Origin of the sequence: Mangrovimonas sp. TPBH4 (assembly GCF_001280505.1) — a bacterium.
GTDB lineage: Bacteria > Bacteroidota > Bacteroidia > Flavobacteriales > Flavobacteriaceae > Mangrovimonas_A.
Genome location: NZ_LBIO01000043.1, coordinates 115,343 through 163,817, shown reverse-complemented (window position 1 = coordinate 163,817; position 48,475 = coordinate 115,343). Strand labels below are relative to the sequence as shown.

The following is a 48,475-nucleotide window of genomic DNA, read 5'->3' as shown; positions in this document are numbered from 1 at the left end:
GAACTATATCAATAGAGTAAAACATTTTTGGAATAAGCTATTTATTTGGGGTCTATTTACTCTTTATTAAATGGTTAATAGTGAAATAATGATATCAGATTTCTTTTAGAAAAGATAAAAAAGATTATTATAAAATTTGAGAGTAGTGTTGTCTTTTTGAATTGTTTCCATCAAAAAAGTCCTTGTAAAAACTACAAGGACTTTTCAATTTCATATAAGTTTGGGTTAAGACTCCGTATGTTTCTCGGCCTTTTCAATTTTAATGGTCAATTCTTCTGTTTTGGAATCTAAATCCATAATAATTGTATCACCTTCCAGCAATTGGGCATTGATAATTTCTTCTGCCAATGCATCCTCAATATACTTCTGGATGGCACGTTTTAAAGGACGCGCACCATATTGTTTGTCAAAACCTTTATCTGCAATGTAATCTTTGGCTTTATCACTTAATTTAAGCTCATAACCTAAACCTTTTATGCGCTCAATTAGCTTGATAAGCTCAATGTCGATAATTTTATCAATATCAGATTTTTCTAAAGCGTTGAATACGATTACATCGTCAATTCTGTTAAGGAATTCTGGTGCAAAGGCTTTTTTCAAAGCGTTTTCAATAATACTTTTAGAATTGTCTTGAGCCTGTGCTTCTCTTGCAGCTGTGCCAAAACCAACACCTTGTCCAAAATCCTTAAGTTTTCTGGCTCCAATATTGGAAGTCATAATGATAATAGTATTTCTAAAATCTATTTTTCTACCTAAACTATCTGTAAGATAACCATCGTCCAATACCTGTAAAAGCATATTGAACACATCAGGATGCGCTTTTTCAATTTCATCCAAAAGAATGACTGCGTATGGTTTGCGACGTACTTTTTCTGTTAATTGTCCACCTTCTTCATAACCAACATACCCTGGAGGGGCACCAACCAGTCTAGAAATGGCAAATTTTTCCATGTACTCGCTCATATCTATTCTGATAAGTGCGTCTTCACTGTCAAACAATTCACGAGCCAAAACTTTGGCTAGTTGAGTTTTTCCAACCCCTGTTTGACCTAGAAATATAAAAGAACCAATCGGTTTGTTTGGATCCTTAAGACCAGCTCGGTTTCTTTGAATAGCTTTTACAACCTTGGCAACAGCTTCATCTTGTCCAATTACCTTGCCTTTGATATGGTCTGGTAATTTTGCTAGTTTATTGCTTTCGGTCTGGGCAATTCTATTTACAGGGATGCCTGTCATCATGGATACCACATCTGCAACATTTTCCTCAGAGACAATTTCACGATGGAGTTTGGTTTCTTCTTCCCATTTTTCTTGGGCTACAGCCAATTCTTTTTCCAATCTCTTTTCATCATCTCGAAGTTTAGCAGCCTCTTCATACTTCTGTTTTTTAACAACTGTATTTTTAGTTTCTCTAACTTCTTCGAGTTTCTTTTCTAGTTCCAGAATCTGTTTTGGAACATCGATATTGGTGATATGAACTCGCGATCCAGCTTCATCCAAAGCATCTATGGCTTTGTCTGGAAGAAAGCGATCGGTCATATACCTGTTCGTTAATTTCACACAAGCTTCAATGGCTTCCGGAGTATAGTCTACATTGTGGTGTTCTTCATATTTTTCCTTAACGTTGTTAAGTATTTCAATAGTTTCTTCCACGCTTGTAGGTTCTACAATCACCTTTTGGAAACGACGCTCTAAAGCACCATCCTTTTCAATGTATTGTCTGTACTCATCTAGGGTTGTTGCTCCTATACATTGAATTTCACCACGTGCCAATGCTGGTTTGAACATGTTGGAAGCATCCAAGCTACCGGTAGCACCGCCAGCACCTACAATGGTGTGGATTTCGTCAATAAAGAGGATTATGTCATCATTTTTTTCAAGCTCGTTCATAACGGCTTTCATTCGTTCCTCAAATTGTCCGCGATATTTTGTTCCAGCAACCAAACTTGCAAGGTCAAGGGTAACTACGCGCTTATTAAAAAGTATTCTGGACACTTTTCGTTTTACGATGCGCAGTGCTAAACCTTCCGCAATGGCTGATTTACCAACTCCGGGTTCTCCAATAAGAAGTGGGTTATTCTTTTTGCGTCTACTCAATATTTGGGAAACACGCTGTATTTCTTTTTCTCTACCAACAACAGGATCCAGTTTTCCTTCTTCGGCCAAAACGGTAAGGTCTCTACCGAAATTGTCCAATACAGGAGTTTTGGATTTTTTAGTTGTTTTAGATGAAGATTGACTAAAAGGGTTTTGCTTAGAATCGTCATCATCGGTGATGTCGTCATCTGAATAGGACTCAGCCTTAGGAGATTCTAAAAAGTCATCATCATTTGTAATCATAAATTTGAATTGCTCTTTAACGTTATCATAATCCACTTTGAGCTTATTTAAGAGCTTGGTAGTGGGGTCGTTTTCATTTCTTAAAATACACAGCAGTAAATGAGCTGTGTTAATCGATGTGCTTTGAAATAATTTAGCTTCTAAAAAGGTAGTTTTTAAAGCACGTTCTGCTTGCCTAGTTAGGTGTAGGTTCTTTTTTTCGTTGGAGGCAGTCGCCACATTGGAATTGGCTGGGCTTAATATTTCAACTTTGCGCCTTAAATGGTTAAGATCAATTTCAAGGGCACTTAATATATCTATTGCTTTTCCACTGCCATCACGAAGTAGGCCCAGCATTAAATGCTCGGTACCTATAAAATCATGGCCAAGACGCAGTGCTTCCTCTTTGCTGTAAGCAATAACGTCTTTGACTCTTGGGGAAAAATTATCATCCATAGTAAAATCCTTTCTGCATTAAAAATAATAAAAAACATAGTTATAAGGGCAAAAACTGCATCTTAAATGTTTCATAAAAGCTAATAGAGGAAAAAAGTTTAAAAATTCAAAACTTTTAGACTTTTACTTATTAACCAAAGAAGGCCGTATATTTGTTAATAAAAAAAGTTAAAAAACCCAATTGAAAGTCGGATAAGGACTAACAAAATACTTATATTAGCACGATTTGAAAACCTACAAAAAATCTAATTAAATATATATGGTAGAAGGAGAGAAACTCATTCCGATTAATATTGAAGATGAAATGAAATCGGCCTACATTGACTATTCAATGTCGGTCATTGTGTCACGTGCTTTACCAGATGTTAGAGATGGTTTAAAGCCAGTGCACAGACGTGTGTTGTTTGGAATGCATGAACTTGGTGTAAGATCCAATACAGCTTATAAGAAGTCGGCCAGAATTGTTGGGGAAGTGTTAGGTAAGTACCACCCTCATGGAGATAGTTCGGTTTATGATACAATGGTTCGTATGGCTCAGGAATGGAGCTTGCGTTATATGTTGGTAGACGGGCAGGGGAACTTTGGTTCTATTGATGGAGACAGCCCAGCAGCAATGCGTTATACAGAAGCTCGAATGCGCAAGATTTCCGAAGATATGTTAGCTGACATAGACAAGGAAACCGTAGACCATAAACTTAATTTTGACGACACTCTACAAGAGCCTACCGTATTGCCTACAAGAATACCAGGGTTGTTGGTGAATGGTGCTTCAGGGATTGCAGTAGGTATGGCTACCAATATGCCGCCCCACAATATTTCTGAGGTGGTGGACGGAACAGTTGCTTATATTGATAACAACGATATTGAGGTTGAGGAATTGATGACCCATATTAAAGCTCCTGATTTTCCAACAGGAGGAACTATTTATGGGTATGACGGTGTTAGGGAAGCTTTTAAAACTGGAAGGGGACGAGTTGTTATCCGTGGAAAGGCCAATATTGAGGAAGTACAAGGACGCGAGTGTATTATTGTAACAGAGATTCCTTATTTGGTAAACAAGGCCGACATGATTAAGAAAACGGCCGACTTGGTTAACGACAAGAAGCTCGAAGGAATTTCTACCATTCGTGATGAGTCCGACAGAAATGGGATGCGAATCGTTTATGTACTTAAACGTGATGCCATTCCTAACATTGTTTTAAATAAGCTTTATAAATATACTGCCCTTCAGTCGTCCTTTAGTGTTAACAACATTGCGTTGGTTAATGGACGCCCACAATTATTGAATCTTAAGGATTTAATTTATCATTTTGTGGAGCACAGACATGAAGTGGTGGTAAGAAGAACGACTTACGAACTGCGTAAGGCCGAAGAGCGTGCCCATATCTTGGAAGGTTTAATCATTGCTTCCGATAATATTGATGAAGTAATTGCGCTTATTAGAGCTTCTTCCAATGCAGAAGAAGCCAGAGAGAAGTTGATTGAGCGTTTCAAACTTTCTGAAATACAAGCTAAAGCAATCGTTGAAATGAGGTTGCGCCAGTTGACAGGACTGGAACAAGACAAACTTCGTAGTGAATATGAAGAACTCATGAAGACCATTGAGGATTTGAAAGACATTCTTGCTAAAAAGGAGCGTAGAATGGAAATCATCAAGGAAGAGCTTCTGGTTGTTAAAGAAAAGTATGGAGATGACAGACGTTCTATAATTGAGTATGCCGGAGGCGATTTAAGTATTGAAGATATGATTCCGGATGAGCAGGTGGTAATTACCATTTCTCATGCTGGTTACATCAAGCGTACATCATTAAGCGAATATAAAATTCAGCATAGAGGAGGAGTAGGGCAAAAGGCATCTACAACAAGAAATGAAGATTTCCTAGAGCATTTATTTGTGGGTACCAACCACCAATATATGTTGTTCTTCACTCAAAAAGGAAAATGTTTCTGGATGCGTGTTTATGAAATTCCGGAAGGAAGTAGAACTTCCAAAGGAAGAGCCATTCAAAACTTAATCAATATTGAGCAAGATGATAAGGTAAAAGCATTCATTTGTACTCAGGATTTAAAAGATGAGGATTACATAAACAGTCACTATGTAATGATGGCAACCAAAAAGGGACAGGTTAAGAAAACAGCTTTGGAGCAATATTCTAGACCAAGAACTAATGGAATTAATGCCATTACGATTAAAGAAGACGATGAGTTGCTAGAAGCAAGATTGACTACAGGTAATAGTGAGGTTATGTTGGCTCTTAAATCTGGAAAGGCGATCAGATTTGAGGAGGCTAAAACAAGACCTATGGGCCGAGGTGCTTCTGGAGTTCGTGGTATTACATTAGCCAATGATACGGATGAAGTAATAGGTATGATTGCGATTGAAAATCCGCAGGAAGAATCTGTATTGGTGGTTTCTGAAAAAGGTTATGGAAAGCGTACTTATATTGACGATCCAGAAGATGGTGAAGCAGTATATAGAATTACCAATCGTGGAGGAAAGGGTGTGAAAACCATTTCAATCACTGAAAAAACAGGACATCTTGTCGCAATTAAGACTGTTACTGACGAAGATGATTTAATGATCATTAATAAATCAGGTATCGCTATTAGAATTGCCGTTAAAGATTTAAGGGTGATGGGAAGAGCCACTCAAGGTGTGAGACTCATCAATTTAAAAGGAAAAGATTCCATTGCGGCTGTTGCCAAAGTGATGAAAGATGACGAAAACGAAATTGAAGCTTCTGCAGAAGAGGTGGAAACTTTAAATGAAGATGGCACAACTCTTGATAATGCTCAAGAATAAAAATAACTAATATTAACAAATAGTAATTCAAAATGAATTTTTCAATGAACAATCACAACTACTCAATTCAAAGAAGTATTGTGAATAAAAAGCAACTAGCTGTTGCTTTGGCTCTTTTGGCAGGTTCTTTTACCTATGCTCAAAAGAATGAAATAAAGGATGCTGAAAAAGCAATTAAATCTGGAAATTATGCAGATGCCAAGTCTGCAATTAATTCTGCAGAATCGCTAATAAGCGGTGCTGATTCTAAAACTCAGGCCAAGTTTTATTTTCTTAAAGGTCAAGCTTTGTATGCTAATGGAACAGGTTCTGATGCTGAAATAGCACAAGCCATTGAAAGTTTTGATAAGGTAAAAGCAATCGAAAGTGCAGACGGCAAAGAAAAGTATTCAGACGATGTTGATGAGATGAAGCAGCAAATGTTGAATGGCTTTTTAACCGATGCAAATTCTGCTCTCGAAGCAAAAGACTACATGAAGTCTTCAAAAGGATTTGAGCAAGCCTATAGAATGTCTCCAAAAGATACTTTATATCTTTATTATGCAGCGTCTACAGCTGTAACTGCAAAGGATTATGATACTTCTTTGGAGTATTATGAAGAACTTAGAGATATGGGATATGTAGGTATGGAAACCGAGTATACTGCTATCAATAAGTCTACGAATGAAGTTGAAACTTTTGATTCAGCATCTTTACGAGATATCAGTGTAAAGGCAGGAACTCACATCAAGCCTTCAGTAAGAAAGACGGATCCGAAATCTGCTGAAATCATTAAAAACATCGCTTTGATTTATGTGTCTAAAGGAGATACTGAAAAGGCAATTGAAGCTATTGATGATGCTAGAAAGCAAAATCCAGACGATTTTAACTTATTGTTGACTGAAGCTAATTTGCACTTGCAAATGGGTAATAAAGAGAAATTCAAAGCTTTAATGCAGGAAGCTACTGTTAAGGATCCAAATAATCCAGAATTGCAGTATAACTTAGGAGTAATTTCTGCAGAAGCAGGCGAAAATGAAGCAGCAAAAGGATATTATAAAAAAGCTATCGAATTAGATCCGGGATATGTAGATGCATATAACAATTTGGCGGTAGTAACGTTGGCCGGTGAGCAAAGTATTATTGAAGAAATGAATGGTTTAGGTAACTCTGCTGCGGACAACAGACGTTATGACGAATTGAAAGAAGAGCGTTTGCAATTGTATAAGGATGCCGTTCCTTATTTGGAAAAAACGTTGCAGTTGAGACCAAACAATTTGCAAGCGGCTCAAACTTTGATGAATATCTACAGTGCTATTGGAGACACCGACAATGAAATGAAAATGAAAGCAAAAGTTGAAGCTATCCAAAGCGGAAACTAAAACTTGAAGGATATATCATAAAAAAAGCTACTTAAAATTAAGTAGCTTTTTTTTTGTTAGATTATTTTCTTGATGACCCTTAACTTATGGGTATGCATTCGTTTGTCAACGTTATATATTCCTGAGTGGTCCAAACGATCAATTCTTACCTTGCCATGGGCATGGATGATATAATTGTTGGCCATGATTATACCCACATGAACAATATGGCCTTCGTTATTATCAAAAAAGGCCAAATCGCCAGGTTCACTTTCTTCAATAAAACTTAAGGCTTCACCTTGAGTAGCTTGTTGTGAAGCGTCACGCAAAAGTTTGTAACCATTAAGTTTGTAAACCATTTGCGTCAAACCAGAACAGTCTATGCCAAAGGGCGTTTTTCCTCCCCACAAATAAGGAGCGTTCAAATAGGTAAATGCTGTATTGAGCAATTGTTCTTTGGGTTGGATACCTTGAACCAAATTGCCATCATGTTGATGTTCCAGAACCGATAAACCATTTAATGATGAACCCAAAGGAACGGTGATTAAATTGTCATTGGCATCTTGAACAAATTCCAGCAGATCGGAGGAGAGTTTCGGTAATTCACCTTTTAAAGTGTTGTAGTTCTCCTGCTCGATTTCAAGATATTGCTTGTTATCTATCCAACCTTCGTAGTTATCAAAATGCAAACGGATTTTGCTCCAATGTTTGCGTTGTTCCAGCACCTTAAAGAAATCTCCATATAAAACCTGTGAAACGAGCTCACTTTTATCGGAAGGTTCTAATCGTAAAGGAACAATGCTTAAGTTACAAATTCCGTATTGCATGTATCTGTTTTAGTTACGTTGAATAACAATTGCTGAAGCACCACCACCACCATTACAAATGGCAGCTGCTCCAATTTTAGCATTGTTTTGTTCCAAAACATTTATAAGGGTGATGATGATTCTAACACCTGAACATCCTAGTGGGTGTCCTAATGAAACAGCTCCACCGTTTACATTCACTTTATCATCACTTAATCCAAGAAGTTTCATATTAGCTAAACCTACTACCGAAAAGGCTTCGTTGAATTCGAAGAAATCTACATCTTCTATAGCAACACCGGCTTTGTTCAATGCCTTAGGAAGCGCTTTGGCTGGTGCGGTTGTAAACCATTTTGGTTCGTGAGCAGCATCGGCATAACCTTTGATAGTTGCCAATGGAGTCAATCCTAATTCTTCAGCTTTTTCTCTGCTCATCAATACCACAGCTCCAGCACCATCATTAATGGTAGAGGCATTGGCGGCAGTAACGGTACCTTCTTTGGTGAAAGCGGGGCGCAAGGCTGGAATCTTTTCCATTTTTACATTGGTAAACTCTTCATCTTTGTTCACAACCAAAGCGTCACCACGACGTTGTGGTACTTCAACCGGAACTACTTCATTGTCGAATTTTCCAGCTTCCCAAGCAGTCGCAGATCTTTCATAAGACTGAATAGCAAAAGCATCTTGGTCTTCACGAGAGAAATTATATTCGGTGGCACAAGCATCGGCACAAACACCCATGGCATTTTGGTCGTAGGCATCTACCAAACCGTCTTTTTGCATCCCGTCAATTAAACTTGCAGGACCAAATTTTGTTCCCATACGGGCGTGCATGTAATGCGGAATCAAACTCATGTTTTCCATTCCCCCGGCAACCACGATTTCAGCATCACCCAAAGCAATAGATTGGGCAGCCTGCATCACAGCTTTCATTCCAGACGCACATACTTTGTTCACAGTTGTACAAGGAACGGTATCAGGGATTCCAGCATAAATGGCTGCTTGTCTTGCAGGTGCTTGACCAGCCCCGGCTTGAACCACATGGCCCATTAATACTTCCTGAACCAATTCTGGTTTCAAGTTGATTTTATCTAAGGCTCCTTTTATAGCTACAGCACCCAATTTTGGGGCTGGTACTGTTGATAAACTTCCTAAAAAACTACCTATTGGTGTCCTTGCTGCAGACACAATTACGACGTCTTTACTCATTGTTATGCGTTTGTATTAGTTCGAGCAAAATTAATCATTTTTTTACAGAGTTAGGAACGAATTACTATTATAACGTTATCGTAAATTTTAAGTGATTCATTGTGAAATGTATAGCTAAAAATGATATACTTCAATATCTCTTTAATTAGAATTTCTTAAAATTTAATAGTTTGGCTTTATTTCTTACATTTGAAATTGTGTCAATACTACTTTATGAATGAACTTATAAATAAATGGTACAGGAACCATGCACTTTTGTTTAAAGTACTGCTGTTTATTGCTACCACTTTATTGATTGTATATCTCTTCCCTAAAAGCGGAAAATTTAAATATAGTTTTGAACAAGGAAAGCCTTGGCAGTCTGAAAACTTATACGCGCCCTTCAATTTCGCCATTAAAAAATCGCAAACTGAAATCAATGAGGAAAAAAGGGCTATTCAGGAGAACAGTACCATATACTTTAATGTTGATGAAAGCATAAAAAGCACCGTTTTACAATCCTATAAAAACCAGTTTAAAGCGGCAATTCCAGATAGTGTAAGACAAAAAAGCAACACACTTTACAAAATAGGGAGGGATGTTATTGAGCGCATTTATAAGCATGGTGTTTTGGATGATAGCTACAATTATGGTCCAGATAAAAACGTCGTGCTTTTGGATAACCAAACCCAAGTGGCCTCGATAACCTATAAAGACTTAACAAAGACCAATGCCTTTATCAATATATTGGAGCAAACTCTGGCAGAAGAGGACTTTTCTGAGTATAGTTCCAATTTAGTGTCCTTGTTTTTTGATATTGTCAAGCCTAATATTTCTTTGAATAAAGCTATTACGGATAATGCTTTAAAGGAAGAATTGGATCGCGTGTCACCTACAAGAGGCAGTATTGAAAAGGAAACGCTGATTATTTCAAAAGGAGAATTGGTTGAAGGTAAAAAATACGATATTCTGGAATCCCTAAAATCCGAATATGAATCTCAGGTTTGGAGTGAGTCTAATTACAACTGGGTAATTTTTGCCTACACATTATTGGTAGCATTGGCCTTGTTGATGCTGTTGCTATTCCTTAGAAAATATAGAATGGAAGTGTTTTTGGACAATACCAAAGTCACTTTCATTTTTTTCAATATAGTGTTTGTGATTTTATTGACCACATTGGTGGTTAATTACGACTCTAGATATGTTTACGTCATCCCGTTGTGTATTCTACCTTTGGTGCTGAAAGCCTTTTTTGATGCGCGTTTAGGCTTGTTTTCTCATGTGCTTACAGTATTGCTTCTTGGGTTTATTGTGCCCAATAGTTATGAATATATTTTCCTTCAGATTATTGCAGGAATCGTCACTATTTTGACGGTTTCTGAACTTTACAAAAGAGCCAATTTGTTTATTTCAGTAGGGCAGATTACTCTTATTTACATTATTGCGTATTTTGCTTTTTTTGTGATTCACGAAGGAAGTGTCGCCAACCTGAAATGGGGAACATTTGGACTTTTTATTTTGTGTGGACTTGCCACATTGTTCGTTCAGCCTTTAATTTATATTTATGAAAAACTCTTTGGGTTAGTGTCTGATGTGTCTTTACTAGAGCTTTCCGATACCAATTCTAAACTGTTGAAGGAATTGGCCAATAAAGCTCCAGGGACTTTTCACCATTCCTTAAATGTAGCGAATCTTGCCGAAGCTTCTGCCAATGAAATTGGGGCGAACGCCATGTTGGTTAGGGTAGGAGCCTTGTACCACGATATTGGTAAAATGAAGAATCCAACCTATTTCACCGAAAACCAATCTACGGGTATCAATCCGCATGATGAATTGTCTCCAAAGGAAAGCGCTAGAATTATTATAGATCATGTGATAGACGGCATTGAAATAGCTAAAAAGAACAATCTGCCGGACCGTGTCATCGATTTTATTAGAACCCATCACGGAATGAGCCTTGTCTATTATTTTTACCTAAAGGAGCGCGAAATTGATGAGAACATGGACAAGGATGAATTTAGGTATCCCGGTCCAAAACCCTTCAGTAAGGAGACCGCTATTTTAATGATGTGCGATAGTGTAGAGGCGGCCTCCAAGAGCTTAAAGGAGCCTTCTTCCACCAAAATCGATAAGTTTGTAGAGTCCATTATTGGAAAGCAAATGGAAAGCGGTCAGTTTTTGAATGCCAATATTACCTTTAAGGAAATTGAAGCCATCAAGAAGGTTTTAAAGAGCAAATTGGCTAATATTTACCATTTGAGGATAGAATATCCAGAATAGGAAATTCAAAAGTATATAAAAACAAAAAAGCCTTACTGTTTCCAGTAAGGCTTTTTGTGATCGCGACAGGATTCGAACCTGTGACCGTCTGCTTAGAAGGCAGATGCTCTATCCAGCTGAGCTACGCGACCCTTCAAAATCTGTAAAGATTTGAACCATTAAGTCGGGGTGGCAGGATTCGAACCTGCGACCTCCTGCTCCCAAAGCAGGCGCGATGACCGGGCTACGCTACACCCCGAAAGGATGCGGAGAGACGGGGACTCGAACCCCGGCGACAGTTTCCCGTCGACAGATTAGCAATCTGCTCCATTACCACTCTGGCACCTCTCCAATATTAAATAAAGAACCTTTCTTAATTGCGGATGCAAATGTAGGATATCATTGCGTATCTCACAACTATTTTTTTAATTTTTTCGTCAATATTTTGAAATTTCAAAAGACTAAGGTTTTAAGTGGCTTGAAGCCAATATGTTTAGACCGACTGTAAATTTTGAATTTTTTCGAATGAAATTTCGTTAAACTCCTCAATCACCAAGTTTGCTAATGTGTAATCTTGGTTTTTGGAATGTTCACTTTTATAGGCTACACAAAAAATACCGGCCTGATTGGCTGCTACAATACCATTGGTAGAGTCTTCAATTACCATGCAATGTTGTTTCTTGTGTCCAGAAACTTCTGCAGCTTTTATAAATATTTCGGGATGTGGTTTGGACGCTTTTAAATCGGCGCCACTCAATTTGGCCTTAAAGTATTGGTCTAGGTCAAATTTTTTAAAGACCCTATCAATAGTACTCATGGTTGCCGATGAAGCCAATATAAGGGCTAAACCATTAGCGTGGTATTCCTGAATTAATTCCAATACACCTTCTAAAAGTTGTAAACTTTCGTCAAAATCAAATAAATGATTAAAATGGCTACGTTTTCTGTTTTCGAGATTTATAGGATCTTCATTCAGCCCAAAATGCGAACAAAGAAACTTGCAGACATTCCGTGTTGACTTTCCTGTGAAAGTTTCATACAGCTGGTCTGAAACTTCAATGCCATAGTCTTCAAACATTTTGTGATAAGCTTTGTGGTGTAAGGGTTCGGTGTCCACAATAACACCGTCCATATCAAATAATATTGCTTTTAGCATCAATTAGAATTTTGGGCGAAGATAGGTTATTTTTCGAAGGTAGGAGGGATAAAATATTGGTTATGAAAGAGGAAGGATTAAAAGAAGTCTAAAGTTATATTAAAGTAATCCAAATATTATTTTAATGTAATTTGTCGAATTATTTTGCATTTTATCGATGTTTTTTTTGGAAGTTTCCATAAAATGAATTTATATTTGCATTGTAATTCATTAAACCCCAACCAAATGAAGACCAACTTAACCCAAAAGATTATTGCAGGAGCAATTATGTGCACCCTGTTTAATTGTTCCTTGGAATCTGAAGAGAGCAATATTGAATCCTTTAGTGCTACAGAAGATTTGGAAGTTACCGATAGCACAATACCTCCTCCATGTCCTGGATTTGATCCGCAGGCTAGATTAACCAACAATGGTACCTCTGTATTTAGTTTTGAGGTGTATACTGTACAAGGGGAGTTCTTGGCCGGTGAATATGGTATTGGACCAGGAGAAACATCCGAATGGTTGCCTTTTGAGGAAGGCGAAGTGTTGTTTTCATTGGAAAGCGATAATATAACCGATATTAAGATCTCGCAAGATATGGAAGCATGTGAGATGTTTGATATGGAGATTGATTCGGATAATCAGCTTGTAGGAATGTAAAACTGGGATTAAGATCCCTTTTTGCAGAAAATTACAATTTTCTCATTGTTAAGGTTGGTGGTGAAAAACAAATACAATTCACCACCATCTTTTATTTTTAATTTCGTTCTAAGTTGTTGAACAGTTTCAGGGAAATTTCTAGTGGTAATATTAGCTTTGGAAATGGCCTCCTTTTTTAAACACTGTTTGCTGAAAGGAACAATTTTAACAATTTCAAAACTTCTTCCCGGAAAGTCTATCAATGTTTCAGAGGTGTAGAGATGCGTGTGCTGATGTAGTTTTGGAATCCTCAATTTTTCAGAAACAGATTTAAAGCCCCCCGATTTTAATATTGCCGCATTTGGTTCGTATAAATATAAAAGCGGCTCGCTAAATGTTGAATTAGCACTTTTTTCTTCAATAAAGTTGAAATCGAAGACTTCTTGATTGGACTGCGTAAGGTTAACAGTTTTTATTTCAATGGTACCTTCGAAATTGTTCTCCAAAACCCATAATAGTTCCTTTACTTCATTGTTAAGGGCGACAATATGAATGGCTTTAATATGCTTTAATTCTCCCATTCCTACAGAAATATCCAAAAGGGGAGAGGTTTTTATCATGATGTTTTTAGAACGTTGAAATAACAGATTCAAATGCAATGGGACATTGGGTAGGCAATCGTTTAAAAAAAAGACTTTGCCCTTGCTGTCATGGCGTCTGGAAGGATCGATGTAAATACAGTCGTAAATGTCTTGATGCGCTTCTAAATAGGCAACCCCATCAACGTTTAAGGTTGTAATATTGGTGTGTAATTGCGAATAATTATGCCCAACGATTTCCGAAAGCTCAGAATTCAATTCACAGTGTGTGACATTTTGAAATCGTTTGGAAAAGTAGTAGCAATCTACTCCAAACCCACCCGTTACATCAATTAAGGACTTCCCTTCAATAAGTCCAGCTTTGTATTTGGCTGTAGCTTCCGAGGAAGTCTGTTCAATATTGAGTTTGTTGGGATAGGCTATGGACTGGGTGTTGAACCAAGTTGGAAGTTTTTGTTCACAACGTTTTTTGGCTTCAATCTGTTCAACCAAAAGTTTTATGTCCACCGTGATCCCTTTGTGCTTTTTAAAGAGTAATGTTACTGTGTCAGAATTTAAATATGTATTGATAAATTCTTGATGAACGGTATTTAAAATGTCAGGATTCAACTTAGAGATCTTTTGTGAGTCTTTGCACCAATTTTACATCGTATAAAAACTCCTTTAAAATAACTTTTAAGGCAGTATAGGCAGGGACCGCTACAACCATTCCAACCACTCCAAAAAGGATACCTGCAATGATAATCACTAGAAAAATTTCTAATGGATGCGATTTTACACTTTTCGAAAAAATAAAGGGTTGGCTAATGAAATTATCGATCAATTGACCAAAGGCAACTACCATTAGTACATAAAGGGTCTTGGATAATATCACAGTACTGAAACCTTCCCCTAAGTTGGATGTCATAGAAAGCGTTACCATAATAATAGCCCCAATAAGTGGTCCGATGTAGGGAACTAAATTGATGAGTGCACATAGAAAGGCTATGACAATGGCATTTTCAACGCCTACAATAAGTAAACCGATGGTATAAATGAAGAACAGGATGGAAATTTGTATGATCAGTCCAATAAAATAGCGGGAGAGTAGGTCTTTGATTTTGTCAAAGGACTTTTTGGAACGCGCTTCTTTATTGTCCGGAATAAAAGAGAGTATACTATTTTCTAATAGTTTGCTGTCTTTTAGGAAAAAGAAGGAAATAAACAATACAGAAAAAAGGCCGATTCCAAAGCTGCCAAAACCACCAATAATGGCATTGATAAAATTGGGAATAGCTCCAAAATCAAGTTTTTCAATTAAGTTGGAATACTTAAAAGAGTCTTCCATATTGATGTTATAAATGTGAAAATAATCTATGACCTCGATATATAGGCTTTCAATATTGGCTTCTAGTTTTTTGATATCCAAAAGGGCCAAATTGTGACTTTGTTTGACAATCAACGGAATGAACATTCCAATGAGTCCTACTAACAAACCAACCAAAAGTAACATGGTTACGATTACGGCGAGGGTGTTAGTGAATTTAAGGCGCTTTCTTAAAAAAATAACGATAGGTCTTCCAATTAATGAAGTCACCCCAGCAATCACGATATAAGTGATTACCGATTGAATTTTGTATAAAAAATATAAAATAAGAACAGCGGCCAAAGTTATTCCTAGTGCCCTTAAAATTCCGTTTGCTATTACTTTTGAATCCATATCTGTAAATATAGAAAATTGGATTACATTATTTGTTTCGTTAGTTCATAGAGTGCAATGCTGGTAGCCTGCACCACATTCATACTGCTATTTTGCCCAAACATTTCAATGTGCAATACATGGTCGCAGTTTTTTAGTATTTCATCTGAAACACCAAAATTCTCATCCCCAATTACTAGCGCTATTGGGGGTTGATCACTATGCTCAAAGGAATGTAAAGGAGTGCTGTTGGATGTAATTTCCAAGGCTATAATTTGATAGCCTTTTTGTTTTAGGTTCAGCACAACTTCCAAGGTATTTTCTTCAATTTTAAACGACACTATTTTTTCGGTAGCTCTGGCAGTTTTCGCCATTTTACGTCCCATAGGGATGTCATTTCCACAAAAAATGAGCTGTTCTATTCCAAAGGCATCGGCAGTTCTAAATAGGCTTCCAATATTAGGTGCATTGGAAATGTTATCGCATACTATGGTAATAGGAAATTGCTTTTTATTGAATTTGGTGGTGTAGTGTGTGAGTTGTGTCACTGTTGTGTTCGTTTGTTGCGAAGTTTAGTTTAAAAAATACATGATTACTATGGGGATCCCTATTGAAAGACAAACAATCATAAGTAGTATTCTTCTTTTCGTTTTGCTTAACTTTTCTAAGTTTTTCAAAGAATTATCAGAGGCAATCGAAAGTAATTCACCTACAAATTCAATTAAATCTCCCATACATTTAAAAACTAATGCTCAAAGGCGTATTTTACAATATTGGCACCCATTTTAAGGGCTTTTTCCCTAACATCTCGTGGGTCGTTGTGCACTTCTGGGTCTTCCCAACCATCCCCTAAATCACTTTCAAAAGTGAATAGAAGCACCAGTCTGTTTTCATAAAAAATACCAAAGGCCTGTGGGCGCTTACCATCGTGTTCATGAATTTTAGGAAGGCCTTCGGGGAATTTATAGGCGATGTTAAAGATATCATGGGTTTTCGGGATTTCTACAAGTTCTAGGTCTGGAAACACTTTTTGAAGCTCTTTGGTAACATAAGGACGCATACCATAATTATCATCGATATGAAGAAAGCCTCCAGAAATCAAATAATTTCGAAGGTTTTCGGCATCTTCTGTGCTAAAAAATACATTGCCATGCCCTGTCATGTGTACTAAGGGATATTGAAAAATATCGGTGCTTCCAATTTCAACCGTTTCGGGTGTGCTGTTCATTTGGGTGTTGATATTGGCATTGCAAAAGGCAATAAGATTTGGCAAGGAGGTAGGGTTGCCGTACCAGTCACCTCCTCCTTTGTACTTGGCAACTGCCAAGTTTTGAGCCATAAAACACAAAGGGAATAAGCAAATTATAAGGGCTAAGAGTTTCTTCATATTTATTCATTTGTAAACGCCACCGAGTGACAGGCAACTATGGCAGCTGTTTCTGTTCTCAGTCGGGTGTTACCCAAAGTTACAGGAATAAAATTATTCTGAAGGGCCAATTCAATTTCTTTTACGCTAAAGTCACCTTCGGGACCAATCAAAATTGTGATTTCCGAATTTGGAACTACTTGTGTTTTCAAAGATTTTTTATCTAATTCCTCACAGTGGGCAATAAATTTCTGCCCACTGAATTCTTGTGCAACAAAATCTTTAAAAGAAATGGGGGCATGCAGCTGCGGCATGTAACAACTTAGGGATTGTTTCATGGCCGACTGCAATATTTTTTCAAAACGCTCTGTTTTAATAACTTTACGCTCGCTGTGTTCGCAAATGATAGGCGTGATGGTGTCTATACCAATTTCGGTAGCTTTTTCCAAGAACCACTCGTAGCGGTCGTTCATCTTTGTAGGGGCCACCGCCAAATGAAGCGTATAGTTTCGCTTTTCCTGAAATGTTTTAGAGGTAATCTTGGCACGACAGTGTTTTTGGTCTGCAAATTCTATTTCAGCGGTAAACAGCCAGCCTTTTCCGTTAGTAATATGCAATACGTCTCCTTGCGATTTGCGAAGCACTTTAACAATATGCCGACTTTCTTCTTTATCAAAAGAAATTTGAGAGGAAGTTTCTAAAAGCTCTGGGTTGTAGAACAGCTGCATAGATTAAATTTTTAAACGAGCCGTGGCGGTAACATTAAAATCGGTGAAATCGCCTTCTAAATATTTTAAATGGCCCACAATGGCAATCATGGCTGCATTGTCTGTGGTATATTCAAATTTTGGAATATAGGTGGTCCAACCAAACTTTTTCTCACCGTCCTTAAGGGCTTTTCTAATACCAGAATTAGCAGATACCCCGCCGCCAATAGCAATGTGTTTGATACCGGTTTCTTTACTGGCCAGTTTTAGTTTATCCATTAAAATACCAATAATGGTATATTGAATGGAAGCACAAATATCATCTAGGTTTTGCTCTACAAAATCAGGATTGTTTTTGGTTTCTTTTTGAATGAAATACAGAATTGCCGTTTTTAATCCCGAGAAGCTGAAATTAAGGCCATCTACCTTTGGCTTTGTAAATTTGAACGCTTTTGGGTTTCCAACTTGAGCGCGTTTATCTATTTGTGGCCCGGCAGGATAGCCCAAGCCTAAAATTTTTCCACTTTTATCGTAGGCTTCTCCCACGGCGTCATCAATGGTTTCACCAATCACTTCCATGTCAAAATAGGAGTTCACCTTTACAATTTGCGTATGACCTCCTGAGATGGTCATGGCCAAGAACGGGAAAGGTGGTTTGCTGAAACCATCTTCCTCAATAAAATGCGCCAAAATATGGGCAGACATATGGTTGACTTCAATGAGCGGAATATTAAGTCCGTAGGCTAAAGATTTGGCAAAGGAAGTTCCAACTAATAGTGACCCCATAAGACCGGGGCCTCTAGTAAAGGCTATGGCACTTAGTTGGGATTTATCTATATTGGCCTTTTTTAATGCATGGTGTACCACAGGAACAATGTTTTGTTGGTGGGCTCTAGAGGCAAGTTCGGGGACAACGCCACCATATTCTTCATGAATATTTTGACTTGCCACAACATTGCTTAAAATTTTTCCGTTCAGCATTACAGCTGCAGCCGTATCATCGCAAGAGGATTCTATAGCAAGTATGTAAATATTTTGTGAAGTCATTACTGAAAATTAGGCACAATAATTGTTAATTTTGGCTTCAAAGTTAAAACATTAATACGTATCAAAAAATTTTTAAAAATAGTATCAAAGCTCGTGGCAATAGTTTTATTGTTGTTCATAATTTTGGTGCTAATACTTTCCATTCCAGCAATTCAGACCTCTTTGGGGAAATATGCCACCAAACGCCTTAATGAGGAATTTGGCACGCATATTTCCATTGAACGGGTTGGTCTGCAGTTTAATGGTGATGTGGAGCTGAAGCAGATTTACATTGAAGACTACAAAAAAGATACGTTGATTAGTGTTCAGGAATTGAATACGTCCATTTTAAATTTCAAAAATGTTTACGAAGGCCAATTGGTATTTGGGGATATAGATATCATGAATTTGGTGTTTAATATCAAGACGTATGAAGGTGAAAAACAGACCAATTTAGATGTTTTTGTAGCGCGTTTTGATGAGGAGAATCCAGATAAGGTTAAGGGGCATTTCTTGATGTCTTCCAGTGATGTTTCAATTTATAATAGTGTTTTTAAGCTAATTGACGACAACAAGGACAATCCGAAAATTTTAGAGTTTAACGATTTAAACATCAATGCAACCAATTTTTTGATTGATGGAAGTAATGTAAGTACACGGATAAATACCCTTAATTTTAAGGACAGTAGAGGCGTTAAGATTCAAAATATGATTACCGATTTTGAGTATACGGTCAATTATATGAATTTTAATAACCTTCAAATCAAAACCACTAATTCCAATATCCAAGGGACTTTAAGGTTTGACTATTTGCGTGAGGATTTGCAATATTTTACGGATAAGGTTGCCATAACGGCCAAATTCGAAAATTCCGAAGTGCAATTAGATGAGTTGAACACCTTTTACGATGAGTTTGGAGAAAAGCAGTTGGCAAAGTTCAATGTAGAAATTAGTGGAACCCTCAATGATTTAAACACCAATAATCTGCGTTTAAATACCAGTAGACGCAGTAAGATTTATGGGGATATCAATTTTAAAAACCTTTTCAACAATGAAGTTGGTACATTTTCCATGGATGGAAAGTTTTCCAATTTATCTTCAAATTTTGAAGATTTAACAAGCTTGCTTCCCAATGTACTGGGGAATTCCATTCCAACTGTCTTTTCAAAGTTGGGAGACTTTACCATTACGGGTGATTCATTTATTACACCAACTACAATTGACGCCAAACTGGAAATGGATACGGAGTTGGGACACGTATCTTCAGATTTGAATATGGAGCATTTAAACGATGTTGATAATGCAAAGTATGTGGGAAATGTTGCGTTTGATGAGTTTGACCTTGGAAAACTTATAGAGAAGGAGGAAGTAGGAACCACATCATTTAACCTTGACGTAGATGGAAAAGGATTTTTGGTGAAAAATTTAAAAACACAGATTCAAGGGAAAGTGTTTTCATTGGTATTCAATGACTACGATTACCAGAATATTGATGTTGCGGGGCGCTTGGAAAGTGACGTGTTTAATGGAATTATAAATTCCAGTGATCCAAATTTTAAATTTAGGTTTGATGGGTTGGCAGATCTGTCGAAGGATATCAAAACTTTGGATTTCTCGGCAGATGTGGCTTACGCCAACCTGAAAGCTTTAAATTTTGTAAAAAAGGATAGTGTTTCCATATTTAAGGGAAATGTGCTGATGTCCATGAGTGGATCTAGCATTGATGACGCTAGAGGTAGTTTAAGGTTTAAAAACACCACCTATATCAATCAGAGTAATGAGTTTTACTTTGAAGATTTTGATATTAAATCAAGATTTGAAGAGAATAAGCGGGTGATTAGAATTAATTCTCCAGATATCATTGAAGGGACTATAAGAGGTGATTTTAAGTTTAAGGATTTGGGCAAGCTTGTAAGGAACTCCTTTGGAAGTCTGTATTCAAAATATGTCCCTAATGAAGTGAAAGGCCATCAATATGTTAACTTTAAGTTCAATATTTACAATAAAATTGTAGAGGCTTTTTTCCATGAAGTAGAATTGGCCGAAAACACATTTATTAAAGGACGGATTGAAAACAGTGAAAATGGGTTTAAACTTTCTTTCAGCTCTCCACAAATAAAGGTGTTTGACTATTTTGCCCAAAATGTAAATCTATCTGTAGATAATAGTAATCCTGTTTACAATACATATATAGAGCTGGATTCACTTCATACCAAATACTACGATGTATCAAGGTTTAGTTTGATTAATGTTACCCAAAACGATACCTTATTTATAAAATCTAATTTTAGGGGAGGTACACATAATAAGGACAAGTACGACTTAAGCTTGTTTTACACCATAGATGATCTTGATAAATCAGTTGTTGGCTTTCAAAAGTCCAATGCTACTTTCAAAGACTTCACGTGGTATATTAATGAAGAAAAGGATACTTTAAATAAAATTGTGTTCGATCGGAAATTCAAGGAATTTAACTTTAAGAATTTGATGTTGTCCAATTTGGACGAACAAATTGAATTCTCTGGGGTTTTAAGGGATTCTACCTATAAGGATTTGAGTTTAAATTTCAATGAAGTAGAATTGAGTAAAATTACTCCAAGGCTTGATAGTTTGTTGTTGGAAGGGGTCGTGAACGGAAATCTACATGTACTCCAGGATCGTGGAGTGTATGGTCCTAATTCGAAGATAACGATCGATAATTTTAAGGCCAACAACCATAACCTAGGGAATTTAAAGGCCGAGATACAAGGAAATAGATCATTGACCAATTATAGTGTCGATTTAGAACTGAAAAGTGACCGTTTAAGGTCTTTGGAAGCGCATGGAGAAGTGGATGTTAGCGAAGTCAATTCCTATATAGATGTCAATATAGATTTTGATCGATTTATTTTGGATCCATTGGCACCATTGGGAGCTGGAATCATTACCAACATTAGAGGGATGGTATCAGGGGAAGCCCATGTGGTAGGAAGTCTTGAAAAACCCGATATAAGGGGAGATTTGTATCTGGACAATGCGGGAATTACCATTCCATACCTTAATGTTGATTATAGCTTTGACTTTGATTCAAGAGTCACGTTAGAACAGCAAAAGTTTATTTTTCAGGATGTAGTGCTGACCGATTCCAAGTATTTCTCACGAGCGCTTCTTAACGGCTACATTTCGCATGTGAATTTTGATGATTGGATCCTAGGCTTGGAACTGGAAACAGATCGTCTTTTGGTGTTGGATACGGACGATTCGGAAGAGGCCCTATATTATGGTACTGGATTTGTTGAGGGGGAAGCAAGCATTAAAGGGCCTGCCGATGAATTGGTGATAGCCTTTGATGGAAGTACGGAAAAGGGAACCGTATTTAAAGTGCCATTGAATGATTTGGAAACTTATGGGGATAACTCCTATATCCACTTTTTAACACCGGAGGAAAAGGAAGCGCGATTAAAAGGTGAGGACTATGTGGCCCGTGAAGTAAAAGGATTGGAGTTGGACTTTGACCTTATCGTGACTCCAGATGCCGATATTGAAATTGTTATCGACCGTAATTCTGGTAGTACTATTCAGGGTTCTGGTAACGGTAACTTACTATTCGAAATAAATACAACGGGTAAGTTCAATATGTGGGGAGATTTTGCGGTGACTAAGGGAATCTACAATTTTGCCTACGGCGGTTTAATTCAAAAAGAGCTTGAAGTAGAGCCGGGAGGAAGTATTATTTGGGAAGGAGACCCTATGAAGGCTCAAATTAACCTGACGGCCGTTTATAAAACTCAAGCCAATCCATCTGTATTATTGGACAATCCTATTAATAGGAGTATTCCGGTAAATGTTGAAATTAGTCTGCAAGGACAATTGGAACAACCTGAGCCAGAATTCAGTTTTAATTTCCCTAATGTTGGGTCCACTATTAAATCGGAGTTGGAATACCGATTGGAAACCAAAGAAAGTAGAGAGTTCCAAGCCCTTAATCTGTTGTCGTTTGGTGCATTTGCAAGTGAAATAAGTTTAGGGCAGCAGGCCTACGGTACCATTGCCGATCGTGTTAATAGTCTTTTCAATAGCCTTTTTCAAGATGAAGATGGTAAACTCCAAATAGGCGTTAACCTTCAACCAGGGGAGGTAACCCCAGATTATGAAACCGATGATCGTCTTGGACTTACCTTAAGTACACAACTCAGTGACAAGGTACTTATCAACGGAAAAGTTGGGGTGCCAATTGGAGGGGTGGAACAAACGGTAATTGCAGGCGACGTTGAGATACAAGTTTTACTTAATGATGAGGGTACTTTATCTGCCAAATTCTTCAACAGAGAGAACAGTATTCGCAATTTTGGAGAGGAAATTGGATATACTCAAGGCATGGGCTTGTCTTATAACGTAGAATTTGATACTTTTAAGGAGCTGCTTCAAATCATCTTTTCAGGAAAAAACAAAAAGAAAGCTTCTGAAAAGAAAGATAGCAATAAGGAAAAAAAGGCCGACGAGAACTTCCCAGATTTTATAAACGTCAAAGAAAAAACCCCTAACAAATAGCCTGTTTTGTACTGATTTTTCAGTCTTTTAAATTATTTATTAACGAAAACGTTTGAATTTTCGTACTAAAATAAAAATATCAAAAAGGGTAGTATTTATTGGTTATCTTTGTTATGTTGACTTTTCAAAACATAAAAATTAATGAGTAAAAGCATAAAAAAAATAGCCGTTTTCACCTCCGGAGGAGATGCTCCAGGAATGAATGCCGCTATTAGATCAGTTGTTAGAACTTGTGCATACCACAACATTCAGGTCATAGGTGTTTACCGTGGTTATGAAGGAATGATAGAAGGCGAATTTGTAGATATGAACGCCCGAAGTGTTAAGGACATTATCAACAAGGGAGGAACCATTCTTAAATCAGCGCGTTCTGATAGGTTTAGAACTCCAGAAGGACGAAAGCAGGCTTATGAGCAATTAAAAAAGGCCGGTGTGGATGCCATGGTTGCCATTGGTGGAGACGGTACCTTTACGGGAGCCATGATTTTTAGTAGTGAATTTGATATGCCTGTAATGGGGATTCCAGGAACTATAGATAATGACATTTATGGTACCTCTCATACTTTAGGATACGATACAGCTCTTAATACCGGTGTAGAGGCCATAGATAAAATTAGAGATACCGCCAGTTCCCATAATAGATTGTTCTTTATTGAGGTTATGGGGCGTGATGTAGGGCATATTGCTTTAAATGTTGGTGTTGGTGCTGGGGCAGAGGAAATCTTGATTCCAGAGGAAGATTTGGGATTGGATCGTTTGTTGGAGTCGCTTAGACGCAGTAAACGTTCAGGAAAAACCTCAAGTATTGTAATTGTAGCCGAAGGCGATAAAATAGGTAAGAACGTATTCGAATTAAGAGATTACGTAGAAGATAACTTAGGTGAATATGAAGTACGGGTTTCCGTTCTTGGACACATGCAACGCGGGGGAGCACCGTCGTGCTTTGACCGTGTGCTGGCCAGTAGAATGGGAGTGAAAGCAGTGGAAAGCCTAATGGAAGGAAAAACCAACTTTATGGTTGGGTTATTGGATGATAAAATGGCATTAACACCATTAGATCAAGCCATCAAAGGTCAATCAAAAATAAATTTAGAATTACTTCGTGTGTCAGATATCATGACCACATAAACATTAAATTAAGATTATGTCAAAGTTAAAATTAGGAATCAACGGATTCGGGAGAATTGGAAGAATAGTATTTAGAGCTACTATCAACAGGTCAGATGTTGAAGTAGTAGCCATCAACGACTTATTGGATGTAGAACACTTGGCGTATTTGTTGAAATATGACTCTGTTCACGGAAAATTTGATGGAACGGTAGAGGTGAAGGATGGACATTTGGTAGTTAACGGTAAAACTGTTAGAATCACTGCCGAAAGAGATCCTAAAGCTCTTAAATGGGATGAAGTTGGAGCAGATATCGTTGCAGAATGTACAGGTATCTTCACTACTTTGGAAACTGCACAATACCATATTGATGCTGGTGCGAAAAAAGTAGTAATTTCAGCTCCAAGTAAAGATGCTCCAATGTTTGTGATGGGAGTAAACCACACAGAAGCTAAAGCATCAGATACTATTGTATCCAATGCATCTTGTACTACCAACTGTTTGGCGCCAGTAGCTAAAGTATTAAATGACAACTTCGGAATCGAAGAAGCTTTAATGACTACAGTACACGCTACAACTGCAACACAATTAACAGTAGATGGTCCTTCTAGAAAGGATTACAGAGGAGGTAGAAGTGCCTTGTTGAACATTATTCCTGCTTCTACAGGAGCAGCAAAAGCTGTAGGGAAGGTAATTCCAGAATTGAACGGAAAATTAACAGGTATGGCTTTCCGTGTACCAACTGCCAATGTTTCTGTAGTGGATTTAACAGTGAAGTTACAAAAAGAAACGTCTTTGGATGAAATCAAGAAAGCCTTTAAAGCAGCTTCAGAAGGTGTTATGGAAGGTGTACTTGGATATACAGATGAATTAGTAGTTTCTCAAGATTTCGTAAGCGATGCACGTACAAGTATCTTTGATGCTGATGCAGCGATCGAATTGAATTCTACATTCTTTAAAGTTGTGTCTTGGTATGACAACGAGTTTGGGTATTCAAACAAATTGATAGACTTAGCTTTACATGTAAGCAAACTATAATAATATTTTATATACGAATAGAAGACCGCAGTATAGATTTGGGAAACTAAATGGAATGCTGCGGTCTTTTTTTATCTTACTCTTATGATTTTAATAGTTGATAGCGGTTCCACAAAGTGTGATTGGATGCCAGTTGATTTGGAAGGGAACCAACTTTCGGAAAAAATAAGAACCCAAGGTCTTAATCCTGCCATTCTAGAGCGCAATGAACTTCGCGTTAGGATTTTGGAGAATGAGGAACTAATGGCTTATAAAGACAAAGCTACACATCTGTACTTTTATGGAGCGGGCTGTGGTACTGAAAAGCCAAAATTGGCGCTTCGTGATGTCTTAAAGGAAATATTTACATCTACACACATCGAAATTGAAGAGGATACCATGGCGGCTGTAAGGTCTACCATCAACCATGATGACGAAGCTGCAGTGGTATGCATCATGGGAACGGGTTCTAATTGCAGTTATTACGACGGAAACAAATTGCACCAGAGAGTCCTGTCTCTAGGCTATTCCTTAATGGATGAGGCTAGTGGAAATTACTATGGAAAAGAGCTTATTAAAGATTATTATTACAAGCACATGCCGTCTTCCTTAAGGGTGGCATTTGACCATAAATACAATATGGAAGCTGATTACATTAAATATAATCTTTACAAACAGCCTAATCCAAATGCATACTTGGCTACGTTTGCCGAGTTTATGATTTTAAATAAGGAGTCTCAATACATGCATGATTTGATTGTAAGAGGATTTAGATCCTTTGCTAAAAACATGATCATGCAATTCAAGGAGGAATTGAAGACTGTTCCTGTACATTTTGCAGGATCGATATCGTTCTTTACCCAGGAACATATTAAAGAAGTTGCCGAAGAAATGGGCTTTACCGTTGGCAATTTTGTGAGAAGACCAATTGAAGGCCTGGTCGATTATCACGTAAAAGGATTAAAACACGCATAAGCAACAAAACAACAAAAGCCTTGAAGATTTCTTCAAGGCTTTCTTATTTATCCATTGTAAACTTGGTTTTCCTGTTCGGCAACCCTTATAAACGTCGTGCGCTTTGTTAATTCTTTAAGACGTTGGGCTCCTACATAGGTGCAAGTACTTCGTAAGCCACCCAAAATATCCTGTAGGGTAGTATCTACAGCACCTCGATAGGGTACTTCTACCGTTTTGCCTTCACTGGCTCTATATTCCGCAACACCTCCCACATGTTTTTCCATGGCTGTTGCAGAGCTCATGCCGTAGAATTGTTTGTATTGTTTGCCATCGCGTTCAATGAGTTGTCCGCCACTTTCATCATGACCTGCAAGCATGCCGCCAAGCATCACAAAATCGGCAGCGGCTCCAAAGGCTTTGGCAACATCGCCAGGTGTAGCGCAGCCACCATCACTAATGATTTGGCCACCCAAACCGTGGGCAGCATCAGCACATTCAATAATAGCGGATAATTGTGGATATCCTACACCTGTTTTCACTCTGGTCGTACAGACGCTTCCTGGACCGATACCAACTTTAATAATGTCGGCGCCAGCCAAAAGAAGTTCCTCAACCATTTCACCTGTAACCACATTGCCTGCAATAATAACTTTATTCGGGTAGGTTTCCCTGGTTTGTTTTACAAAATGTACAAAGTGTTCTGAATAGCCATTGGCAACATCAATACAAATAAATTTTATTTTTGGATTTTGACTGAAAATGACATGCAAACGTTCCGTGTCTTTTTTACCGGTGCCCGTACTTATGGCGATATGGTCTTCAATACCACTGGAAGCACTTCTGAAAAATTTGTTCCATTCCTCTGTAGAATAATGCTTGTGAATGGCTGTAAATATTTGTTTTTGATGAAGTGCTTTGGCCATTTCAAAAGTGCCAACAGTATCCATATTGGCCGCCATTATGGGAATGCCCTTCCAAGAAATTTTGCTGTTCAAAAAGGTGAATTCACGCCCTAGGTTCACCTGAGACCTGCTTTTCAGCGTGGATCTTTTGGGTCTGATCATAACATCCTTAAAGCCGAGTTTAAGATCTTGTTCTATACGCATGATGAGAAAATTTGGTTAATCTTAAATTTAAGGTTTTGTTTTTACGGAATATAATGTATTAAAGTAGAGTTGTTAACAATTTAAGATCAATCGAAGTTTCCATATTTTAATATATTAGAGGCATAAACTATGTAATCGATGAAGAAAATTATTATTTGCTGTGCTGCTTTTATAGCCTTGCAAGGATGTAAAAAGGAGAGCAATCCTCCTGTGGTTGATCAAGAATCCACTAGAGAGGTTTTTTCCAAATTATTGGAAGATTTTAACCAAGAAAAATTGCTTTTGGATCCATTATTAGCGACCCAAGCTGGTGATAATCGCTATAACGATAAGTTTCCAAATTATCTTTCAGAGGCTTATAAATCTAAAGAGAAAGGGTTTTATGAAAAATATAGGCATGCATTCAATGAAATTGCAGATTCTTTGTTGACCCCTTCAGAACAAATGAGCAAAGCGGTCTTACTGTGGGATTGCAATATTAAATTGGAAACCTTAGGCTTCAAGAAAGATTTAATGCCAATAGACCAAATGTGGTCCCTGAATTTGGATTTTAATCAATTGGCCAGTGGTTCTACCGCGCAACCTTTTAAAACTACTGAAGATTACGAAAATTGGTTAAAGCGCGTGGACGGTTATTTGGCTTGGCTTGCTACGGCTAAATCTAATATGGAACAGGGCATAGCTGAAGGGTATGTGCTTCCAAAAGCACTGATTGTAAAGGTGATTCCACAATTTGAATCTTTGTCGAATGGACCGGCAGAGGAGCATTTGTTTTATGGTCCCATTACTATGTTGCCTGAGAGTTTTGATCAAGCAACGAAAGACCAGATTATTTCTGCATATAATGTGATGATCAATGATAAGGTGATTCCTGCCTACAAGGAGATGACCAAATTTTTCAAAGAAACCTATTTACCGGCAGGGAGAGAGAGTAGTGGGATTGCGGCAACGCCACTTGATACGGCTTATTATAATCATCAAATTAAATTTTATACCACCACCAATTTAACGGCAGACGAAATCCATCAAATTGGGTTGGATGAAGTGGCACGTATTCGCACAGAAATGGAGAAGGTTAAGGAGCAGGTTGGTTTTAAAGGTGATTTGAATGCGTTTTTTGATTTTGTTAGGACCAATAAAGATTTAATGCCGTTTACGGAACGTTCTCAAGTTATTGCCTTCTATGACAGTATTCACAATGTAATGAAGCCACAGTTGGATAAATTGTTTTCCCAACAGCCAATTACACCTTTTGAGGTGAGACGTACAGAGCCTTTTAGGGAGAAATCCGCGGCTGCCAATTATAGCTCGGGATCTTTGGACGGAACACGACCGGGAATATTTTACACGCCAATTCCTGATGTAGAGGAGTACAATATTTTTGATAAGGAAGATTTGTTTTTGCATGAGGCCATTCCAGGGCACCATTTCCAGATTTCCTTGGCACAGGAAAACGAAGAGCTGCCAGAGTTTAGAAGAACCTTATGGTACAGTGCTTTTGGCGAAGGTTGGGCGCTTTATGCAGAATCTATGGGGACAGAGTTAGGGCTATACAAAGATCCTTATCAATATTTGGGAATGTTGGGAGCTGAAATCCATAGAGCTATTCGTTTGGTGGTGGATACAGGCATCCACGCTAGAGGTTGGACAAGGGAAGAGGCCATAGAGTATTCATTGCAAAACGAGGCCAAATCAGAATCTAAAATCATTAGTGAGATAGAGCGCTATATGGCCAATCCTGGGCAGGCTTTATCTTATAAAATTGGACAATTGAAAATTATAGAGTTACGAGAACGAAGCCAAAAAGTTCTAGGAGATAAGTTTGATATTAAAGAATTCCATAAGCAGGTGCTGGAAACTGGCTGTGTGCCTTTAGAATTGCTGGAGCAGAAAATTAATGATTGGATTGCGTCCTATTCGTAAAATATTTGTACAATTATTAGTATTAAAAAAGGGCTATAAAAATTATAGCCCTTTTTTGTTTGGTGTATTATAAGTTTATTTAACAGCAATCATGCTAATTTCTACATTTACTGCCTTAGGCAGTTTAGCCACCTGAACCGTTTCTCTAGCCGGTGCAGTAGCTTCATCAAAATAAGCTCCGTAGACTTCATTTATTTTTGAAAAATTATCCATATCACTAATAAAGATGGAAGATTTAATGACGTTTTCAAAGGTCATATTGGCAGCTTCCAGCACTGCTTTAAGGTTTTCCATCACCTGCTTGGTTTCCGTTTGGATATCATCCATCACCAATTCCATCGTACTTGGATCTAGTGCAATTTGCCCAGAGGTGTAAAGGGTGTTTTCCGTTAAAACTGCTTGGTTATAAGGGCCAATTGGCGCAGGGGCTTTAGGAGTGTTGATGATTGTTTTCATAGGGTTATAGTTGTTGGTCGCGTTGTTTACGTTTATCGTATTTAAGATCTTTAAGCAAGCTGGATTTAATCCCGATAAAGAAGTTCCAAGAACTACGGCTGCTAAAGGGAATCCAGCTAAAGTTCATTCTCCAACTTAAAAGGTCACGTTCAAAGCGCAATTGGGTATAGGTGAATCCTTGATTTTTAAAATCGTAACCGGAGGATGCTCCAACGGTCCAACGAGGCGACAAATCGATATCCCCTGAGAACATCAATGAATGCGAAGAGATTTCATTTTGCCTGGCAGAATTGGAGTAGTTCACGGCATAGGCCAAACGCAAACTCCAAGGAATTTCATATTTGTAAAATTCGGAGTTTTCATCGGCTTTGGAGCCACCACTGTCATCACTCAAGCGCTTATCGGCAAAGTCTTCATTCTTCCCGAAAAGATCATCGGCACGTCCACCACTTCTTACATTGTCTTCTATGGCACGTTTGTCTTCTTCGGTTTCCCCTTTAAATGTATCACTGGAAAGGGTATAGCTCATGTTCATGCTGGCAGAAGTCATACGGAACAGGCTTCCCCCATTTTCAATATTGAACTTATCAATCTTACGATTGTTATTGTCCAGAGCATAAGGGTCCAAGGTCATCCCAAAGTTGATGCTCATTTTGTTGTTCAAAATCTGTGTCCCCCCGGAAACCCTTACAGGGCTCCAGTTTAACGAATCCCCCGCAACATTATAGGAGGTAGAGAAGTTTAGGTTGTTTAATAAAACCACTTTTTTGGCTTCGGTGGCCGTGGAATCTTTATCTTTTACTTTGGCTTCTAGATTATTGCTAAGAGAAATCCCTACAGAACTTGCGTAGGTTTTGTTGGGAGATCCAAAAATAGAGCCTTCAAAACGGCTGTATTCTTCTTCGGTGGTAGTCAGTCCATCGGCAGAAATTACTTCGTAAGTCTCGTAATATTGGTCGAAGGCCGGATTGATGTTGTAGCTTACGGAAGGACGCATAACGTGCCTGATGGCTTGGATTTTTGGATCCTTGTCCTTCAATTTGAAATCGTACATTCCGTAAATAGTCGTTCCTAAACTGGTTCCAAAGTTGTAGGTTCTAAAACTATCAAAACCTTTGCGGTCAATAGTAATGACGTCGTCTTCAAATTCATCATAATATTTCTTAATAGTGTTGAGCGTCCAGTTTTCTTCAAAATTGGTGCTGGCACTCATACTGAAATATTTAAACAATTTCCAGTTGGTACTTAATGGGATACTATGTTTCATACCAATTTTGGCATCATCAAACATTTCTTGTTTGAAGAATAGCTCATCTGTGGTTTGAATCCTGTTTTCACCTCTTACGTTGTACTGAAAGTTAATATTGTGAAGGGCTCCTTTTTTAGTGCCTTCTTTTGGGGCAAATGGAAAAACACGTCCAACACTACCCTGAAAAGTTGGGAGTGTCATATTGATTTGTCCAGTTTGTGTGTTCTGTGAGTGTGTTGCGGTTACACTTAAGTTGGTCTGTGGTTCCCCCTGAAAGGTTTTGGAATATGAAATGGAGGAGGACATGGTGTTATTTAAGAAATTGGCTGCATTGTATTGGTTGATAGATTCTTGGTAATAGGTACTACTCCCTAGGTTAACCGAGGCCGAAAATCGAGAGTTTGGATTGGCCTTGGAGTCTTGACTATGAGACCATCTTAAGTTATAGATTGTAGATCTGGAATAATCAGGAAAACCACGTTCTTCATTGATCAAGTTTTCGTATCTAAAACTAAGATTCCCTCTGAATTTATACCTAAGTGCATAATTGGTTTCAACGCGTGTTCCGTAACTTCCATTGGTGTAATAATCTCCTAAAACAGCTAAATCTACATAGTCACTAATGGCAAAATAGTAACCACCATTTTGTAAAAAGTAACCTCTGTCGTTTTGTTCACCAAAGGAAGGGAATATAATCCCCGAAGTTTGTTTTTTGGTCATTGGGAAATACGCAAAAGGTAGACCAATAGGTGTAGGCACATCATAAATGAACATATTGGTAAAACCGGTAACCACTTTTTTATTGGGAACTACTTTGGCTTTACGCATCAAGAAATAATATTCTGGGTCGTCCAAATTTTCAGAAGTGGTAAACTTTCCACGTTTAATAAAATACACAGAATCATTTTCCTTTTTGGTAACATCGGCAATGATAGTCCCGCCACTTTGTTCGGTTTTGGAATTGAAAATCAAGGCTTTTTTGGTTTCAGTATTGAAAATAATGGAGTCTGGTTCCACCACATTGCTTCCTTGCTTAAATATTGGCGGTTGGGTGTAAACACCTGCAGAATCCTTCAATCTTCCTGCGTACACCAAGTTTTTGCTATAATCAATCACTATAATCCCAGACTTGATTTCCATGTCTTGATACAGTACTTCAGCCTGATTGTAAAGAGTGATTTTTTGTGTTTTTTGGTTCATGGACACATAGTCCTGAGCGCGATACTTTACAATGCCGGTTAAGAACTCTTTTTTCTTAGGGATAGAATCGGTTCCAATAGAGTCTGATTCCTTTATATTTAAGGGGGCTGCCAGAAGGGAATCGGCAACCACATTTAGGGTGTCTCTTTCTACTTTTGGTTTGATGGATTCGGTTGGTTTTGGTAAGTCCTGAGCGAACGCCAAAGTGTTAATAAGCACTGTAAAACTTAGGCTAAAAAGTATTTGAAAGATGTTTGTACGCAACGCTTTTAAATGTATTTTTGTAAAAGTATGGCTCGGTTTTTGAAAAGCCAAAATTACATATATTTTTTTGGGATTAATTATTATTCAAATAAAATTTAAAAATTAACTCAGCCTCAATTTTTTAGGTAATAAATAAAGATATTCTGTCGTTGAAAACATTTATGAGAACGCACTTATTATCCATAATCGTATTATTTACATTTTCTTTAACATTTGCTGGAACAGCAACCAAGGATCGGGACAAGTTTGTGGTGGTTCTGGATGCTGGGCATGGGGGACATGATCCTGGAAATTTAGGAAATGGCTATAAGGAGAAGGATATTGCCTTAAAAATTGTATTGGATTTGGGGGCTACTTTGGAGAAAATGCCTAATGTTAAGGTGATTTATACCCGCAAGACCGATGTATTTGTGGAGTTGCGTGAGCGTGCGGCCATTGCCAATAGGGCAGATGCCGATTTGTTCGTATCAGTACACTGTAATGCCCATGGGTCTTCGGCGCATGGTACAGAAACCTTTGTATTGGGAGTGGCAAATGACCAACGAAATTTTGAGATCGCCAAAAAGGAAAATGAGGTAATCTTTTTAGAGAACAATCACGAAAAGCACTACGAAGGGTTCGATCCCAACTCACCGGAATCCTTGATTGGGATATCCATTATGCAGGAAGAGTATACGGAGAATAGTATCCGTTTGGCAAGAATGATCGAGGATAACTTTTCCAAGATATTAAAGCGAAAAAGTAGAGGGATCAAACAAGCTAGTTTGTGGGTGTTGCACAATACCTATATGCCTAGTGTTTTGGTAGAGGTTGGTTTTTTGACCTATAAACCAGAAGGACAGTTTTTACATTCTGGATCAGGACAAAGTCAAATGGCTAATTCTATTAAGAATGCCGTGATGAATTACAAAAAGTACTTGGAGGAAAATGTAGGGGAAAGCATTTTTGCCGAAGAGGTAATAATGGATGAAGAAAAAGAATTGATAGCTGAAGTAGAACTACCGGAGGTGTATAAGGACATCACCTTTAAGGTGCAGATTGCGGCTAGCTCCAAACGATTGAAATTGAAGCCTTATAACTTTAATGGACTTGAGGTAAGCTCGGTGGAACAGGCCGGGAATATTTACAAGTATTTTTATGGTGAAACTTCAGATTACAATGAAATTCAGAAGTTCCAAGAGGTAGCAAAACAAAAAGGATACACTGGCAGTTTTATTGTTGCCTATAAAAATGGTGCGCGCATAGATCTTTCTGAAGCACTCAAAACAGCTACCAATTAAAAGTATTCTTAATATATTTATCACTAATTTTGTGAGCAACCAAATACAAAAAACACATTGAAAATCTCAAGAGAAGTTAAAACTGCAATATTGGTTATCTCAGGAATAGCCTTACTTATTTTCTTATTCAATTATCTAAAGGGTGAGAATCTTTTGGATTCTTCGCGTACCTACTATGCCGTTTATGAGAATGTAGAAGGTTTGACACCTTCCGCTCCCGTGACTATTAATGGGCAAATTGTTGGGAAGGTTCAAAGTATTAATTTTAAGGAGGATGGCTCTGGTAAGCTTGTTGTGAAACTATTGATCACCAATGATTTTGAATTCTCCAAAAACAGTACGGCCGAGTTGTATGAAGCTGGATTGATAGGAGGCAAAGCTGTGGCCATTATACCTGCCTTTGACGGGGCATCTGCTGCAAAAAGTGGTACCTTTTTGGAATCCAAAACCAAGGATGGTTTGTCCGAATTGGTCAACCAACGTTTAACGCCACTTCAAGAAAAGATTGAAATGGTTATGGTAAGTGCCGACGAGGCCATAAGAAATATCAATTCTTTGTTTAGTCCAGAAAACAAAAAGAATTTAACTCTGGCTTTGGCTGATTTGGACCAAACTATTGTAGCTTATAAAGAGACTGCCAATGGTTTAAATAAAATAATAGCCGATAATCAAGAGAGTTTAAAAAGCACCCTTTCAAGTGCAGAAAACACCTTTGGTAATTTCTCTAAAATTTCAGATTCCATTGCCCAAGTAGATTTGGCAGGTGCTGCTAGAGATTTACAAAGCTCCATGAACAACTTGAATCAATTGCTTTCGGGGATTGAAGATGGCAACGGGACCATGGGCAAATTTTTAAAGGATGAGCAACTTTATGATAACCTTGAAGGGGCTACCAAACAATTGGAAGAACTATTACAAGACCTTAAATTAAACCCCAAACGTTATGTCCATTTTTCGGTTTTTGGAAAAAAGGCCGATCAATATGATGCAGAGGGGAACCTTATTCAAGATTCCGGATCTAAGGAATAAACTACTACACTAACACAAATGAATTATATTCCAAACATACTTTTTGCTGTTGCCTTGGTATTGGGTATCGGCTATTTTGTTAAAAATGTCAAGAAATTAGTACGCAACATTAAATTGGGACAGGATGTAGATGTTAGCGACCATAAAGACCAGCGTTGGCAAAACATGATCCGCATAGCCTTGGGACAAGGCAAAATGGTGCGTCGTCCGGTAGCGGGAATTCTGCATATTATTGTATATCTGGGATTCATTATTATAAATATTGAGGTTCTGGAAATAATTCTCGATGGTCTTACAGGTAAACACCGTTTGTTCTCATTTATGGGTGGTTTTTATGGATTTTTAATCGGTTCTTTTGAAATTTTGGCATTCTTGGTATTTGTTTCTGTAGTGATATTCTGGATACGAAGAAATATTATCAAGTTGCAAAGGTTTTGGAAAGCTGAAATGACCAGCTGGCCTAAAAATGACGCGAATTACATTCTTTATTTTGAAATGGTGCTGATGACCCTGTTTTTGGTAATGAACGCGACGGATGTAGACTTTCAGAACGATTTACAATCAGGAAATGTTATCAGTCAATTTATTGCGCCGTTGTTTTCCGGAGCGTCCAAAGGAACTTTATATGTCATAGAGCGTAGTGCCTGGTGGTTGCACATTTTGGGGATTTTGGTATTCCTTAACTATTTGTACTTTTCAAAACACCTTCATATTCTATTGGCATTTCCAAATACCTATTTTGGAAAGGTAAAGCCTAAAGGGGAATTTAATAACCTTGAAGCGGTAACCAATGAAGTAAAAATGATGTTAGACCCAAATGCAGATCCTTTTGCGATGCCAGAAGATGGTGGAGCAGAAGAGGAAGTTCCAGCAAAATTTGGAGCTAGCGATGTTCAGGATTTAAGTTGGGTGCAATTGTTGAATGCCTATACTTGTACGGAATGTGGGCGTTGTACTAGTGAGTGTCCTGCGAATTTAACAGGGAAAAAGTTGTCTCCCCGTAAAATCATGATGGATACCCGTGACCGTTTGGAAGAAGTAGGAAAAAACATTGACGCCAACAAGGGGGAATTCAAGGATGATGGCAAACAGTTGTTGGGAGATTATATTACACACGAAGAAATTTGGGCTTGTACCACTTGCAACGCCTGTGTGGAAGCTTGTCCGGTGAGCATAGATCCTTTGTCCATCATTTTGGAAATGAGACGTTATTTGGTGATGGAGCAAAGTGCCGCGCCAATGGAACTTAATAATATGATGGGCAACATTGAGAACAACGGTGCGCCTTGGCCATATAACCAAATGGATAGATTAAACTGGGTAGATGAAAAATAGTAAGTATCCTAAATTATACGAGGGAATACGCAAACTATATAACGAATAATAAGATGGATCAACTTATAGTAAAAACCATGGCAGACTTTATGGCCGAAGGAAAACAACCCGAAATTTTGTTTTGGGTGGGTTCTGCCGGAAGTTATGATGATAGAGCCAAGAAAATAACACGAGCTTTTGTTAAGTTGTTGAACAAGGCTCAAATAGACTTTGCTGTTTTGGGAACAGAAGAGAGTTGTACCGGGGACGTTGCCAAACGTGCCGGGAATGAGTTTCTTTTTCAAATGCAGGCCATGATGAACATAGAACTGTTGAATGGCTATGAGGTGAAGCGCATCGTAACAGCTTGTCCACATTCTTATAATACGCTTAAAAATGAATACCCAGCTTTGGGAGGTCAATATCAAGTACAGCATCATACAGAGTATATTGAAGAATTGATGCACGAAGGTCGATTGAAAATAGAAAGTAGTTCTAAATTGAATGGAAAGCGCATTACCTTTCATGACCCTTGCTATTTAGGAAGGGCTAATGAAGTTTATGAAGCGCCAAGAAACTTATTGAAGACTTTGGGTGTTGAATTGATAGAAATGAAACGCCATAAGCAAACTGCTTTATGTTGTGGTGCTGGTGGGGCCCAAATGTTTAAGGAACCTGAAAAAGGCGACAAGGATATCAATGTTTTAAGAACAGAGGATGCTTTGGAAACACAACCGTCAATTATTGCAACGGGATGTCCATACTGTAATACCATGATGACAGATGGTGTAAAGGCCAAGGAAAAGGAAGAGGCTGTTCAGGTGATGGATATTGCCGAGTTGATTGCAGATGCTAAAGACTTATAAGTCTAGCTTTTGAAAATTCTCATTTATTCGGCCATGCTGGTGGATTTTTTGACGAAAGATTAGCAAATCTTTTGAAAAACTAATGAATCTTTAAATATCAGTTTTTGATTAAAACAAAGCTTTTATTATTCAAAAAGAATATTGAATTTTGGGATTATAAGGTTTAAAAAAGACATTTATGACCAATGAGATTTTCCTTTTAAATATTTCTGGGCCAGATAAACCAGGCTTAACATCTAGTTTAACAGCTGTATTGGCCGAATATGGTGCCAAGGTTTTGGATATTGGTCAGGCAAATATTCACGATACACTATCACTAGGGATTTTATTCGAAATTAAGTCCAAGGCAAAATCTGCTGCCGTTCTAAAGGATTTGCTGTTTAAAGCCTATGAGTTGGGCATTACCGCAAAATTCACCCCTATTACTTTGGAAAACTACGAAAAGTGGGTTGGCTTGCAGGGTAAGGATCGGTATATCGTGACGATATTAGGAGAAAAACTCAGTGCGGAACAGATTGCAAAAGTGACCGAAGTTATTTCGGATAAGAATCTAAATATTGATGCGATAAAACGACTTACAGGCCGTATTTCCTTATCAAAAGAAGAGGAATATCCTAGAGCTTGTATTGAACTTTCCATTAGGGGACATATTGATGATAAATCTGAATTCACTAAAAAATTCATGGAAATTTCGCATGATTTGGATGTAGATATCGGTTTTCAAGAAGACAATATTTACAGAAGAAACAGACGATTGGTGTGTTTTGATATGGATTCAACCTTGATACAAACCGAGGTCATAGATGAACTGGCGGTATTGGCGGGCGTTGGAGATGAAGTAAAGGCGATTACAGAATCTGCCATGCAAGGTGAAATAGACTTTAAGGAAAGTTTTACCAAACGCATGAAACTTCTTGAGGGCTTGAGTGAAGAAGTGCTTCAATCTGTAGCTGCAAACTTGCCCATAACCAAAGGGGCTAGACGATTGATCGATACCTTAAAAAGTTACGGATTTAAAACAGCTATTTTGTCTGGTGGCTTTACCTATTTTGGCCATTATCTTCAAAAGGAGTTGGGGATAGACTATGTATATGCCAATCAATTGGAGATTAAAGATGGTGCTTTAACGGGAGGCTATCTTGGTGAAATTGTTGATGGTGACAAAAAAGCAGAATATCTCAAAAAAATTGTAGAACAGGAGGGAATCAATATCAGTCAAACTATTGCAGTTGGAGATGGAGCCAACGATTTGCCGATGCTAAATTTAGCAGGTTTGGGGATTGCCTTCCACGCTAAACCAACGGTTAAAAATAATGCCCAAAGTGCCATATCCAGTATTGGTCTGGATGGCGTTTTGTATTTATTGGGGTATCACGACAGACAAATAGACTTAGTGGATTAAGCTATGGTACTTATTTGTATTTTAGACAACAATTTTGTAAAATCTATTTTGAAATAGAAAAAATCAACCAATGATTATGAAGCGAGAGTTACTGCCTTTAAGAAAAATAGTATCCATTGGCTTTTGGGGAGGCTTGTTTATAGCTGGATCTACTGCCTTGTATTGTTTTTATATTGATGATCCAATATCCTTGGGTCATTTTATTTTCCTATTCTTGGGAAATGGGTTATGGCTTTCCTTGGCATTTCGATATAAATACACTAAAAATACTATTGAGGAATAAATTCCTATACAAATTTAAAATTCATTAAGTGTTTACTAACAACCAAATTACCATTGAGTCGCTTCCTAAATTGGAAGATCTCAAACTTTCTAAAATTGCCCTGAAATATAGAACTATTTTGTTTTTAAATTGCAGTACTATTTTTTTAGGGTTCCTCATCATTTTTTTAATTCTTGACACATTTGTAGTGGACGAAAGTCTCCCAAAAACCATATTTTTTGGAATACTAGTAGTTTGGGGTTTAGCTTTTGGATTGAGTTTGGGGTATGCAAATATGTCATTTAATAAGCGCCAATATGCCTTAAGGGATCAGGATATTACCTATTCTAAGGGTGTTTTGGTACATTCTGTAACCACACTTCCATTTAATAGAATTCAGCACGTTGAAATATCTAGGACGTTTTTGGCTAGAAAGTTTGGTTTGGCTACGCTACACTTGTATTCTGCGGGACAAAGTGGTAGCGATTTGTCCATTAAAGGCTTGCCGCTGGAAGTAGCGCAATCACTGAAAACGTTTTTAAGCAGCAAATTGAATGAGTAGTTCTAATTTTAGTGTTCCTACTCGGCAATCGCCGAAAGGTATCATCGTGATGTTTGCCTTTCAGTTGTATGCACTAATAAGAAAAACATGGGTTTTCCTGTCTATAGTGATATTTTCGACTTTAAAAAAGCAAGATTCAGGTGCTGCGATTTTAAAGCTTTTTGTATTTGTTGGTATTGTATTGTTGCTGCTGCTTATTATTTCAGTTTTGAAGTATCGAAATTTTAAATTCAGTATTCTTAACGATTATTTTGTTCTTCATCAAGGCATCTTAAAAAAGGAAGAAACCTCTATTTCAAAGTCTAAAATTCAAAATGTCTATATCAAACAAAATCTCATACAGCAAATCATTGATGTGGTATCGCTGTCTGTTGAAAGTGCAGGGGATAAGAAGACGGAAATTGAAATTAAGGCATTGGATAAATCTTCTGCAGAAACTTTGAAGGCTTTATTGATTTCAGGCACTAGGCAAATTTCAACAGAGAATGAAGAAGCGCAAGAGGTTTTGTCTGAATTTAAAAATAAAAGGACCTTTTTCCGAGTTTCTGTGAAAAATCTTCTTCTAGAAGGGGTTTCAGAAAACCATTTGAAAAGTATGGCATTTATTTTCGCTTTCTTTTTGGGGCTTTATGGTAACTTCAAAGATGTTCTGGGAGATATTGATTTGGAAGCATATGAAGAATCTTATTATCAGTTTGGAGAAAGTCAAATGCTCCAATTCTTAATTTTTAATGTTGCTTTAGCAGTTTTTTTATTGTTGGTAGCATTTCTGTTTTCCTTAGTGAAAACGGTTCTAATAAATTTTGATCTTAAAGTTACTGAAAACGACAAAGGCTTGGAGATTTCCAAAGGCTTGTTCAACAAAGTTTCCTTGGGTTTGGTGACTAGCCGTATACAAACCATAACTTTGTCCACTAACCGATTTAAAAGAGCCTTGGGCCTACATCAAATGTTTTTTACCCAAGCCATGGTAAATAAAAAGCAGTTGAAGAATTTTTCCATAATTGGTTTGTCAAAATCAGAGTCGGCTAATCTGGTTGAGAAATTCCACAGTAACATTTTAAACGGGATTGAAAGGCACAAACCGGCGCCTTATTTTAAAAGAGTGAAGACTCTTCAATTATTGCTGTTTGTTTTATTGGCAAATAGTATTGTACTCTTCCAGTTGTCTTATTTGTATTTGCTGTGGAATATTCCTCTGTTGATTTTTATTTTTTTAGTAGTACATCAAAGCTATAAAAAGGCCTATTATAGTATTGATGAGAAGTATTTGGTAATTGGAAGTGGCGGATTGATTGACATCAATACCGATATGGCCGAAATACATAAACTGCAAGGTGTGAAATTGAAACAAAGCATTTTTCAAAAACACAGAGGCATAGCATCTGTAAAAATTTATACAGCCTCAAAAGCCTTGACCATTCCGTTTATAAAGGTAAATGAGGCCCAACATATTGTCGATTTTCTATTGTATAAAGTGGAATCTGAAGATAGACATTGGATGTAAAATTGTACTTTTGTAGGCATAAATAATAATAGCTATGTTAGTTGATTTTGATACCTTACCAGAAGAATCCAGAGTTTGGATTTACCAAGCCAATAGAACGTTCACCGATGATGAAATACAGGAGTTGGAAACCAAATTAAATGAATTTGTCCATAATTGGACGGCACACGGTAGTGATTTGCATGCGGGGTATAAAATTATATACAAGCGATTTATTGTTTTAGGTTTGAATCAAAACTTAAATAAGGCCACAGGGTGCTCTATAGATGCTTCGGTTCATTTTATTCAAGAATTGGAGAAGGAATACGGTGTAGATTTAATGGACAAAATGAATGTGTCCTACAAGCAAGGGGAATTTATCGCCTACAAAAGTTTGGTTGATTTTAAAAAAATGGCCAAGGACAAAGCCGTGTCCAAAAATACCATTGTGTTTAACAATTTGGTGACCAACATTGCCGAGTTTAACGAAAACTGGGAAGTGCCTGCCAAAGATAGTTGGCATTCTAGATTTTTGTAAGATACTAATTCAATAAATATCATGATATTAAAAAGAAGCTGCTTTAATAATCAAAAGCAGCTTCTTTTTATTTTTTGGTATTGTTAGTAGCTTCTTTATAAAACTCTCTTAAAGTTTTTTACTCTTCCTTGCAAAAGTATTATTTTGGCTGATAATTAATTCTTTGGCCTAAAATTCTTTATGAGATACATATATTCCCTAACTTCTATCATTCTATTATCCTGTTTTTATTATGCTTGGGCCAAAAACAGTCCAACGCAAAGTAATGTTACAATCAATCCTTTATTAGCAGAAAATGTTGTAGCCCAACAAAAATGGGTGGATAGTATTTATAATAAAATGACCCTAGAGGAGAAACTTGGACAATTGTTTATGGTACAGGTGTTTTCAAGTCAGGATGCAAAGACAAGGGAAAAGATTGAGAACTTAATTTCAGAACATCATATTGGCGGCATCATTTATTCCAAAGGCGGTCCAGTAAGACAAGCGAGACTTAACAATGAGCTACAGGCGCTGTCTAAAGTACCAATGCTAATTGGGATGGATGCCGAATGGGGCTTGAGCATGCGCTTGGATTCTACCTATGCTTTTCCATGGAACATGACCTTGGGAGCCATTAAGGATAATGCTTTGGTTCAGCAAGCCGGTTATCAGGTTGGGGAACACTGTAAGCGTTTGGGGGTACACTTCAATTTTGCACCGGTTGTAGATATTAACACGAATCCAGCCAATCCAATTATTGGAAATCGTTCCTTTGGCGAGGATCGCGATAATGTTACCACCAAGGCTTTGGCTTTTATGAGGGGCATGCAAAGTGCGGGTGTGTTGGCAAATGCCAAGCATTTCCCTGGGCATGGCGATACCGAAGGAGATTCGCATAAAACATTGCCAACGATTGGCTTTGATGAAAGACGCATCGATTCTATAGAACTATATCCATACAAAAGATTGATTAAGGAGGGCTTATCCAGTGTGATGGTGGCCCATTTAAATGTCCCTAGTTTAGAGCCTAGGCAAGGATATCCGTCTTCTTTGTCGGAACGCATTGTAACCGATATTTTACGAGAACGTCTTCAATTTCAAGGATTGATCTTTACCGATGCCTTGGAAATGAAAGGGGTTTCCAATTTTAGTGAATCAGGTGATGTGGACCTTGCAGCCTTTTTGGCGGGAAATGATGTGTTGTTGATGTCCGAGGATGTGTCCACCGGTGTTACCAAATTGGGAGAGGCCTATGCCAAAGGCATTATTTCAGAGGAGCGTTTGGCACATTCGGTTAAGAAAATTTTAATGGCTAAATATAAGGTTGGATTAGATCATTACAAGCCTATTGAAACTGAACATTTGGTAGAAGATCTTAATAGACTTAAGGACGATTTGCTGTACAGCCAATTGATGGAAGCTGCCATTACAGTGGTTCGTAACAAACAACAATTATTGCCAATTAGGCATTTAGACACCAAAAAGATTGCCTATTTACAATTTGGAGATGATGATGGTTCGGTGTTCTTTAATGAGCTTCAAAAGTATACCAAAGTACATGAGGTGAAAGCTGATAAATTGGATGAGTTGCTAACAAAGCTCCAAAATTATAATACGGTTATTATAGGCTTGCATAAATCTAATGCATCTCCATGGAAATCTCATGAGTTTAGCAATCAGGAATTGGTATGGTTGTATGAAATTGCTAGGACCAATAATGTGATTTTGGATGTGTTTGCCCGTCCTTATGCCTTGATGGGATTAAAGTCCATTGAAAATATTGAAGGAATTGTAGTGAGTTATCAAAATAGTAAGATAGCGCAGGAAAAGTCTGCACAAATGTTGTTTGGGGCCTTACCGGCAAAAGGACATTTACCTGTATCTGCAGGAGACTATTTTAAGGAAGGAGAAGGCATTGAATATACAGACATTGAGTTGTTGGGCTATGGCTTGCCCGAAAGTGTTGGGATGAGTTCGGAACGATTGAAAAAGGTGGATTCCATAGCCAATTATGCAGTCTATAATGAAATGACACCTGGAATTCAATTGTTGGTTGCCAGAAAGGGAAAGGTGATTTACAATAAAAATTTTGGGAAACACACCTATGAGGGCGATGAAAAGGTAAAATCTAGTGATATCTACGATTTAGCATCACTCACAAAAATTTTGGCCACCTTGCCATTGGTGATGGAACTGGAAGAGCGCGGTGAAATCAGTCTGAATACCAAGTTGTCAAAAATTCTTCCGGAATATAAGGGGTCAAATAAAAAAAATATAACCATTAAAGAAATGCTGTCGCATTGCGCCCAATTGAAACCTTGGATTCCTTTTTATACGGCAACCTTGGACTCCTTGAATAAGCCAAGTCCGGAATACTACAGACGTAAGCCAAGTCCTAAATTTAATATTAAGGTGGCCGATGAAGTCTATTTGCGATATGATTATCCAGATACCATGCAAAAAATAATTATGGAAAGTGACCTACTTACCAAGCCCGGGTATCGATATAGTGATATGCCGTATTATATTTTAAAGAAATATATAGAGGGTTTTTACGACCAATCTTTGGACAAGTTGGCACAAGAGCACTTTTATAAGGCGTTGGGAGCAAATCATACTACATATAATCCTTCAAAACTGTTTAGCAATTCTCAAATAATCCCTACCGAAGTGGATGATTACTATCGCTATCAGACCATTCAGGGGTATGTCCATGACATGGGAGCGGCTATGGAAAATGGTGTAGGGGGGCATGCCGGTTTGTTTAGCAATGCCAATGATGTGGCCAAGATTATGCAAATGTATCTCCAAAAAGGGTTTTACGGAGGTAGACGATATTTAAAACCAGAAACCATAGAGAAATTCAACACTTGTTATTATTGTGATGATGATAATAGAAGAGGAGTAGGGTTTGATAAGCCTCAATTAGGGGAAAGTGGACCCACCTGTGGATGTTTGTCCATGACAAGTTTTGGACACTCTGGATTTACGGGAACTTATGCCTGGGCAGACCCGGAAGAAGAAATTATATACGTATTTTTGGCAAACCGAACGTATCCAACAGCAGGAAAGAATTTGTTGTTGAGAGAAAATATTCGAACCGAAATACAACGCTTCATATACGAGGCTATTATTGAAGATTAAATCATGAAAATAGGTATAGTATGTTATCCTACTTTTGGAGGAAGTGGGGTTGTAGCTACCGAACTAGGTATAGAATTGTCCAAACGCGGACACGAAGTTCATTTTATCACTTATAAACAACCTGTTAGGTTGGAGCTTTTAGGAAGCCATGTTCACTTCCACGAGGTCAACGTGCCAGAATATCCTTTATTTCATTACCAACCTTATGAATTGGCGCTTTCCAGTAAATTGGTGGATATGGTGAAATTGCATGGCATTGAAATTTTGCATGTGCATTATGCCATTCCCCATGCCTACGCAGCCTATATGGCCAAGAAAATGTTGATTGAGGAAGGCATTTATGTTCCTATCGTTACGACTTTGCATGGTACGGACATTACCTTGGTGGGGAGTCATCCGTTTTACAAACCAGCCGTAACCTTTAGTATCAATAAATCGGATGCGGTGACTTCTGTTTCGGAAGATTTAAAACAGGATACCCTGCGTTTGTTCGCTATTAAAAAGGATATTGATGTCGTGACCAATTTTATTGATTTGGACAAACACAAGAACAATTTCACAGATTGCCAACGAGGTATGATGGCGAGTGATGATGAACGAATTGTAACACACATTAGTAACTTCAGAAAGGTAAAGCGTATTACAGACGTTGTTAAGATTTTTTATAACATTCAAAAGGAAATTCCCGCGAAGCTTATGATGGTTGGTCAAGGACCTGAAAAGGAGCCTGCCGAGCGGTTATGTGAAGAATTGGGAATACAAGACAAAGTGGTGTTTTTTGGAAATAGCAATGAAATAGATAGGATTTTATGTTTTTCCGATTTGTTTTTATTGCCTTCGGAAACAGAGAGTTTTGGCCTGGCCGCTTTGGAGGCCATGGCTTCTGGAGTTCCTGTTATTTCGAGTAATTCTGGGGGGATCCCTGAAGTAAATATCAATGGTTTTTCCGGGTTTTTAAGTCCTGTTGGAGATGTAGAAGGCATGAGTAAAAACGCTCTGACAATTTTAAGGGAGCCATCAACACTCAAGCTTTTCAAAAAACAAGCCAAGGCACAAGCGGCCAATTTTGATTTACACGAAATTGTCCCTCAATATGAGGCGATCTATGAAAGAACTTTAAAGAACAGTGTAGTCATTTAAGAGATTCGACTTAATTTAATAAATAAAAAACCACCTTTTTATAGGTGGCTTTTTATTTATTAAAATGCTGTTTGTTTAAAATTGGTAGCGCACGCCAAGTGCAAGATCAAAGTCTAAGTCGTTATTGTCATGGGCACTGTCTCCAAACCCCCATTCAGGTCTAAGGTCGAAAGAAAGTAATAATGGGAAATCAAAACTATATTCTATCCCAACGTCTCCTGCAATAAAGATAAAGGTATCGTGTTCATCATGGTATACATTTCCATGATGATAATGCTCTTCATAAGAGGCTAGACCAGCTCCAGGTCCTGCATACCAATTAAAGCCACCATCAATGTTCCAAACCCATTGGTAGATGCCGGTAAGTTTAACCCCATCATGTCGGTTTCCGTTCCGCCATCCAAAGTCTACTTCCAGACGGTTGTCTAGACCAAGGGCCCTTTGATAAGAAATTTCAGCACCAATCCCGTCACTGTCACCAAGGCGCAGTCCGATGGCGTTTGGGGAAATCATCTGCGCTTGGGTAGCAAACGAAAAACCAATGCAGGTTAAGGCTATTAAAAACAATTTTTTCATAAGTAATTTAGGTTTAAGATTTGTTAAATCGAAATTACAATTTTTGGGATTGGCTTGGTAAAGAATAATGTTCAAAATATGTTAAAATTGAATTTCTTGTTCTAATTTAGTCGAAATTCTAAAATCAAAAACCGCTTAAAAATCTTGTAAGGGAATGACTAAAGCACTGCAAACACTAGAGGCTCAGTTGGATGGCGAATTGTATTGTGACGATTTGATGAAGGCCATGTATGCTACCGATGCTTCGGTGTATAGAATGTTGCCTTTGGCGGTGGCGTATCCAAAGTCAGAAAAGGATATTCGGGCCCTTATAAGCTTTGCTAGTGCCAATAATACGTCTTTAATTCCTCGTACGGCAGGAACTTCTTTGGCAGGACAATGTGTGGGGCCAGGCATAGTTGTGGATGTCTCCAAATACTTTACCAAGATTCTAAATATTAATGAAAAGGAACGAACGGTGACGGTGCAGCCTGGAGTAGTTAGGGATGCCTTAAACAATTACCTAAAACCTTTTGGGCTCTTTTTTGCTCCCAATACGTCTACGTCCAATCGCTGTATGATTGGCGGCATGGTGGGGAATAATTCTTCTGGATCGACTTCGATTAAATATGGAGTGACAAGGGATAAAGTAGTGTCTGTAAAAACGATTTTGAGTGATGGGAGTGCCGTGTTGTTTGCATCTGTTTCAAAAGAAGAATTCCACGGAAAGCAGCAACAACAGGGTGTGGAAGGACAGATTTACAGGACAATTTATGAAGAATTGGCATCTAAAGAGGTTCAAGAACGTATTATTACGGCCTATCCAAAACCAGAAATCCATAGAAGAAATACCGGCTATGCCATAGATGAACTGGTTAAATCTGATGTGTTTTCAGATGCAGAAGCATCTTTTAATATGTGCCAATTGCTGGCTGGAAGTGAAGGGACTTTAGCTTTTTCAACAGAAATCACCTTGCAATTGGATGTCTTGCCACCTTCAGAAAGTATTATGGTAGCGCTTCATTTTACTTCCATTGCAGATTGCATGAAGGCTGTAGGGCCCGTAATGGAGCACGATTTGTACAGTTGTGAGATGATGGACAAAACCATTTTGGATTTGACCAAGCATAACAAAACACAGCAGGACAACAGACAGTTTATTGAAGGAGACCCAGAGGCGATTTTGATGTGTGAAGTGAGGGCTAATAGTAAAGAGGAAGTGAAACAAATGGCTTCCCTTTTGCTCGAAGCTATTGAATTGTATACCCAAAGCTATGCAAATGCGTTGTTGTATGGGGGTGAAATGGATAAGGCTATTGAATTGCGCAAAGCAGGATTGGGGCTTTTGGGAAATATGATTGGGGATAAGAAGTCGGCTGCTTGTATTGAAGATACCGCAGTGGCTTTGGCAGATTTAGATGCCTATATTGGTGAGTTTACAAAGTTAATGGAAGCTTATGGGCAAAAAGCCATTTACTATGCGCATGCCGGTGCTGGAGAGTTGCATTTGCGTCCTATTTTAAATTTGAAACAAAGTGACGATGTATTACTGTTTAGAAAAATCACCACAGATGTAGCCCATTTGGTGAAAAAATACAATGGCGCCATGAGTGGTGAGCATGGGGAAGGAATTGTGCGAGGGGAGTTTATTCCACTGATGATTGGGATTGAGAATTATCAAATTTTAAAGCGAATCAAAACAGCTTTTGATCCTAAAGGCATATTCAATCCTGGAAAGATTGTCGAGGCTTTCCCAATGGATCAATCTTTGCGTTATGTTGCAGATAGAAAGGAACCAGAAATAGAGACGTTTTTAGATTTTTCAGAATCTCAGGGTATTCTGCGAGAAACTGAAAAATGTAATGGCTCTGGCGATTGTAGAAAACTACCCGAATTTGGAGGGACTATGTGCCCAAGTTATCGCGCTACCCAAAATGAAAAGGACGCCACAAGGGCTAGAGCCAATACTTTAAGGGAATTTTTAACCAACAGCGAGAAGCCAAACAGATTTAACCATGAGGAATTAAAAGAGGTTTTCGATTTGTGTTTGAGTTGTAAGGCCTGTGCTAGTGAGTGCCCCAGTAGTGTTGATATGGCACGTTTGAAAGCTGAATTTTTATACCAGTACCAAAAGGAAAATGGTATCTCCTGGCGTACCAAATTGTTCGCATATAATAATTCTTTGAATAGATTTGGAAGCCTGTCTCCAAGTCTTACTAACTTCATGTTTTCCAACAAAATTATTGCTTCAGGGTTAAAAAATATCATGCAGGTAGCTCCCGAAAGAGCACTTCCTTTAATTTCATCTAAAAGTTTAAGTATTGTATTTAAAGGATCTGAAAAACAAAAAGTTGAAAATAATTTCATTAAAACGATATATTTGTTTAATGATGAGTTTGTTAACTATTTGGATGCCAATATTGGAATTGATTTTTTGGAGTTGATGAAGCGCCTAAATTACCAAGTGATTATTTTGGATAATGCAGAATCGGGCAGAAGTTTTCTCTCCAAAGGACTTCTGGAACAAGCGAAAAAAGTAGCTGATAAAAATGTGGAGTTGTTCAAAGGTAAAATTTCAAAAGACACACCTTTGGTTGGAATAGAACCTTCGGCAATTTTAACTTTTAAGGACGAATATTTATCCTTGGCAGAGGACAGGGAAGCAGCCAAATCTGTTGCGGCCAATACATTTTTGTTCGAAGAATTTTTCCAGAATGAAATCAATTTAGGAAACATTAAAAAAGAGCAGTTTACTCAAGAATCCAAGACCATTAAATTCCA

35 protein-coding genes and 3 tRNA genes (1 of these 38 only partly in view) are annotated in these 48,475 nt (G+C 37.9%); 21 read left to right on the top strand and 17 right to left on the bottom strand.

All coding sequences use genetic code 11. The features are described 5' to 3' along the window. Positions 1-225 precede the first annotated feature (225 nt). Positions 226-2,775 (bottom strand): ATP-dependent Clp protease ATP-binding subunit, encoded by a 2,550-nt coding sequence (locus ZA05_RS08080; protein ID WP_053991181.1) that lies wholly within the window; start codon positions 2,773-2,775, stop codon positions 226-228. Between the two features lie 259 nt (positions 2,776-3,034). Between ZA05_RS08080 and gyrA the strand changes: the two genes are divergently transcribed. Both gyrA and ZA05_RS08070 read left to right on the top strand, forming a co-directional pair. Continuing rightward, on the top strand, positions 3,035-5,578 hold the full coding sequence (gyrA, locus tag ZA05_RS08075; RefSeq protein ID WP_053991180.1) for a DNA gyrase subunit A: 2,544 nt from the start codon (positions 3,035-3,037) through the stop codon (positions 5,576-5,578). A gap of 44 nt (positions 5,579-5,622) precedes the next feature. Continuing rightward, positions 5,623-6,939 (top strand): tetratricopeptide repeat protein, encoded by a 1,317-nt coding sequence (locus ZA05_RS08070; RefSeq protein ID WP_053991179.1) that lies wholly within the window; start codon positions 5,623-5,625, stop codon positions 6,937-6,939. A gap of 56 nt (positions 6,940-6,995) precedes the next feature. On the opposite strand, the gene ZA05_RS08065 is transcribed toward ZA05_RS08070, so the two are convergent. Then, on the bottom strand, positions 6,996-7,745 hold the full coding sequence (locus ZA05_RS08065) for a C40 family peptidase (protein WP_053991178.1): 750 nt from the start codon (positions 7,743-7,745) through the stop codon (positions 6,996-6,998). 9 nt (positions 7,746-7,754) lie between these two features. After that, positions 7,755-8,933 carry an acetyl-CoA C-acyltransferase gene (locus ZA05_RS08060; RefSeq protein WP_053991177.1) on the bottom strand — a complete coding sequence of 393 codons (1,179 nt, stop codon included), beginning with the start codon at positions 8,931-8,933 and terminating at the stop codon, positions 7,755-7,757. A gap of 213 nt (positions 8,934-9,146) precedes the next feature. On the opposite strand from ZA05_RS08060, the gene ZA05_RS08055 reads away from it, so the two are divergent. Continuing rightward, positions 9,147-11,192, top strand: coding sequence for an HD family phosphohydrolase (locus ZA05_RS08055; RefSeq protein WP_053991176.1), 2,046 nt, complete (start codon positions 9,147-9,149; stop codon positions 11,190-11,192). A 57-nt stretch (positions 11,193-11,249) separates the two neighbouring features. Here ZA05_RS08055 and ZA05_RS08050 read toward each other — a convergent pair. The 4 genes from ZA05_RS08050 to ZA05_RS08035 all read right to left on the bottom strand — a co-directional run bounded on the left by ZA05_RS08050 (position 11,250) and on the right by ZA05_RS08035 (position 12,327). After that, positions 11,250-11,323: transfer RNA gene (locus ZA05_RS08050), tRNA-Arg, on the bottom strand. A gap of 32 nt (positions 11,324-11,355) precedes the next feature. Then, positions 11,356-11,430 (bottom strand) — tRNA-Pro (locus ZA05_RS08045). 8 nt (positions 11,431-11,438) lie between these two features. After that, positions 11,439-11,522 (bottom strand) — tRNA-Ser (locus ZA05_RS08040). Positions 11,523-11,664: 142 nt separating this feature from the next. Then, entirely contained in the window at positions 11,665-12,327 is a 663-nt protein-coding gene (locus ZA05_RS08035; RefSeq protein WP_053991175.1) for an HAD family phosphatase, read from the bottom strand. A gap of 225 nt (positions 12,328-12,552) precedes the next feature. Here ZA05_RS08035 and ZA05_RS08030 point away from each other — a divergent pair, with 225 nt between their 5' ends. After that, positions 12,553-12,969, top strand: coding sequence for a hypothetical protein (locus tag ZA05_RS08030; protein ID WP_053991174.1), 417 nt, complete (start codon positions 12,553-12,555; stop codon positions 12,967-12,969). An 8-nt stretch (positions 12,970-12,977) separates the two neighbouring features. On the opposite strand, the gene ZA05_RS08025 is transcribed toward ZA05_RS08030, so the two are convergent. The 6 genes from ZA05_RS08025 to tsaD all read right to left on the bottom strand — a co-directional run bounded on the left by ZA05_RS08025 (position 12,978) and on the right by tsaD (position 18,345). Further along, a complete protein-coding gene (locus ZA05_RS08025; RefSeq protein WP_053991173.1) occupies positions 12,978-14,156 on the bottom strand; it encodes a hypothetical protein in 1,179 nt (392 codons plus the stop codon). A gap of 1 nt (position 14,157) precedes the next feature. Continuing rightward, the gene (locus tag ZA05_RS08020; RefSeq protein ID WP_053991172.1) at positions 14,158-15,246 is read right to left on the bottom strand and encodes an AI-2E family transporter; all 1,089 of its coding nucleotides are present in this window, start codon (positions 15,244-15,246) and stop codon (positions 14,158-14,160) included. Between the two features lie 23 nt (positions 15,247-15,269). Then, on the bottom strand, positions 15,270-15,773 hold the full coding sequence (locus tag ZA05_RS08015; RefSeq protein ID WP_053991171.1) for a TrmH family RNA methyltransferase: 504 nt from the start codon (positions 15,771-15,773) through the stop codon (positions 15,270-15,272). 197 nt (positions 15,774-15,970) lie between these two features. Further along, positions 15,971-16,612, bottom strand: coding sequence for a DUF4159 domain-containing protein (locus tag ZA05_RS08010; protein WP_053991170.1), 642 nt, complete (start codon positions 16,610-16,612; stop codon positions 15,971-15,973). 2 nt (positions 16,613-16,614) lie between these two features. After that, positions 16,615-17,319 carry a 16S rRNA (uracil(1498)-N(3))-methyltransferase gene (locus ZA05_RS08005; protein WP_053991169.1) on the bottom strand — a complete coding sequence of 235 codons (705 nt, stop codon included), beginning with the start codon at positions 17,317-17,319 and terminating at the stop codon, positions 16,615-16,617. Positions 17,320-17,322: 3 nt separating this feature from the next. Then, positions 17,323-18,345, bottom strand: a complete 1,023-nt coding sequence (gene tsaD / locus ZA05_RS08000; RefSeq protein ID WP_053991168.1) for a tRNA (adenosine(37)-N6)-threonylcarbamoyltransferase complex transferase subunit TsaD — start codon at positions 18,343-18,345, stop codon at positions 17,323-17,325. Positions 18,346-18,438: 93 nt separating this feature from the next. On the opposite strand from tsaD, the gene ZA05_RS07995 reads away from it, so the two are divergent. The 4 genes from ZA05_RS07995 to ZA05_RS07980 all read left to right on the top strand — a co-directional run bounded on the left by ZA05_RS07995 (position 18,439) and on the right by ZA05_RS07980 (position 25,954). After that, positions 18,439-22,854 (top strand): translocation/assembly module TamB domain-containing protein, encoded by a 4,416-nt coding sequence (locus ZA05_RS07995; protein WP_231632468.1) that lies wholly within the window; start codon positions 18,439-18,441, stop codon positions 22,852-22,854. Between the two features lie 141 nt (positions 22,855-22,995). After that, positions 22,996-23,982: a 6-phosphofructokinase gene (gene pfkA / locus ZA05_RS07990; protein WP_053991167.1), complete on the top strand. Its 987-nt coding sequence runs from the start codon at positions 22,996-22,998 to the stop codon at positions 23,980-23,982. A 16-nt stretch (positions 23,983-23,998) separates the two neighbouring features. Beyond that, positions 23,999-25,000: a type I glyceraldehyde-3-phosphate dehydrogenase gene (gene gap, locus ZA05_RS07985; RefSeq protein ID WP_053991166.1), complete on the top strand. Its 1,002-nt coding sequence runs from the start codon at positions 23,999-24,001 to the stop codon at positions 24,998-25,000. 84 nt (positions 25,001-25,084) lie between these two features. Further along, positions 25,085-25,954, top strand: coding sequence for an N-acetylglucosamine kinase (locus tag ZA05_RS07980; RefSeq protein ID WP_053991165.1), 870 nt, complete (start codon positions 25,085-25,087; stop codon positions 25,952-25,954). Between the two features lie 47 nt (positions 25,955-26,001). Here ZA05_RS07980 and ZA05_RS07975 read toward each other — a convergent pair whose 3' ends face one another. Next, positions 26,002-27,042, bottom strand: a complete 1,041-nt coding sequence (locus tag ZA05_RS07975) for a GMP reductase (RefSeq protein WP_053991164.1) — start codon at positions 27,040-27,042, stop codon at positions 26,002-26,004. Positions 27,043-27,180: 138 nt separating this feature from the next. Between ZA05_RS07975 and ZA05_RS07970 the strand changes: the two genes are divergently transcribed. Further along, positions 27,181-28,965 (top strand): DUF885 family protein, encoded by a 1,785-nt coding sequence (locus ZA05_RS07970; protein ID WP_053991163.1) that lies wholly within the window; start codon positions 27,181-27,183, stop codon positions 28,963-28,965. Positions 28,966-29,040: 75 nt separating this feature from the next. Here ZA05_RS07970 and ZA05_RS07965 read toward each other — a convergent pair whose 3' ends face one another. Together ZA05_RS07965 and ZA05_RS07960 are read right to left on the bottom strand one after the other, a co-directional pair. Next, positions 29,041-29,421, bottom strand: coding sequence for a RidA family protein (locus tag ZA05_RS07965; protein ID WP_053991162.1), 381 nt, complete (start codon positions 29,419-29,421; stop codon positions 29,041-29,043). Positions 29,422-29,425: 4 nt separating this feature from the next. Then, a complete protein-coding gene (locus ZA05_RS07960) occupies positions 29,426-32,185 on the bottom strand; it encodes a putative LPS assembly protein LptD (protein ID WP_053991161.1) in 2,760 nt (919 codons plus the stop codon). A gap of 110 nt (positions 32,186-32,295) precedes the next feature. Between ZA05_RS07960 and ZA05_RS07955 the strand changes: the two genes are divergently transcribed. The 11 genes from ZA05_RS07955 (at position 32,296) to bshA (ending at position 45,139) form a co-directional block, all read left to right on the top strand. Beyond that, entirely contained in the window at positions 32,296-33,414 is a 1,119-nt protein-coding gene (locus tag ZA05_RS07955; RefSeq protein WP_053991190.1) for an N-acetylmuramoyl-L-alanine amidase, read from the top strand. 57 nt (positions 33,415-33,471) lie between these two features. After that, on the top strand, positions 33,472-34,443 hold the full coding sequence (locus ZA05_RS07950) for an MlaD family protein (RefSeq protein WP_053991160.1): 972 nt from the start codon (positions 33,472-33,474) through the stop codon (positions 34,441-34,443). A gap of 18 nt (positions 34,444-34,461) precedes the next feature. Beyond that, positions 34,462-35,778 carry a (Fe-S)-binding protein gene (locus ZA05_RS07945; RefSeq protein WP_053991159.1) on the top strand — a complete coding sequence of 439 codons (1,317 nt, stop codon included), beginning with the start codon at positions 34,462-34,464 and terminating at the stop codon, positions 35,776-35,778. A 53-nt stretch (positions 35,779-35,831) separates the two neighbouring features. Continuing rightward, positions 35,832-36,623, top strand: a complete 792-nt coding sequence (locus ZA05_RS07940; RefSeq protein ID WP_053991158.1) for a (Fe-S)-binding protein — start codon at positions 35,832-35,834, stop codon at positions 36,621-36,623. Positions 36,624-36,801: 178 nt separating this feature from the next. Next, positions 36,802-38,025, top strand: coding sequence for a phosphoserine phosphatase SerB (serB, locus tag ZA05_RS07935; protein WP_053991157.1), 1,224 nt, complete (start codon positions 36,802-36,804; stop codon positions 38,023-38,025). A 76-nt stretch (positions 38,026-38,101) separates the two neighbouring features. Continuing rightward, positions 38,102-38,308 (top strand): hypothetical protein, encoded by a 207-nt coding sequence (locus ZA05_RS07930; protein WP_157514609.1) that lies wholly within the window; start codon positions 38,102-38,104, stop codon positions 38,306-38,308. A gap of 28 nt (positions 38,309-38,336) precedes the next feature. After that, entirely contained in the window at positions 38,337-38,849 is a 513-nt protein-coding gene (locus ZA05_RS07925) for a PH domain-containing protein (protein WP_053991155.1), read from the top strand. Beyond that, entirely contained in the window at positions 38,842-40,356 is a 1,515-nt protein-coding gene (locus tag ZA05_RS07920; protein WP_053991154.1) for a PH domain-containing protein, read from the top strand. The genes ZA05_RS07925 and ZA05_RS07920 overlap by 8 nt, the downstream gene beginning before the upstream one ends. A gap of 34 nt (positions 40,357-40,390) precedes the next feature. Then, the gene (locus ZA05_RS07915) at positions 40,391-40,873 is read left to right on the top strand and encodes a hypothetical protein (protein WP_053991153.1); all 483 of its coding nucleotides are present in this window, start codon (positions 40,391-40,393) and stop codon (positions 40,871-40,873) included. A gap of 180 nt (positions 40,874-41,053) precedes the next feature. After that, positions 41,054-43,999, top strand: a complete 2,946-nt coding sequence (locus ZA05_RS07910; protein ID WP_053991152.1) for a glycoside hydrolase family 3 N-terminal domain-containing protein — start codon at positions 41,054-41,056, stop codon at positions 43,997-43,999. A 3-nt stretch (positions 44,000-44,002) separates the two neighbouring features. After that, positions 44,003-45,139, top strand: a complete 1,137-nt coding sequence (gene bshA, locus ZA05_RS07905; RefSeq protein ID WP_053991151.1) for an N-acetyl-alpha-D-glucosaminyl L-malate synthase BshA — start codon at positions 44,003-44,005, stop codon at positions 45,137-45,139. A gap of 75 nt (positions 45,140-45,214) precedes the next feature. Here the strand turns inward: bshA and ZA05_RS07900 are convergent, their stop codons facing one another. Next, positions 45,215-45,715, bottom strand: coding sequence for a hypothetical protein (locus tag ZA05_RS07900; protein ID WP_053991189.1), 501 nt, complete (start codon positions 45,713-45,715; stop codon positions 45,215-45,217). A gap of 154 nt (positions 45,716-45,869) precedes the next feature. Here ZA05_RS07900 and ZA05_RS07895 point away from each other — a divergent pair, with 154 nt between their 5' ends. Then, on the top strand, positions 45,870-48,475 hold the 5' portion of the coding sequence (locus ZA05_RS07895; protein WP_053991150.1) for an FAD-binding and (Fe-S)-binding domain-containing protein. The gene runs 310 nt beyond the window's last position; only the first 2,606 of its 2,916 coding nucleotides appear in the window; the start codon lies at positions 45,870-45,872; the stop codon falls past the right edge of the window.

Bases quoted from the DNA above. Each gene is read 5' to 3' on its own strand.
- ZA05_RS08080 (WP_053991181.1), bottom strand. From the start codon at position 2,775: ATGGATGATAATTTTTCCCCAAGAGTCAAAGACGTTATTGCTTACAGC.
- gyrA (WP_053991180.1), top strand. From the start codon at position 3,035: ATGGTAGAAGGAGAGAAACTCATTCCGATTAATATTGAAGATGAAATG.
- ZA05_RS08070 (WP_053991179.1), top strand. From the start codon at position 5,623: ATGAACAATCACAACTACTCAATTCAAAGAAGTATTGTGAATAAAAAG.
- ZA05_RS08065 (WP_053991178.1), bottom strand. From the start codon at position 7,745: ATGCAATACGGAATTTGTAACTTAAGCATTGTTCCTTTACGATTAGAA.
- ZA05_RS08060 (WP_053991177.1), bottom strand. From the start codon at position 8,933: ATGAGTAAAGACGTCGTAATTGTGTCTGCAGCAAGGACACCAATAGGT.
- ZA05_RS08055 (WP_053991176.1), top strand. From the start codon at position 9,147: ATGAATGAACTTATAAATAAATGGTACAGGAACCATGCACTTTTGTTT.
- ZA05_RS08035 (WP_053991175.1), bottom strand. From the start codon at position 12,327: ATGCTAAAAGCAATATTATTTGATATGGACGGTGTTATTGTGGACACC.
- ZA05_RS08030 (WP_053991174.1), top strand. From the start codon at position 12,553: ATGAAGACCAACTTAACCCAAAAGATTATTGCAGGAGCAATTATGTGC.
- ZA05_RS08020 (WP_053991172.1), bottom strand. From the start codon at position 15,246: ATGGATTCAAAAGTAATAGCAAACGGAATTTTAAGGGCACTAGGAATA.
- ZA05_RS08010 (WP_053991170.1), bottom strand. From the start codon at position 16,612: ATGAAGAAACTCTTAGCCCTTATAATTTGCTTATTCCCTTTGTGTTTT.
- ZA05_RS08005 (WP_053991169.1), bottom strand. From the start codon at position 17,319: ATGCAGCTGTTCTACAACCCAGAGCTTTTAGAAACTTCCTCTCAAATT.
- tsaD (WP_053991168.1), bottom strand. From the start codon at position 18,345: ATGACTTCACAAAATATTTACATACTTGCTATAGAATCCTCTTGCGAT.
- pfkA (WP_053991167.1), top strand. From the start codon at position 22,996: ATGAGTAAAAGCATAAAAAAAATAGCCGTTTTCACCTCCGGAGGAGAT.
- gap (WP_053991166.1), top strand. From the start codon at position 23,999: ATGTCAAAGTTAAAATTAGGAATCAACGGATTCGGGAGAATTGGAAGA.
- ZA05_RS07980 (WP_053991165.1), top strand. From the start codon at position 25,085: ATGATTTTAATAGTTGATAGCGGTTCCACAAAGTGTGATTGGATGCCA.
- ZA05_RS07975 (WP_053991164.1), bottom strand. From the start codon at position 27,042: ATGCGTATAGAACAAGATCTTAAACTCGGCTTTAAGGATGTTATGATC.
- ZA05_RS07970 (WP_053991163.1), top strand. From the start codon at position 27,181: ATGAAGAAAATTATTATTTGCTGTGCTGCTTTTATAGCCTTGCAAGGA.
- ZA05_RS07965 (WP_053991162.1), bottom strand. From the start codon at position 29,421: ATGAAAACAATCATCAACACTCCTAAAGCCCCTGCGCCAATTGGCCCT.
- ZA05_RS07955 (WP_053991190.1), top strand. From the start codon at position 32,296: ATGAGAACGCACTTATTATCCATAATCGTATTATTTACATTTTCTTTA.
- ZA05_RS07945 (WP_053991159.1), top strand. From the start codon at position 34,462: ATGAATTATATTCCAAACATACTTTTTGCTGTTGCCTTGGTATTGGGT.
- ZA05_RS07940 (WP_053991158.1), top strand. From the start codon at position 35,832: ATGGATCAACTTATAGTAAAAACCATGGCAGACTTTATGGCCGAAGGA.
- serB (WP_053991157.1), top strand. From the start codon at position 36,802: ATGACCAATGAGATTTTCCTTTTAAATATTTCTGGGCCAGATAAACCA.
- ZA05_RS07930 (WP_157514609.1), top strand. From the start codon at position 38,102: ATGAAGCGAGAGTTACTGCCTTTAAGAAAAATAGTATCCATTGGCTTT.
- ZA05_RS07920 (WP_053991154.1), top strand. From the start codon at position 38,842: ATGAGTAGTTCTAATTTTAGTGTTCCTACTCGGCAATCGCCGAAAGGT.
- ZA05_RS07915 (WP_053991153.1), top strand. From the start codon at position 40,391: ATGTTAGTTGATTTTGATACCTTACCAGAAGAATCCAGAGTTTGGATT.
- ZA05_RS07910 (WP_053991152.1), top strand. From the start codon at position 41,054: ATGAGATACATATATTCCCTAACTTCTATCATTCTATTATCCTGTTTT.
- bshA (WP_053991151.1), top strand. From the start codon at position 44,003: ATGAAAATAGGTATAGTATGTTATCCTACTTTTGGAGGAAGTGGGGTT.
- ZA05_RS07900 (WP_053991189.1), bottom strand. From the start codon at position 45,715: ATGAAAAAATTGTTTTTAATAGCCTTAACCTGCATTGGTTTTTCGTTT.